Source organism: Amycolatopsis tucumanensis (genome assembly GCF_021654135.1).
GTDB classification, from domain to species: Bacteria; Actinomycetota; Actinomycetes; order Mycobacteriales; family Pseudonocardiaceae; genus Amycolatopsis_E; species Amycolatopsis_E tucumanensis.
Window position 1 is genome coordinate 1 of the sequence record NZ_JAKGSD010000048.1, and the last position, 56,823, is coordinate 56,823.

Sequence of the window (56,823 nt, forward strand, 5' to 3'; positions counted from 1 at the left end):
AACCACAAAGCTGCACCGCAACATCACTGGTCAACCCATTGAAACAGGCCCTAGCTGCCTGCGTGGCTGCCGCACCGAAGTCAGCGGCACGGCCGCCGCCGCGGCGAAGTCGATGTCGTCGTACCCCACGATGGCCAGGTCGTCCGGCACCCGCAGCCGCAGGCTGACGCACGTCTGCAGCAACCCCAGAGCCAGCAAATCATTGGCGCAGAACGCAGCCGTCGGCCGCAAGGAAGACGGCAACCCGGCCAAGCGCTGCCCGGCGGTCCGGCCCTCCGCGACCGTCAACGCGGACGTGCTCAGGTCGACCAGGTCCTCCGGCCCCAGCCCGGCCTCCTTCATCGCCCGCAGCGCGCCCTCGCGCCGGTCGCGCACCTGGCCGAGCGAATCGGGGCCGCCGATGAACGCCACCCGCCGGTGCCCCAGCTCCAGCAGGTGCTGCACCGCGAGCCGCCCGCCCAGCACGTCGTCCACGGCGACCGAGCAGTGGTCGCCCGACTGCCCGGTCCGGTCCACGATCACCAGCGGGATCCCGTGCGCCGCCGTCTCCGCGAGCACCGGCGCGTCCGGGTCGACTGGCGTGATCAGGATGCCCTGCACCCGCTGCTGCTCCAGCCGGCTCAGGTAGTCGCGCTCGCGCTCGGCGCGGTTCGCGCTGTTGCACAGGAACAACGACAGATCGGCTTCGTCGGCCGCGTCCTCGACACCCTCGGCCACGTCGGTGAAGAACGGGTTGCTCCCGTCGAGCATCACGTACGCCAGGATCCGGCTGCGCCCCGCCCGCAGCTGCCGCGCCGTCTCGTTGCGCACGAACTTCAGCTCGGCCATCGCCGCCTCGACCTTCGCCCGCGTGCGGGGGCTGACCCGATCCGGCCGGTTCAGCACGTTCGACACGGTCCCCAGTGACACGCCCGCCGCCGCCGCGACGTCCTTGATCCCCGCCGCCCGGGGCTCCGGAACAGCAGCCCCACCCGTGGTCGTGCGTGCCACGTGACCCTCCCGTTGAAACGTGTAACAAGCATCGATGTTATCGGATTGCGACCGAGAAAACCCGCCTGAACTGGGCGAAAAACTTGTCGTTGACTTCGTGATCCAGCGCATAGTAGCGTCAGCGCGCCAGGTTTGTGAAACCTTTCATTTCGGAGGTCGCGATGGTGCGGCAGGACCCGGGCAGCGTGCCCTTGCTGGAGGTCCGCGGCGTCACGAAGTCGTTCGGCGCGGTGGCCGCCGTGCAGGGGGTGTCGTTCCCCCTCCACTCCGGCGAGGCCCACGCGCTGGTGGGTGAGAACGGCGCGGGCAAGTCGACCATCGTCAAGATGCTCGCCGGGGTCCACCGCCCGGACACCGGAACGCTGCTGGTCGACGGGCAGCCCGTCGAGTTCTCCTCCCCGGCCGACGCCAAGGCCGCCGGGATCGCGGTGATCTACCAGGAACCCACGCTGTTCCCCGACCTCACGGTCGAGGAGAACATCGTGATGGGCCGCCACCCGCGCAAGCGGCTGGGCATGATCGACCGCGGCGCGATCCGGGCCGAGGCGGAGAAGCTGTTCGCCCGCCTGGGCGTGCGGATCGACCCGGGCCGCCCGGCTCGCGGCCTGTCGATCGCCGACCAGCAGATCGTGGAGATCGCCAAGGCGCTGTCCGCCGACGCGCGTGTGCTGATCATGGACGAGCCGACCGCGGCGCTGTCGCTGGTCGAGGTCGAGCGCCTGTTCTCGGTCGCGCGCAACCTGCGTGACGAGGGTGCGGCGATCATGTTCATCTCGCACCGCTTCGAGGAGATCACCGAGTTGTGCCAGCGCGTGACGATCATGCGCGACGGCAAGCACGTCTCCACCGACCCGATGGACGACCTGACCGTCGACGAGATGGTCCGCCGCATGGTCGGCCGCGAGCTGGACGCGTTGTTCCCCAAGCAGGACGTCACCCCGGGCGAGGTCGTGCTCGAGGTCGAGGGCCTGTCCCGCGAGGGCGTCTTCCGGGACGTCTCGTTCGAGGTCCGGGCGGGCGAGATCGTCGCGTTCGCCGGGCTGGTCGGCAGTGGACGGTCCGAAGTGGTCCAGGCGGTGTTCGGAGTGGACGAGCGCGACGCGGGAACCGTGAAGCTGCGCGGGAAGAAGCTCAAGCCGGGCTCGCCGCGCGCCGCGATGGCCGCGGGCATGGCCCTGGTGCCGGAGGACCGGCGCCAGCAGGGCCTGGTCATGGACCTCTCCATCGAGCGGAACGTGACCCTGCCGCGCTCGGGCGCGCTGGCGAAGCTGGGTTTCCTGTTCGGCGGCGGCGAGCGCAAGGAAGCCCTGCGCTGGACCGAGCGCCTGCAGACCAAGTACGGCCGGCTCAGCGACGCCGTCGGCACGCTGTCCGGCGGCAACCAGCAGAAGGTCGTGCTGGCCAAGTGGCTGTCGATGGCGCCGAGCGTGCTGATCGTCGACGAGCCGACGCGGGGCATCGACGTCGGCACGAAGGCCGAGGTGCACCGGTTGATGTCGTCGCTGGCCGCGGAGGGCGTCGCCGTGATCATGGTGTCCTCCGAGCTGCCCGAGGTGCTCGGCATGGCCGACCGCGTGCTGGTGATGCGCGAGGGACGGATCGTCGCGGAGATCTCCCGCGAGGACGCGAGTGAGGACTCGGTGATGTTCGCAGCGATGGGTCAGGGAGCGGCGGCGTGAACGCGACGAAGGTGGTGGCTCCCACGACGACGAGCCGGTCGGCGCCCCGGAAGTTCTCCGTCGGCGGCCTGTTCAAGGCGCGTGAGGCGGGCATCGTCCTCGCGTTGATCGCGCTGGTCGCGTTCACGGCGACGCAGAACTCGCGGTTCCTGTCCGCGCAGAGCATCCGCGACATCCTGCTCGGCACCGCGATCCTGGCCGTCCTCGCGGTCGGCCAGGCGACGGTGATGATCACCCGCAACATCGACCTGTCGGTCGGCTCGGTGCTCGGCCTGTCCGCGTTCGCGGTGGGCTCGCTGCTGCAGGCCAACCAGGGCATGCCGGTGATCGTCGCGCTGGTCGTCGGCGTCGCGGTCGGCGCCGCGTGCGGTGTCGTCAACGGGTTCCTGGTCCGGTTCGGCCAGGTGCCCGCGCTGGTGGTCACCCTCGGCACGCTCTACGCCTTCCGCGGCGCGGCCTACTTCTGGGCGGGCGGCGAGCAGATCAACGCCGACGAGCTGCCCGGGCACTTCCTCAAGTTCGGCAACTCCTCGATCCTGGGCATCCCGTGGCTGGTGCTGATCGCGGTGATCGTGCTGGTCGTCGCCGGGGTCGTGCTGCGCAACTACCGCGCCGGCCGCGAGCTGTACGCGATGGGGTCGAGCCCGCAGGCCGCCGAGCTGGCCGGCATCAAGGTCGGCCGCAACACCATCGCCGCGTTCCTGGTCAGCGGCGCGCTGGCCGGGGTCGCCGGTGTCCTGTTCGCCGCGCGGTTCGGCACGATCGACGCGGCCGCGGGCAACGGTTACGAGCTGAACGTGGTCGCCGCCGCGGTGGTCGGCGGGGTCGCGGTGTTCGGCGGCAGCGGCACCGTGTGGGGCGCGGGCCTGGGCGCCCTGCTGCTCACGGTCATCGGCAGCTCCCTGGCGGTCCTCGACATCAACCAGTTCTGGCAGCAGGCCATCGTCGGCGCGCTGATCCTGCTCGCGATCGGGGCCGACCGCCTGGTCGCGGTGCGGGTGGCCAAGTCACTGAAGAAGAGGGATTCCCATGTCTGACAAGCGGCCGGCCTGGCTGTCCCGCCTGGCGAGCTGGGACGCCGCCGTCATCGTGATCACGGTGCTGGTGCTGCTCATCGCCTCCGGCGTGGTGGAGAACTTCGGCAGCAGCCGCAACTTCACGTTCCTGCTGCTGGACCTGCTGCCCATCGCGCTGATCGCGCTGCCGATGACGTTCGTGATCGTGACCGGCGAGATCGACCTGTCCGTGGCGAGCACGCTCGGCCTCACCTCGGCAGTGATGGGCGACCTGTGGAACCGCGGCCTGCCCATCGAGACGATCATCCCGTTGTGCCTGGTGCTCGGTGCGGTGCTGGGCGCGCTCAACGGGTTCTTCGTGACCGTGCTGAAACTGCCGTCACTGGCGGTCACCATCGGCACGCTCGCGCTCTACCGCGGCCTGGCGTTCGTGGTGCTCGGCGACGGCGCGGTGGCCGACTTCCCGCGTGCCTACACCTCGTGGGTGACCGGCACGATCGGCGACGGCCCGATCCCGAACGTGCTGATCCCGCTCGTCGTGCTCGCCGTGGTGTTCGGCCTGGTGCTGCACGCGACGCCGGTCGGCCGCTCGGTGTACGCCGCCGGCGCCAGCGAGCAGGCCGCGCGCTTCGCCGGCATCCGCGTGGCGCGGCTGAAGTTCTGGCTCTACGTCGTCAGCGGTCTCGTCGCCGGCCTGGCCGGCGTGCTGTGGACGCTGCGGTACTCCAGCGCCCGCGCCGACAACGGCCTCGGCATGGAACTCGCCGTCGTGGCGGCGGTCCTGCTCGGCGGTGTCTCCATCTTCGGCGGCAAGGGCACCCTGCCGGGTGTGCTCGCCGGGGTGGTCCTGCTGGCCACGCTGCAGAACGCGCTGCGGCTGCAGGACGTGTCGAACGAGGCGCTCAACATCGTCACCGGGGTGCTGCTGATCATCTCGGTGCTCCTGCCCAACATCGTGATCAGGTTCCGGGCTGCCGTGCGGCGCCGGGCGACCACATAGAAAGGCGAAACGCCCATGAAGAGACGACTCCTCGCCGGTGCGGTGTCGGCAGCGCTCGTGCTGACGGTGTCCGCGTGCGGTGGCACCACGAAGAACGACAGCAGCTCGTCCGGCGGCGGTGGCGCCCAGTCGACCGCGCAGGCCGACCCGAACGCCGCCACCAAGGAAGGCGTCAAGATGGCCTTCCTGCCCAAGCAGCTCAACAACCCGTACTCGGACATCGAGGTGGGCGGCGGCAAGACCGCGCTGGACGAGCTCAAGGGCGAGTACAAGCTGGTCGGCCCGAACGACGCCAGTGCCTCCTCGCAGGTCAGCTACATCAACACGCTGATCCAGCAGCAGCAGGACGTCATCGGCATCGCGGCGAACGACCCGAACGCGGTGTGCCCGTCGCTGAACCAGGCACGCAGCTCCGGCATCAAGGTGGTGGCGTTCGACTCCGACGCGGCCAAGGACTGCCGCGACGTGTTCATCAACCAGGCCACCACCGAGGGCATCGGCGAGCAGCTGGCGAAGATGGCCAGCGAGCTGGCGGGCGGTTCGGGTGAGATCGCGATCCTGTCGGCGACCCCGAACGCCACCAACCAGAACGCCTGGATCGAGGTGTTCAAGCAGCAGCTCACCAAGCCCGAGTACGCGAACCTGAAGCTGGTGAAGGTCGCCTACGGCAACGACGACGACCAGAAGTCGTTCCAGGAGGCCCAGGGCCTGCTGCAGTCCTACCCGAACCTGAAGGCCATCGTCGCGCCGACCACCGTCGGCATCGCCGCGGCCGCCCGCTACATCAGCTCCTCCAGCTACAAGGGCAAGGTCGCGGTGACCGGACTCGGCACGCCGAACCAGATGCGCGAGTACGTCAAGGACGGCACCGTCACCAAGTTCGCGCTGTGGAACCCGGCCGACATCGGCTACCTGGCCGCCTACGCGGGTGTCGCACTGGCCTCCGGCCAGATCACCGGCGTCGAGGGCCAGAAGTTCAAGGCGGGCAAGCTCGGCGAGTACACGATCGGCAAGGACGGCGAGATCGTCCTCGGCCCGCCGACGGTGTTCGACGCGAGCAACATCGACCAGTACAACTTCTGACAGTCTCCCGGCCGGGCCGCACCGGCGGCCCGGCCGGGGCTCCACCGAGGACGGATCGTGGCCCGATACTGCTTCTGCCTGCTGGTGAAGCCTGACCGGATGGCCGAGTACGCCGGGCGGCACCGTGCTGTGTGGCCGGAGATGCGGCAGGCGCTGACCGACACCGGATGGCGCAACTACTCGCTGTTCCTCCGGGACGACGGCCTGCTGATCGGCTACGTCGAGGCCGACGACCTCGACGCCGCGCAGGCGGCCATGGCCCGCACCGAGGTCAACGCCCGCTGGCAGGCCGAGATGGCCGAATTCTTCACGGGCCTGGACGGGCGCGGCCCCGACGAGGGGTTCCAGTTGCTCACCGAGGTCTTCCACCTGGAAGGAAAGTGATCCTGTTGTCCGACCTGACCGCCGTGAAAGCAGCCCTGCGCGCTCAGCGGATCGAGACGCCTTCGTGGGCCTACGCCAACTCCGGCACCCGCTTCAAGGTGTTCCCGCAGCCCGGGGTGCCCCGCACGCCGGAGGAGAAGATCGCCGACGCGGCGAAGGTGCACGAGCTGACCGGCATCGCGCCGAGCGTGGCGCTGCACATCCCGTGGGACCGGGTCGACGACTACGGCGCCCTCACCAAGTACGCGCACGACCTGGGCATCGAGATCGGCGCCATCAACACCAACGTCTTCCAGGACGAGGACTACAAGCTGGGCTCGGTCACCAACCCCGACCCGCGGATCCGCCGCAAGGCCACCGATCAGCTGCTCGAGGCGATCGACATCATGGACGCCACGGGCAGCAAGGACCTGAAGTTCTGGTTCTCCGACGGCATCAACTACCCGGGCCAGGACGACCTGCGCACCCGGCAGGACCGGCTGGCCGCCGCGCTGCGCGAGGCCTACGACCGGCTCGGCGACGACCAGCGGATCCTGCTGGAGTACAAGCTGTTCGAGCCCGCCTTCTACGCCACCGATGTGCCGGACTGGGGCACCTCGTACGCGCACTGCGTCGAACTGGGTCCGAAGGCGACGGTGTGCATCGACACCGGCCACCACGCGCCGGGCACGAACATCGAGTTCATCGTCGCGTTCCTGCTGCGCCAGGGCAAGCTCGGCGCGTTCGACTTCAACTCGCGCTTCTACGCCGACGACGACCTGATGGCCGGTGCCGCCGACCCGTTCCAGCTGTTCCGCATCATGTGGGAGATCGTGCGCGCCGACGCGCTGGACCCGTCCTACGGCATCAACTTCATGCTCGACCAGTGCCACAACATCGAGGCGAAGATCCCGGCGATCATCCGCTCGGTGCTCAACGTGCAGGAGGCCACCGCGAAGGCCCTGCTGGTCGACAAGGAGGCGCTGTTCGCCGCGCAGCAGAACGGAGACGTGCTCGGCGCCAACGCCGTGCTGATGGACGCCTACAACACCGACGTGCGGCCGCTGCTGGCCGAGCTGCGCGAGGAGGCCGGGCTGGACCCGGACCCGATCGCCGCCTACCACCGCAGCGGTTACCAGGAAAAGATCGTCGCCGAACGAGCCGACGGCCGGCAGGCCGGTTGGGGAGCCTGAACCACCATGACGAACAATCCCGCCGCCGAACTCATCCAGCGCAGCAACGCCCTCGGCGCCGACCCGCGCAACACCAACTACGCCGGGGGCAACACCTCGGCCAAGGGCAGCGAGACCGACCCGGTCACCGGGCAGCCGGCGGAACTGCTGTGGGTCAAGGGATCCGGGGGTGACCTGGGCACGCTGACCGAGGCCGGGCTGGCCGTGCTGCGGCTGGACCGCCTGCGTGCGCTGGTGGACGTCTACCCGGGTGTCGAGCGCGAGGACGAGATGGTCGCCGCGTTCGACTACTGCCTGCACGGCCGCGGCGGCGCCGCGCCGTCGATCGACACCGCGATGCACGGCCTGGTCGAGGCCACGCACGTCGACCACCTGCACCCGGACTCGGGCATCGCGCTGGCCACCGCCGCCGACGGACCGGCGCTGACCAAGGAGTGCTTCGGCGACCGCGTGGTGTGGGTGGACTGGCGCCGCCCCGGGTTCCAGCTGGGCCTGGACATCGCCGCGGTGAAGAAGGCCAACCCACAGGCGATCGGCGTGATCCTGGGCGGGCACGGCATCACCGCGTGGGGCGAGACGTCGGAGGAGTGCCGGCGGAACTCGCTGGAGATCATCCGGACCGCGGAGAAGTTCCTCGCCGAGCGGGGCTCCGCGGAGCCCTTCGGCGCGGTCGTGCGCGGGTTCGAGCCGCTGCCGGAGGAGGAGCGGCGGAAGCGGGCCGCCGCGCTCGCGCCGGTGATCCGCGGGCTGGCCTCGACCGACCAGCGTCAGGTCGGCCACTACAACGACAGTGACGTGGTGCTGGAATTCCTGTCCCGGGAGAAGCTGCAGCCGCTCGCCGCGCTCGGCACGTCGTGCCCGGACCACTTCCTGCGCACCAAGGTCCGCCCGCTCGTGGTCGACCTGCCCGCGACCGCCCCGCTGGAGGACGTCGTCGCGCGCCTGAAGGAACTGCACGAGGCCTACCGGGAGGACTACCGCGCCTACTACGAGCGGCACGCCACCCCGGACAGCCCCGCGATGCGCGGCGCCGACCCGGCGATCGTGCTCGTGCCTGGTGTCGGCATGTTCTCCTTCGGCAAGGACAAGCAGACCGCGCGCGTGGCCGGCGAGTTCTACGTCAACGCGATCAACGTGATGCGCGGCGCCGAGGCGGTCTCCCGCTACGCGCCGATCCCGGAGAGCGAGAAGTTCCGCATCGAGTACTGGGCGCTGGAGGAGGCCAAGCTCCAGCGCATGCCCAAGCCGAAGCCGCTGGCCGGGCGCGTTGCCCTGGTGACCGGCGCCGGGTCGGGCATCGGGCGCGCCATCGCCGAACGGCTCGCCGCCGAGGGCGCGTGCGTGGCGATCGCGGACCTGAACGGTGACGCCGCCGAGGAGGTCGCGCGCTCCATCGGGAACACCGACAAGGCGGTTTCCGTGGTCGCGAACGTTGTCGACGCCGATGCGGTCGCTGCGGCAGTCGACGCGACGGTGCTGGCGTTCGGGGGCATCGACCTGGTCGTCAACAACGCCGGGCTGTCGATCTCCAAGCCGCTGCTGGAGACCACCGAGAAGGACTGGGACCTGCAGCACGACGTGATGGCCAAGGGCTCGTTCCTGGTCTCGCAGGCCGCGGCGAAGGCGATGATCGCGCAGGGCCTTGGCGGCGACATCGTCTACATCTCGTCGAAGAACTCGGTGTTCGCAGGCCCCAACAACGTCGCCTACGGCGCGGCCAAGGCCGACCAGGCGCACCAGGTCCGGCTGCTGGCCGCCGAACTCGGCGAGCACGGCATCCGGGTCAATGGCGTCAACCCGGACGGTGTGGTGCGCGGTTCCGGCATCTTCGCCGGAGGCTGGGGCGCGCAACGCGCCGCGGTCTACGGCGTGCCGGAGGAGGACCTGGGCAAGTTCTACGCCCAGCGCACCATCCTCAAGCGCGAGGTGCTGCCCGAGCACGTCGCCGCGGCGGTGTTCGCGCTCACCGGCGGCGACCTGACGCACACGACCGGCCTGCACGTGCCCGTGGACGCGGGTGTCGCGGCCGCTTTCCTCCGCTGAAGCAGGAAGGGACCTTCACCATGAACCTCGAGCGGATCACCCCGAGGCGCACCCGCGTCGGCCTCGTCGCAGGCGGGCTCGGGGCGTACTGGCCACAGTTCCCGGAGCTGCTGCCGCAACTCCAGGCCTCCGCGCGGCGGGTGGCCGAGCGACTGTCCGGAATGGACTGCGAGGTGGTGGACGCCGGGTTCGTCTCGGACGAGCGGGAGGGCGCGGCCGCCGCGGAGAAGCTGCGGGTCGCCGACTGCGACCTGATCATCGGCTTCCTCACCACGTACCTCACGTCCAGCATGCTCGCGCCGGTCGCGCAGCGCAGCGGAGCGCCGGTGCTGCTGCTCAACCTGCAGCCCACCGAGGCGATGGACCACGCGAACTTCGACACCGGCGCCTGGCTCGCCTACTGCGGCGCCTGCCCGCTGCCGGAGATGGCCAACGCCTTCCGCCGCGTCGGCGTCGAGTTCCGGTCGGTGTCCGGGTACCTGGAGGACGAGCGGGCCTGGACCCGCATCGAGCGCTGGATCAAGGCCGCCGGGGTGCGCGCCGCGTTCCGGCACGGGCGGCACGGCCTGCTCGGCCACCTCTACCCGGGCATGATGGACGTCTCGACCGATCCGACGCTGGTGACCGCGCAGCTCGGCGGGCACGTGGAGATCCTGGAGATCGACGACCTGCGGGTGCGGGTCGAGAAGGTCACCGACGACGAGACCAAGGCGCGGATGGACCTCGCGAAGGAGATCTTCGACCTGGACGACTCGGTCGTCGAGGAGGACTTCGCGTGGGGCGCCCGTGTCTCGGTGGCGCTGGACCGGCTGGTCGAGGACTTCTCCCTGGACACGCTGGCCTACTACCACCGCGGCCTGGACGGCGAGACCCACGAGCGGGTCGGCGCCGGGTTCATCCTCGGCGCGTCGCTGCTCACCGCGCGCGGCATCCCGGCGGCGGGGGAGTTCGAGCTGCGCAACTCGCTGGCGATGCTGGTGATGGACCGGCTCGGCGCGGGCGGCTCGTTCACCGAGCTGCAGGCGCTCAACTTCCGGGACAACGTGGTCGAGATGGGGCACGACGGCCCGGCGCACCTGGCGATCAGCGCGCGGCGGCCGCTGCTGCGCGGGCTCGGCGTCTACCACGGCAAGCGCGGCTGGGGCGTGTCCGTCGAGTTCGACGTCAAGCACGGCCCGGTGACACTGCTCGGCCTCGGTCAGGAACGCGACGGGCGGTTCACGCTCGTCGCGTCCGAGGGCGAGGTCGTGCCCGGCCCGCTGCTGGAGATCGGCAACACCACCTCCCGCGTCGACTTCGGCGGCAACCCCGGCGAGTGGACCGACGCGTGGTCGGCCGCCGGGGTCAACCACCACTGGGCGCTGGGCACCGGGCACCGCGTCGCGGAGCTGGAGGCGGTGGCCGACCTGCTCGGTCTCGAACTGCGCGTGGTGCGGGTGTGATGCGACTGGCGGCCGTCGACCTGGGCGCGTCCAGCGGGCGCGTCATGGCCGGCACGGTGGGGCCCGGCGTGCTGTCGGTGCAGGAGGTGCACCGCTTCGCCAACGGCGGCGTCCGGGTCGCCCACGCGGGTGGATCGACCCTGCACTGGGACATCCTCGGCCTCTACCGCGAGCTGCTGACCGGGGTGCAGGCCGCGCACAAGGCCGGTGCGCTGGACGGTCTCGGCATAGACTCCTGGGCCGTGGACTACGGGTTGCTCGACGCCTCCGGGGCGCTGCTGGGCAACCCGGTCAACTACCGCGACGCACGCACCGAGGGCGTGGCCGAGCGGGTCCTGGAGTCCGTGCCGGCGCGGGAGCTGTTCGACGTCACCGGCCTGCAGCAGCTGCCGTTCAACACGCTCTACCAGCTGCTGGCCGAGCGTGACCTGAGCGCGGCCGAGACCATGCTGCTCATCCCGGACCTGCTGAACTACTGGCTGACCGGGGTGCGCGGCGCCGAGCGCACCAACGCCTCCACCACGCAGCTCTACGACGTGCGGTCGCGGGAGTGGGCGGTGGACCTGGCGACGCGCGTCGGCATCCCGCCGCGGTTGCTGCCGCCGTTGCGCGACCCGGGAACGGTGGTCGGCACGCTGCTGCCGGACCTGGCCGCCGAGCTGGCGCTGCCGGAGCTGCCGGTGGTCGCGGTCGGCTCGCACGACACCGCGTCCGCCGTGGTGGGGGTGCCCGCCGAGCCGGGCGCGAACTTCGCCTACATCTCCTCGGGCACCTGGTCGCTGGTCGGACTGGAGCTCGACGAGCCGGAGCTGGGCGACGCCGCGCTGGCGGCCAACTTCACGAACGAAGGCGGTGTCGACGGCACGATCCGGTTCCTGCGGAACGTGATGGGCCTGTGGGTGCTGTCCGAGTCGCTGCGCACGTGGGAGGCGCAGGGCACGCCGGTCGCGCTGCCGTCGGTGCTGGCGCAGGCCGCGGAGGTGCCCGCGTTGTCCGCGGTGGTGGACATCGACGCGCCGGTGTTCCTGCCGCCGGGCGACATGCCGTCCCGGATCCGGCAGGCCTGCGCCGAGACCGGGCAGCGGGTCCCGGAGACGCCGGGGGAGATCGTCCGGTGCGTGCTGGACAGCCTCGCGCTGGCCTATCGTCGGACCGTGCGCCAGGCATCGGAGCTGACCGGCAGGCCGGTCGACGTCGTCCACGTGGTCGGTGGCGGAGTCCGCAACGAGCTGTTGTGCCAGCTCACCGCGGACGCCTGCGGCGTGCCCGTGCTGGCCGGGCCGGTCGAGGCCGCGGCGCTGGGCAACGTGCTCGTGCAGGCTCGCGCGCTGGGCGCGGACCTGCCGGACCTGGCCGCGATGCGGGCGCTGATCCGGGACACGCACGAGCTGCGCCGCTACGAACCGTCCGGCCGCGAGGCCGACTGGGCGCTGGCGGCCGCGCGGATCGATCCGAAGGTGGTGGCATGAAGGTCGCCGTGCAGGTCACCTGCATCAACGACGCGATGTTCCCGGACACCGGCAAGGCGGTGTTCACGCTGTTGCGGCGGCTCGGCGTGGAGGCGGACTTCCCGGTCGCGCAGACGTGCTGCGCCCAGCCGATGGTCAACACCGGCTACCTCGACGAGGCTGTGCCGGTGGTGCGCAACTTCGTCGACGCGTTCGCCGGGTACGACGCGATCGTGACCCCGTCCGGGTCGTGCGCGGGATCGGCGCGGCACCAGCACTCGATCGTCGCGCGGCGCAGCGGGGACAGCCGGTTGCAGGAGGCGGTCGCGGAGACCTCGCCGAAGGTGTACGAGCTGACCGAGTTCCTGGTCGACGTGCTCGGCGTGACGGACGTCGGGGCGTACTTCCCGCACCGCGTCACCTACCACCCGACCTGCCACTCGCTGCGGATGCTCGGCGTCGGCGACCGGCCGCTGCGGCTGCTGCGCGAGGTGCGCGGGCTGGACCTGGTGGAGCTGCCCGCCGCGGACGAGTGCTGCGGTTTCGGCGGCACGTTCGCGGTGAAGAACGCGGAGACCTCGACCGCGATGGGCGCGGACAAGGCGCGGCACGTGCTGGACACCGGCGCCGAGGTGCTGGTGGCCGGGGACAACTCGTGCCTGCTGCACATCGGCGGGCTGCTGTCGCGGCAACGCACCGGCGTGCGCGTGATGCATCTGGCCGAAGTGCTCGCCGGGACAGAGGACGCATGAGCGCCACTTTTGTTGGGATGCCTGCTTTTCCGGCGGCGGCCCGGGAGGCGTTGTCGGACACGCAGCTGCGCCGCAACCTCGCGCACGCCACCGGCACGATCCGCGCCAAGCGCGCCGCGGTCGTCGGCGAGGTGGACGAGTGGGAGGAGCTGCGCCTGGCCGGCGCGGCGATCAAGGACAACACGCTGCGACACCTCGACGAGCACCTGCTGCGACTGGAGAAGTCCCTGACCGACCGGGGCGCGACCGTGCACTGGGCGCGGGACGCCGCCGAGGCGTGCGAGATCGTCGCTGGGATCGCGAAGCAGCACGCCGTCGACGAGGTCGTCAAGGTCAAGTCGATGGCGACGCAGGAGATCGGGCTCAACGAGGCGCTCGCCGCCCGTGGCATCACCGCGTGGGAGACCGACCTGGCCGAGCTGATCGTGCAGCTCGGCGACGACCTGCCTTCGCACATCCTGGTGCCCGCGATCCACCGCAACCGCGCGGAGATCCGGGAGATCTTCCGCGACAAGATGGCCGCCGCCGGGCGCCCGGCGCCCGACGACCTGTCGGACCGGCCTGCGGAGCTGGCCGGCGCGGCGCGGCTGCACCTGCGGGAGAAGTTCCTGCGGGCCCGGATGGCCGTGTCCGGGGCGAACTTCGCGGTCGCCGAGACCGGGACGCTCGTCGTCGTCGAGTCCGAGGGCAACGGGCGGATGTGCCTGACGCTGCCCGAGGTGCTGGTGTCGGTGGTCGGGATCGAGAAGATCGTGCCCACCTGGTCCGATCTGGACGTGTTCCTGCAGCTGCTGCCGCGCTCCAGCACGGGGGAGCGGATGAACCCCTACACCTCGACGTGGTCGGGCGCGACCGAGGGCCAGGAGGCGCACGTGGTGCTGCTGGACAACGGCCGCACCCGCGCGCTGGCCGACGAGGTCGGGCGGCAGGCGCTGCGCTGCATCCGGTGCTCGGCCTGCCTGAACGTGTGCCCGGTGTACGAGCGCACCGGCGGGCACGCGTACGGCTCGGTGTACCCGGGGCCGATCGGGGCGATCCTGAACCCGCTGCTGCGCGGCACGGGCGTGGACGACCAGGTGGACTCGCTGCCGTACGCGTCCAGCCTGTGCGGCGCGTGTTTCGAGGCGTGCCCGGTGCGGATCGACATCCCGGAGGTGCTGGTGCACCTGCGGTCCAAAGTGGTCGACGCGCACCGGTCTTCGCCGAAGGCCGAGGCGGTGGCGATGAAGTCGGCGTCCTGGGTGCTGGCGGACTCGAAGCGCCTTGGCCTGGCCGAGCGCGGAATGGGTGTCGCCGGGCGGTTGCTGGGGCGGTTCGGGCGCAAGGTGATGCCCGGCGGACGGCGTGCCCTGGGCCGGTTGCCGTGGCCGGGTTCGTTGTGGAGCAACGCGCGGGACGTGCCGGCGCCGCCGGTGGAGTCGTTCCGGTCGTGGTGGCGGCGGGAGGGACGGCGATGAGCGCGCGGGAGGAGATCCTCGGCCGGGTGCGGTCCGCGCTGGCCGCGGCGGACCCGTCGGAGGCGCCGGTGCCGCGCGGCTACCGTTCGGTGGTTCCGGCCGGTGACGTGGTGGAGCTGTTCGCCGAGCGGCTGGTCGACTACCGGGCCGAGCTGACGCGGTGCACGGAGGACACGCTGCCCGCGGCGCTGGCCGACGCGCTGGGTTCCGCGGAGTCCGTGCTGGTGCCGGACGGTTTCCCGTGGCAGGTGCCCGGTGGTGTCCCGGACACCGGGCAGTCCGCGGCGGAGCTGGACCGGCTGGACGCGGTGGTGACGCTGGCGGCGCTGGCGATCGCGAAGACGGGCACGATCGTGCTGGACCACGGGCCGGGGCAGGGGCGCCGGGCGGTGAGCCTGGTGCTGGACCGGCACGTGTGCGTGCTGCGGACGGACCAGATCGTGCCCGGCGTGCCGCAGGCCGTGGCGGCGCTGTCCCCGGACCGGCCGCAGACGTGGATCAGCGGCCCCAGCGCGACGAGCGACATCGAGCTGAACCGGGTCGAGGGCGTGCACGGGCCGCGGACGCTGCACGTGCTACTGGTGTCGCCGTGACGACCGCGCAGCGCCCGGACACGTTGCCGCGGGCGGACCTGGAGCTGTTGGAACTGCTCGCGGACGGCCTCCCGCTGGACGCCATCGCCCGCCGCCTGGACCTGTCGGAGCGCACCGTGCGACGCCGGCTGCGGGCGATCTGCGACCGCCTCGGCTTCGCCGCGCCCATCCAGGCCGTGGTGTGGGCCGCCCGGCGGGGACTGCTGTGAGTTCCCCGCCGGAGGCACGCCGCTAGCTGACCATCCGGAGTTCGAGGAGCCAGCCGGGGCTGTCGTAGCTGCACCGGTAGTCGACGACCGCGCCGACGCCGATCATGTCCCGGCCCTGCTGCCGGCACTTTTCGTAGGTGGCGTAGACCTTCCACGGGACCCACACGTCCTGGGTCGTCACCGTCCCGGTGTCCGTGGGGGCGGGACTGGCGCCCGCCAAGGCGGTGGTGGCCGTCCAGCCGGTGAACGTCACCGCGACCGCCAGCGCCGACACCGTGGCCAGCCTTCTCAAGCTTCGTTGCATGATGAACCTCCCAGTGGTGAAAAACCATCGTGGCGCAGCTGTGTGTCGTGAACCTGGCACGAACAAAAGTGCGCAAGCAGGCGGTACCGGGCGCGGCTACGGGTTTCCTACGGCCCCCGCGTGAGGGACGTGGTGACCGGATTCGGACACCGATCTTGTTCCGGACGTGAAGTCCCCGTAACGTTCTCTCAGGTTTGAAACGATTCACCGTCGAATCAGCGGCCGTCTCCCCACCGGCCGAGGAGGAGCAGCACCGATGCGCTCTCGTTCTCGTCTCCGCAGAATCCTGATCCCGGTCACCGTCGCCGCGGCGCTGGTGTCCGGGGTCGCCCCGCCGGGCGTCGCGCAGGGCGGGCTCGTCTCCGTCACCGATCTGCGCACCGCGCACCAGGACCGTCCACTCGGGACCGACGACACCACTCCCGTCCTGTCCTGGCAGAACACCGCTCAAGCCCGTCACCGCGAACAGTCCGCCTACCAGATCCAGGCCGCCACCTCGCGCGAAGCCCTCGACCGCGGCCGCGCCGACCTGTGGGACACCGGGCGCGTGCCCAGCGCCGACGTCGAAGCGACCTACGCCGGCCAGCCCCTCAGCAGCCGCCAGCGCGTCTTCTGGCGCGTGCGCACCTGGTCCGGCCCCGCGCCCTCGGCGTGGAGCGAGCCGACCTGGTTCGAAACCGGCCTCACCGACCAGGAGGACTGGACGGCGGGCTGGATCACCCACCACGACTGGCAGCTCAGCCGCAAGCCGGCGCAGCCCGTGGTCGTCACCCTCCCCGCGCGGACCGCGCGCTACGTCCGCCTCGACGTCACCAAGCTCGGCCTTCCGCTCGCCGAGCAGCCCATCGACAGCAACAACCGCCTCGTCACCACCGGCACCCCGCGCCGCTTCCCGGACCTGACCTACCGGCTGCAGCTCGCCGAGGTGCAGGTGCGCGACTCCGCGAACCCGTCGGTCAACTTCGCCGCCGGGCGCGAAAAGTTCGTCACCGCCTCGGAGACCGAGACCATCCGCAAGGAGTGGGAGCCTGGCCTGATCGCCGACGGCCTCACCACCTCCAACCCGGAGGAGGCGAGCAACGCCGGCTACCAGAGCGCGGCGCACGACAACCCGAATGCGCCGGTGTGGGCGACGATCGATCTCGGCGCCGACCGCACCTTCGACCAGGTCGTGCTCTACCCGCGCACCGACACCCTCACCGCCGACGGCAGGACCCCCAACTTCCCCGTCGACTACACCATCCAGACCGCGACGGCCGCGACCGGCCCGTTCACCGTCGCCGCCACCGTCAAGGACCAGCCCACGCCGGAGAACTGGCTGCCCGAGGCCCTGCCGCTGTTCGCGAAGGACTTCACCGTCCAGGACCGCGTGCAGCAGGCCCGCCTGTACGTCAGCGGCCTCGGCGTGTACGTGCCGAGCCTCAACGGCGCCCGGGTCGGCGACGCCGTGCTCGAACCCGGCAACACCGACTACGCCGACCGCGTCACCTACGCCGCCTACGACGTGACCGGCCAGCTCCGCGGCGGCGCGAACACGATCGGCATCGCGGTCGGCAACGGCACCGCGGACGCGCTGCACACCTCCGGCCGCTACCGCAAGTTCGCCCGCACCGCCAGCGACCCGCAGGTGATCGCGCAGCTCGAGCTGACCATGGCCGACGGCAGTGTCCAGCGCATCGTCACGGACCCGTCGTGGCGCACCGCGCTCGGCCCGACGACGGCGTCCAACTGGTACGGCGGCGAGGACTACGACGCCCGCCGCGAGATCCCGGGCTGGGACGCGCCGGGCGCGAACCGCGCCGCGTGGACGCCTGCCACCGCCGTCGCCCCGCCCGCGCCGACCACCAAGCTCACCGCGCGCAGCGGCGAGCCGGTCCGCGTCGTCGAGCAGCTGCCCGGCGCGGAGGTGTCCCGGCCCGCGCCCGGCGTGCGGGTGTTCGACCTCGGCCGCAACATCGCCGGCATCCCGCAGATCACGCTGACCGCCCCGGCGGGCACCACGGTCCGCGTCTTCCCGGCCGAGGCGCTGCGCAACGGGCGGGTCGACCAGTCGAAGTCCAACGTCGGCGCGCCCATCTGGGACAGCTTCACCGGCAAGGGCGGCACCCAGACGTGGCACCCCGAGTTCTCCTACCACGGCTTCCGCTACCTGGAGGTCGTCGGCATCCCCGACGACGCGCGGTTGTCGGTGACCGGCCTGCGCACCATGGCCGACAACGACTCCGCGGGCGAGTTCACCACGTCCGACGAGATCGTCAACGGCATCCACCGCCTCACCCGGCACGCACTGGAGAACAACATGCAGAGCGTGCTCACCGACTGCCCGAGCCGGGAGAAGCTGGGCTGGCTGGAGCAGGACCACCTGGCGTTCGACACGATCGCCCGCAACTACGACGTCGAGGCCTACCTCGGCAAGATCGTGCAGGACATCGCCGACGGCCAGGAGGCCTCCGGCATGGTGCCGAGCACCGTCCCGGACTACGTGACGCTGGCAGGCAGTTACCGCGACGACCCGAACTGGGGCGGCGCCCTGGTCCTGCTGCCGCTCAAGGCCTACCGCACCTACGGCGACGACGAGCTGCTGCGCACCTACTACCCGGCGATGCAGCGGTACCTGTCCTATCTGGAGGGACAGACGGCGCGCTGGATCGACGGCGGGGTCTACGACTACAGCCTCGGCGACTGGATCACCACGGAGAGGCCCGTGATGCCGCGTGCGATCACCGGCACCTTCGGGGTGTGGGCCATCGCCGACGGGCTCGCGCAGGTCGCCAAGGCGCTCGGCCGCGACGCCGACGCGGCCGCCTACCGCGCCCGCGCCGACGACCTCGCGCGGAAGGTGTGGGCGAAGTACTACAACCCGGCCACCGGCCTGTTCGGCGGCGGTGGGCAGGGCGCGACCGCGCTGGCACTGGACATGGGCGCGGTGCCCGCGAACCTGCGGGCCGCGCAGGTGCAGCACCTCGTGGACAGCATCCAGGCCACCGGCTGGCACCTGATCATGGGCGAGATCTCGTTCCCGTCCGTGTTGCGCGTGCTGTCCGCGGCCGGGCGCGACGACGTCGTCTACCTGATCGCGACCCAGACCACCAGCCCCAGCCTCGGTTTCCAGGTCAAGGCCGGGCTGACCGCGCTCGGCGAGACCTGGGACGGCGGCAGCGGCCAGTCGCAGAACCACTTCATGCTCGGCGCGATGGACGGCTGGCTGCAGACGCGGCTGACCGGCATCGAGCAGACGGCCGATTCCGCCGGCTTCCGGCGCCTGCTGATCGACCCGGCGGTGGTCGGCGACCTGACCTCGGCGTCGGGCAAGTACGAGAGCACCTACGGCGAGGTCCGCACCTCCTGGACGCGCACCGGCGGCGAGTACCGGCTGGAGGTCACCGTCCCGGTGGGCGCCACTGCCGAGGTGCACGTGCCGTTCGCCGGTCACGTCCCGCCGGTCGCCGACGGCGCCCGGTTCGTCCGCGTGGACGGCGGCGAAGCCGTGTTCGAGGCCGGCTCCGGCTCCTGGACCTTCCGCTCGCGAGTGTCCTGAGAGGACGACACCATGAGAAGACTCGTCTCCGTCCTGCTCGCGGCTGTGACGGCGGCCGGACTGGCCGCCGCGCCCGCCGTGGCCCAAACCCCCGACCGCACGCCCGCCGCGACCACCGACCTGTCCCGTTTCGACCCGGCCGCCTTCGCGAACCCGCCGAAGGACAGCCGCCCGAGCGTCTACTGGTACTGGAACAACACGATCACGCCGGAGATCACCGACCGGCAGATGGCCGAGATGCGGGACAAGGGCATCTACGAGGCCGTGGTCTTCCCGTACGGCGGCGCGTCGATGCAGCCGGCCTTCCTCACCGAGGAGTGGTTCACGCTCATCGAGCACGTCCTGCGCGAGGCGCAGCGCACGGGCATGAAGATGTGGCTGTTCAACGACAACAACTTCCCGAGCGGCCGGGCCGGCCTGAAGGTCGCCGAGGAGCACCCGGAGCTGCGCCTCAAGGGGCTGTTGCGGTCCAGCCGGGTGGTGACCGGACCGGCGACGGTGACCCTCGCCGAGACCACCGGACTGGCCGTGGACACAGGGAAGCTCGTCGTCGACCCGGCGACCAAGCCGGGCGGCGCGGCGATCACGACCGGCGCCGGCTGGACCGACTACACGGTCACCGGCAAGGTCACGCTCACCACCGGCGGCACCCAGCTGATGGTGCGCAGCGACGGCACGAACGGCTACCTGGTCGACGTGGACGTCAAGGGCAACACGAGCGTCTGGCGCGTGGACGGCGGCACCCGGACCCGGCTCACCACCGGCATCCCGACGCCTGGCTTCTCCGCCACCCGCGCGCAGACGGTCACGGTGACGGTCTCCGGGAACACGATCACGCCGAAGATCAACAACACCGTGCAGCCCACTGCCACCGATGCCACGTATGCCACCGGCTCGGTCGCGGTGTCGGCCGTGGGCACCCAGCGGTCGCAGTGGGACAACCTGTCGGTGACCGCGCCCGGCGGCACGGCGTTGTGGTCGTCGAACTTCGACGACGCCCGGGTGCTCGCGGACTTCCCGGCGACGCGGGTGAACCTGGCCGGGATCACCGCCGCGGCGGCGCGCCCGGCGGGCACGGCCGACCACCGGACCGCGGTCGAGCTGGACCCGGCGAAGGGCACCTGGCAGGTCCCGGCCGGGCAGTGGCAGGTCGACGTGTACTCGCAGGCGCTGCTGCGCGACGACTCCAGCGGTTACGTGCGCGGCTACCTGGACCTGCTCGACCCGGCGGCCACGGACGCGTTCATGGACACCGTGCCCGGCGAGTACGTGCGGCGGTTCCCGTGGGCGATGGGCACCGTGGTGCCCGGGTTCTGGGACGACGAGCCGTTCATCGCCTCCGCGCAGCCGCACCCGTTCAAGCGGCTGCCCGCCTCGCCGGGCCTGGCTCAGGCGATCGTCGCCGCGGGCGGCACGCCCGGTGTCGCCTACATGGGCGCGGCGGACGGTCTGGATCCCACCGCCGACCCGGCCGCCGGGTACTACTGGCGCGCGGTGAACAACCTGTTCGCCACGAACTACTACCAGCGCGAGGCCGAGTGGATGGCGCGGCACGGCCTGCAGCTGCTGACCAACCCGCTGCTGGACGAGGAGGGCCCGCAGCAGCGCATGCACTCCACCGGTGACCTGAGCAAGGACAACCAGTGGGCGCAGGTGCCGGGCAGCGACATGATCACCGGCGACTACACGCTCGGCGAGCAGACCATGCTGGGCCGCAACGCCGCGTCCGCCGCGCACCAGAGCGGCGCGCCGCGCGTGGTGATGGAGACGTTCGGCAACTCGGGCTGGCAGGTGGCGCCGGAGTTCATGCACGCCACGACGGGTGCGCTCGCGGCGCGCGGCGTGAATCTGACGTTCCTGCACGCCATGTGGACGGACGAGAACTCGGTGAACTTCCCGCCGCCGTTCGGTCCGCGCAGCACGTTCTGGGCGGACATGCCCGCGGTCGACGAGTGGATCGGCCGCGTGATGGAGCTGGGCCGCGGCGAGAACCTGGCGCGGACCGTGCTCGTGCAGCCGCAGCGGGCGGCCGAGCAGACCCGGGTGGCCGACGCCGAGCACTCGCTGGACGGGCAGTTCGCGGATGCCGCGTACGCGCTGGAGCGGGGTCAGGTCGACTTCGACCTGGTGAGTGACTCGTCGTTGTCCGGCGATCCGGTGGCGCGGTTCCAGGCCGTGGCACGCGCCGGTCAGCTACACGTCGGCGAGGCGTCCTACCAGCTGGTGGTACTGCCGGAGACGCCGGTGCTGGACGTGGAGACGGTGCGCACACTGGCGCGGTTCGTGCAGGTCGGCGGGCACGTGGCCGCGGTCGGCCCGCTGCCGGCGCGGGAGGCGCGCGGCCGGGACGCCGAGCTGGCGGGCGAGTTGCGCCGCCTGTTCGGTGACGCGGGCGCGGCGTGGCAGCGTCGCGGCGCCGGTTCGGTCGCGGTCGTCGATGGTGCCGAAGCGTTGCCGGGGCTGGCCCGGGCGTACGCGGCGGCTCGCTTGGAGCCGGCGGCGCCGAGCGTGCGGGTCTCGCGCACCGCGCGTGGCAAGGACGTCGCGTACCTGCTGAACAACGAGAGCGACCAGGTCGTGACGACGACGGCGACGTTCCCCAGCGGGGGCGTCCCGGAGATCTGGGACCCGCGCACCGGGTCGACCCGCACGGCGACGGCGTACCGGGCGGAGCGGGACGGCGTGGCGGTGCCGGTGCGGTTGCAGCCGTACGAGACGGTCGCGGTGGTCTTCCGCCACGGCGTCCGGGAAACCGCGCACCTGACCGACGGCACGCTGCCTGCGGAGGTGGTCACAGTGGACGGACGGTCGTTGCAGGCCACGGTGATCGCCGACAAGCCCGGCGATTACCGCCTGTCGGGCGCGGCGAACGGCCGGAGCTACGGCGGGGTGGCGACCGTGACGGACGCGCTGACCCCGATCCCGCTGGCGGGCTCGTGGCGGGTGCGGCTGGAGAAGCCTGGCGCCGTGGAGGCGGAGCGGCCACTCGGTTCGTGGACGGCCTTCGACCCGACGTTCTCCGGCAGCGCCGTCTACTCGACGACGGTGTCCCTGACCGCGCAGGACCTGGCGAACCGCCGCCTGGTCCTGGACTTGGGCGAGGTGCACGACCTGGCCACGGTGACCGTGAACGGCTCCGCGCTGCCCACAGCGCTGTGGCGACCGTACACAGTGGACGCGACAGCGTGGTTGAAGCCCGGCGAGAACACGATCGCGGTGCGGGTGACCAACACGCTGGCCAATTCGCGCAACAAGATCCTGCCGTCGGGTCTGGTCGGCCCGGTGGTGCTGCGGCCGCAGGCCGTAGTGACCGCGCGCCTGGACCAGGGCCGCTGAGGCCCCGGTGCTGCCCTCGGCGTTGTTCGGGGGCAGCACCGGCTCGATTTCCCCATCCCCCGCGTTTCCCGGAGTCTCCCCATGACCGGACTCACCCGCCGCACCTCTACACAGTGGACGCCACACCGTTGAAGCCTGGCGAGAACACGATCCTGTCGCCTGGCCTGGTCGGCCCCACGGTGCTGCGGCCGCAGGCCGTGGTGACCGCGCGCCTCGACCAGGCCCGCTGACCGGCTCGATCCACTGAACCGGTGCCGCTCCCGGCCGGGGGCGGCACCGGCGCCTCCTTCGATCCTCAACCCCCGGAGTTCCCCATGACCAGACTCACCCGCCGCACCTTCCTCGGCGCCAGCGCCGCCTTCGGGCTCGCCGCGGCGCTTCCTTCCATCCCGCCCGCGCTGGCCGCGCCCGGCAGACCGTTCGCGCAGCGCTTCGCCACCCCCGGCACCGACACCGCCGCCAAGTTCCGCTGGTGGTGGCCGCACGGCCTGGTCGACCTGCGCGAGATCGCCCGCGAGGTCGACCAGATCGCCGACGCCGGCTTCGGCGGCGTCGAGATCCAGGACGTGCACCACAGCGTCCGCGCGGACCTCGACCCCGCCGGCCACGGCTGGGGCACCCCGGCCTGGCTCGCCGCCGTGGAGACCGCCCTGCGCCGCGCCAAGGACCGCCACCTGCGCGTCGATCTGGCGCTCGGCCCGTGCTGGCCGACCGCCGTCCCCACCATCACCCCCGACGACCCCGCCGCCTGCAAGGAACTCGCCCACGGCGTGACCTACGTGCAGGGCGGCACCGTCTACTCCGGACCGCCACCCGCCGCCGTCGAGCCGCCGGAGGAGGGCGTGCACAAGCAGGATCTCCTCGCCGTCCAGGTCGCCAAGGTCATCGGGTCCACCACGGCCGCCACCGTCACCCTCGACCCCGCGACCGTCCGCACCCTCGGCGACGGCGAGACCTGGACCGCGCCCGAGGGCACCTGGGCCGTCATCGCCTACTGGTTGCGGGGCTCCGCGCAGCAACCGGAAGCCGGCCCGCACACCGAGCCGGCGTCCTACGTCGTCGACCACTTCAGCCGCGCCGGCGTGCAGGCCGTGATCGACGTGTGGAACTCGGTCATCCTCACCCCGGCCATCCGCCGCCTGCTCCGCGAGACCGGCGGCGACCTGTTCGAGGACTCGCTGGAGATCGAGACCGAGGCGACCCCCTGGACACCCGATCACCTCGCCGAGTTCCGCCGCCGCGCCGGCTACGACCTGCTGCCGTACCTGCCGGTCATCGTGCAGCGCAACGAGAAGTACCCGTTCACCTTCGACGCCGAGACGACCAACCACGTCCGCGACGACCACAACCAGGTCCTCTCCGACCTCTACCACGACAACCACCTGCTCCCGCTGCGCGACTTCGCGCACAGCCTCGGCATGATCCTGCGCGTGCAGCCCTACGGCCTGCCCACCGACGCGATCCGCAGCGCCGCGCTGCTCGACGTGCCGGAGAGCGAGTCGCTGGGCTTCAAGAACCTCGACGACTACCGCGTGCTCGCCTCCGGCCGCGACATGGGCGAGCGGCAGCTGCTGTCCTGCGAGTCCGCCGCCTACGCCAACGGCGCCTACAGCACGACCTGGGACAAGGTGCTGCAGACCATGGGCAGCGTCTTCGCCGGTGGCGTCAACCAGGCCGTCCTGCACGGGTTCTCCTACGCATCGGCGCCGGGCGCGGCGTGGCCGGGCTTCGCGGCGTTCTCGCCGTACAACGGCAATGGCATCGGCTACGCCGAGGCGTGGGGGCCCCGCCAGCCGACGTGGGGCCACGTCCCCGGCATCGCGGGCTGGTTCGCCCGCACGCAACTGGTGCTGCGCGCCGGTGTGCAGAAGACCGACATCGCGTTCTTCCGGCAGAAGGGCTGGACGTCCACCGGCATCGGCGCGCCGTGGGCGACCAACGACGGCATCCCCGTCGGCTGGACCCACGGCTTCCTCAGCGAGGCGATGCTCGACCTGCCCAGCGCGGTCGTGCGCGACGGCCGCCTCGCCCCCGACGGTCCCGCGTACAAGGCGCTGGTCCTCGACGGCGACATCTTCCGCAACAAGGAACACACCCTGTCCGTGCACGCCGCGCGGCGGTTGCTCGACCTCGCCCGCGCCGGCCTGCCGATCGTGGTGGTCGGCAGCTGGACCGACGTGCACGCGGCCGGCATCGCCCTGCCCGGCGAGAACGACCAGCTCCGGACCCTGCTGGCCCAGCTCGCCGCCCTGCCGCGGGTGCGGGTGGCCACGGACGCCAACGGCATCCCGGGCGCGCTCGCCGACCTCGGCGTGACCCGCGACGTCGAGTACGACCGGTCGACGATCATGACCGTGCACCGGGTCGAGGACGGCGTGGACTACTACTACGTCGCCAACGCCCGGCACGCCGAGAACCGCCGGATCACCGCCGTGGACCAGGACGTCTGGCTCACCTCCCGCGACCGCTCGGCGGTGCCGTACCTGCTCGACGCGTGGACGGGGCGCGTCGAGCGCATCGGCCGCTTCGAGCGCGCCGGAGACCGGGTGCGCGTGCGGGTCGCGCTCAACCCGGGGCAGTCGATGCTGGTCGGCTTCGGCCCGGGCGGCGCCCCGCACGCCACCGCCTCCGACGGCGAGGTCCGGTTCGACGGCGGCAAGCTGGTCCTGCGCGCCACCGCGGCCGGCGCCTACTCGACCACGTTGTCCACCGGTCGCGTCGTCCGCACCACCGTGGACGCGGTGCCCGCGCCGGTGCCGCTGACCGCGTGGGACCTCGAGGTCGAGGACTGGCAGCCCGGCGCGACGCCCACCGAGACGGTCAAGACGACGCACCGGCTCAGCCTGACCGCCCTGGCCGCGTGGACGGCGATCCCGGAACTGCAGGACGTCTCCGGCGTCGGCCGCTACCGCACGACGGTGGACCTCGGCTCGTGGCGTCCCGGCCTCGGCGCCTACCTCGAACTCGGCGAGGTGTTCGACACCTACCGCGTCAAGGTCAACGGCCGCGCCCTGCCGCCGGCCGACGTGCTCGACCCGGTGGTGGACGTCGGGCCGTGGTTGCGCCCCGGCCGCAACAGCATCGAGGTCGAGGTCGCCACGACGCTGCTCAACCGGCTGCGCGTGAGCAACCCCGCGGTGTTCGGCATCGCCACCCGCCAGGCCTACGGACTGGTCGGGCCCGCCCGGCTGGTGCCGTACCGCCAGGAGGAAATCCGATGACGGGGTTCACCCGGCGTGGTGTGTTCGGGCTGGTTGCCGCGCTGTCACCCGCCACGGTGGTCGCGGACATCGCCTGGCTGGTGCCGTACCGCCAGGAGGACATCCGATGACCGTGTTCACCCGGCGCGGTGTGTTCGGGCTGGTTGCGGGGCTGCCCTCCGCCGCCGCGGCCGCGCACACCGCCCGGCTCGTGCCGTACCGCCAGGAGGAGATCCGATGACGGCCTTCACCCGCCGCGGCGTGTTCGGGCTGGCCGCGGCGGCGGGGCTGGTCGCGGCGCTGCCACCGGCGACCGCGGTCGCGGACACCGGCCGGCCGCGCCCGCTCGAACTCGGCCGCGTCCGCCTGCTCGACTCGCGCTACCGGCAGAACATGGAGCGGACCGTCGCGTACCTGCGGTTCGTCGACGCCGACCGGCTGCTGCACATGTTCCGGGTCACCGCGGGCCTGCCCAGCACAGCCGAACCCTGCGGCGGCTGGGAGGCGCCCGACATCCAGCTGCGCGGCCACACCACCGGCCACCTGCTGTCCGGTCTCGCGCTGGCGGCCGCCAACACCGGCGACACCGAGCTGGCCGCCAAGGGCGCGAGCATCGTCGCCGCGCTGGCCGAATGCCAGGCCGCCGCGCCCGCCGCCGGGTTCACCGAGGGCTACCTCTCGGCCTTTCCCGAGCGGGCGTTCGTGGATCTCGAAGCGGGCAAGGTCGTGTGGGCGCCCTACTACACGATCCACAAGATCATGGCCGGGCTGCTCGACCAGTACCGCCTGCTCGGCAACCGGCAGGCGCTCGACGTGCTGCTCGGCATGGCGCGGTGGGCCCGCACCCGCATGGCGAACCTGTCGCGCGAGGCGCAGCAGAAGGTGCTGCACACCGAGTTCGGCGGCATGAACGAGACCCTGGCGAGCCTCGCCCTGGTCACCGGCGACCGGCAGCACCTGGAGACGGCGAAGCTGTTCGACCACGACGAGATCTTCGTGCCGCTGTCCCAGCGGCGGGACACGCTCGCCGGGCGGCACGCCAACACCGACATCGCCAAGATCGTCGGCGCCGCGGTCGAATGGGACGCCACCGGGGAGGAGTACTACCGCACGATCGCGACCTACTTCTGGGACCAGGTCGTGCACCACCACACCTACGTCATCGGCGGCAACGCCAACGCCGAGTTTTTCGGCCCGCCGGACCAGATCGTCAGCCAGCTCGGCGAGAACACCTGCGAGAACTGCAACAGCTACAACATGCTCAAGCTGAGCCGTCTGCTGTTCCTGCGGGATCCGTCGCGCACCGACTACCTGGACTACTCGGAGTGGACCCTGCTCAACCAGATGCTGGGGGAGCAGGACCCGGACTCCGCGCACGGGTTCGTCACCTACTACACCGGCCTCGTCCCCGGCGCGCAGCGCAAGGGCAAGGAAGGCGTGGTGTCGGACCCCGGCACGTACTCCAGTGACTACCGCAACTTCACCTGCGACCACGGCACCGGCCTGGAGACGCACGTGAAGTACGCCGAGAACATCTACTACGCCGCCGACGACGGACTGTGGGTCAACCAGTTCATACCGTCCGAAGTGGACTACAGCGGTGTCCGGATCCGGCTGGAGACCGAGTACCCCTACGACGAAACCGTGCGGCTGCACGTTTCCGGCGCCGGTGCTTTCGCGCTGCGGGTGCGGATCCCGTCTTGGGCGACGCACGCGAGGCTGTTCGTCAACGGCGAGGCGATGCGCGCCGAGCCCGGCCGGTTCGCCGTGGTGCGGCGGCGGTGGCGGGACGGTGACGTCGTGGAGCTGCGGCTGCCGATGACCGTTCAATGGCGGCCGGCGCCGGACAACCCGGCCGTGCACGCCCTCACCTACGGCCCGCTGGTGCTCGCCGCCCGCCACGGCGACTCCGTGCCCGCGGTGATCCCCACGGTCGACCCGCGGTCGCTGCGGCGCGAGCCGGGGCGGGCGGAGTTCAGCGTGCAGGCCGGGGACCGGCGGCTGCGGCTGAGCCCGTTCCTGGACGTGCACCACGAGCACTACAGCGTGTACTTCGCGTTGCCGCCGTCGCGTCCCGCGCCGCGGACGGTCGCCGTGTTCCCGCTGCGCGACGCGCGCGAGAGCACCGGCCGGTGGCCGGACGCGGAGCTCGCCAGCGGCGCGGTGTTCGGCGATCGCGGCGTGGAGCTCGACGGCGCCGGCGCGCACGTGCGGCTGCCCTCCGGGCTGCTGGCGGACCTCACCGCGGCGACGATCGCGATGTGGGTGCGGGCCGACACCATCGTGAACTCCACGCGCGTGTTCGACCTCGGGTTCAACGCCCAGTCCTACGCCTTCCTCACGCCGCGCACCGGCCTCGGTCGGGCCCGCTTCGCGATGAAGCTGGCCGGCATGGAGGGCGAGGACTTCGCAGACGCCGCGGTGCCCTTGACCGCCGGAGTGTGGACGCACGTCGCGGTGACGCTGGGCGAGCGGATCCGGCTGTACTTCGACGGCGAGCTGACCGGGGAGAACCCGGCGCCCCGCATGAGCCCGCTGCTGCTCGGCGCGACGCAGCTGAACTACCTGGGCCGCTCGCAGAACGTCAAACACCCCTACCTGGACGGCGCGGTCGCGGACTTCCGCCTGTACGGCCGCGAGCTGACCACCGCCGAGATCCGGGAGGTGGCCGCGGCGAGCTGACGCGACGTCGGAAAACCGCCAGCCTGGCCGTTCCCGTGCGGCCAGGCTGGTGCCATGACCACTGCTGCTGTCCGGTTCCGGGTCCACCCGATCGACCCCGGCGAGCTGAACTGCGTGCGCGCCGGCGGACTCGACGTGTCGGGTCGCCCGGTCGAGCGAATCTACGCCGACGGCGGGGAACCGCTGCGGTGCTGCTTGCGCGACGCCAGGACGGGTGAACGCTGCCTGCTGTTCGGGTACGAGCCGCGGCTGCCCGGGAAAGCGAGCCCCTACCGCGAGATCGGCGCCGTGTTCGTGCACGCCAGGGACTGCGGCGGGCCCGCGCGCACGGACGAGTACCCGCGGGAGTGGCTGCGCCGGCCGCAGGTGCTGCGCGCGTACGACCACCGCGGCTGGATCCACCCCGCGACGACGGTGCACGACGGCACCGACCCGGTCGCCGCGCTCGGCGAGGTGCTGGCCGCGCCCGGGGTGGTCGAGGTGCACAGCCGCAACGTCGCTTACGGCTGCTTCATGTTCGCCGCGACCGCCGGGTGAAGCCCTGCGGCCCCGGCCCGCCGCCCATACCATCGCTGCATGCGTCTCGATCTGAGCGGGAAGACGGCACTGGTCACCGGTTCGACGCAGGGCATCGGCGCGGCGATCGTGCTCGGGCTGGCACGGGCGGGCGCCCGGGTCGCCGTCAACGGCCGCAGCGCGGACAAGGTGACGAAGGCGATCGAGCAGCTGACCGCCGAGGTGCCCGACGCCCAGGTGGTGCCGGTGGTCGCCGACATCGCGAGCGAGCAGGGCGCGCGCGACGCGCTGGACCAGCTGCCGCGCGCCGACATCCTGGTCAACAACCTGGGCATCTTCGGGTCCGCCGATCCGCTGGAGATCAGCGACGACGAGTGGCGCCGGTACTTCGAGGTGAACGTGCTCGCCGCGGTTCGGCTCACCCGCGCCTACCTGCCCGGCATGACCGAGCGGGGCTGGGGCCGCGTCCAGTACATCGCGAGCGACTCGGCGATCGTCATCCCCGCCGAGATGATCCACTACGGCATGTCGAAAACGGCGCTGCTGGGCGTTTCCCGCGGTTTCGCGAAGGCCGCCGCGGGCACCGGGGTGACCGTGAACGCCGTGATCGCCGGGCCGACGCACACCGGCGGCGTGGAGGACTTCGTGTACCAGCTCGTCGACCGCGACCTGCCGTGGGACGAGGCGCAGAAGGAGTTCATGCGCGTGCACCGGCCGCAGTCGTTGCTGCAGCGCCTGATCGAGCCGGAGGAGATCGCGAACATGGTGGTCTACCTCAGCTCGCCGCAGGCGTCGGCGACGACCGGGGCGGCAGTGCGCGTGGACGGCGGATACGTGGATTCGATCGTGCCCTGACCGGACGGGGGAGGCGTCATGACCAAGCGCATCGTGATCGTCGGCGGCGGTTTCGCCGGCTTCTCGGCGGCCCGTGCACTGCTCAAGACCCTCCCGCCGGATTCCGGCACGGAGATCGTGCTGGTCAACCGCACCGACTACTTCCTGTACCTGCCGCTGCTGCCCGAGGTCGCGGCGGCGGTGATCGACCCGCGGCGCGTCACCGTGTCGCTGCCCGCCGCGCTGCCCGGAATCCGGCTCGCGCTCGGCGAGGTGACGGCGCTGGCGCTGGACGACCGCAAGCTGACGTATGTGGACCCGGAGGGCACGTCGCGCGGGCTCGAGTACGACCGCCTGATCATCGCGGTCGGCAGCGTCAACAAGCTGCTGCCGATCCCGGGCATCGCCGAGCACGCGCACGGGTTCCGCAGCGTGTCGGAGGCGTTGTTCCTGCGTGATCACGTGATCCGGCAGGTCGAGCTGGCGGCCGCGGCGGACGACCCGGCGGAGCGGGACGCGCGCTGCACGTTCGTCGTGGTCGGCGCCGGTTACACCGGGACCGAGGTGGCCGCGCAGGGGCCGCTGTTCACCAGCGCCATCGCGCGGCACCACCGCGAGCTGGACGGGCAGCGGATGCGGTGGCTGCTGCTGGACCTGGCGCCCAAGGTGCTGCCCGAGCTGGACCGCAGGCTGTCGCGCGCCGCGGACCGGGTGCTGCGGCGGCGGGGTGTGGAGATCATGACGGAGACGTCGGTGAAGGAGGCGACGACCGACGGCGTGCTGCTGACGACCGGTGATTTCGTGCCCACCCGGACGCTCGCGTGGTGCGTCGGTGTGCGCCCCGACCCGCTGGTGGAGTCCGCGGGTGTCGCGACCCAGCGGGGGCGGCTCTGCGTCGAGCCCACGCTGGTCGTGCCCGGCCACCCGGACGTGTTCGCCTGCGGGGACGCCGCGGCAGTGCCGGACCTGACCCGGCCGGGCGAGGTGACGGCGATGACGGCCCAGCACGCCACGCGGCAGGGCACGCTGGCCGGGCTCAACGTGGCGGCGACCCTGGGGTACGGCGAGGTGCGCCAGTACAAGCACCACGACCTCGGTTTCGTGGTCGACCTGGGCGGCGCCCAAGCGGCGGCCAACCCGTTGCACGTCCCGCTGTCGGGCCTGCCGGCGAAGGCGGTGACACGCGGCTACCACCTGATGGCGATGCCGGGAAACCGCATCCGGACCGCGGTGGACTGGGCGCTGGACGCGACGATCGGCCGCCAGACGGTGCAGCTCGGGCTGGTGCGCTCGGACGAGGTGCCACTGGAGACGTCGCAGGTGCGTTGACCGTCTTCTTTGGACTCTTGGACTCGGCCCCGGTCGACTGGGATTGCGGGCACCGGCAAACCGGACCATCAAAGTGCTGGTGGAGGCCAATGGTCAGGTCCAGGTGCTCATCGAGGCCAAGAAGATCAACGATCCCTTGCGCATCGAGCACGCACCGCAGCTCTTCCGGTACTTCGCGGTCACGAACGCGCGGATCGCCATTCTGACCAACGGTGAGGTCTACGAGTTCTACACCGACCTCGACGCGCCCAACCACATGGACTCCAAGCCCTTCCTGGTGCTGAACTTCTCGGACATCGACGAGACCCTCCTGCCGGAGCTCGCCAAGCTGGCGAAGGACTCCTTCAACCTCGAATCGGTCATCAGCGCCGCCGGTGAATTGAAGTACATCGGCCAGTTGAAGCGCGTGTTGGCGGCTCAGTTCAAACAGCCGGAGGACGAATGGGTGCGTTTCCTGACCACCCGGGTCTACGACGGCTCCTTCACTCAGCGGGTCCGCGACAAGTTCGTGCCGTTGGTCGACAAGGCCATGCGGCAGTTCCTCAACGAGCAGGCGTCCTGCTCGACGACAACAACCGCAAGCCCGTCGCGCGGCTCTGGTTCAACCGCAGCCAGAAGTACCTCGGCGTGTTCGACGAGAACAAGGTCGAGACGCGCATTCCCATCGAATCGTCCGAGGACATCTACCAGCACGCGGACCATCTGCGGACGACGGTGCGCCGGTATCTGGGCCGCCCTGTGGCGGTTGTGGAGCCGGGCGCCGGCGCCAGTCCGGTTCCCCTGCAGGCCTGAGAGCGGTTCGCAAGCACCTCCCCGCCGCGGTTCCCCGCTGCGCGCATCCGCGCGAATGCCGGTGTGCCTGAATGTGCACGCCCTCCAACCCGTTGACGCCCGCACCCTTGACTTCCGCGCCACCCGGGACCAAGCTGTCCGTCAGGCGGACACTGGTCCGAAAGTGAAGAGGTGCGGTGATGGACCTCGGTCTGGCGCTGCTGCGGCTCCTGCTCGCCGCGCTGCTGTTCGGCCACAGCACGCAGAAGCTGCTGGGCTGGTTCCACGGCGCCGGCCGCGCGGGCACCGCCCAGGTCTTCGAACAGTGGGGCTTCGTCCCGGGGCGCCGGCTCGTCCTCGTCGCGGGGGTGGCTGAGCTCGCGGGCGCCGGGAGCTTCGCGCTGGGGCTGCTCACCCCCGGCGGCGCCGCGGTGATCGTGGGCACCATGGCCGTCGCCGCGGTCGCCACCGCTCCCAACGGCTTCTGGGCGCAGCGGGGCGGCTGCGAGGTGCCCTTCTGCTACGGCGCGCTCGCCCTCGTCCTCGCATTCACCGGTCCCGGCGCCTGGTCCCTGGACCACGCCCTGAACCTGCACTTCGGCCCGTGGTGGGGCCTCGGCGCGCTCGCGCTCGGGCTGCTCGCCGCCGCCGTCCCCCTCACCGCCCGCGCCCGCGTGCTGCGCGCACGGGCCACGACCACCACGAGGTGACCCATGACCGGCCCCATCCTGTTCCGCGACGCCACGATCCTGTCCATGGACCCGGCGATCGGCGACCTCGAGAGCGGCGACCTCCTCGTCCGCGGCGACCGCATCGAGCAGGTCGGGCACAACCTGGAGGCACCGCCCGGAACAACCGTCGTCGACGCGCGAGGCGGCATCCTCCTGCCCGGCATGGTCGACACCCACCGGCACATGTGGCAGACCGCCCTGCGCGGCCTCGGCGCCGACTGGACCCTGTCCCAGTACTTCGTCTTCTACTACCTGAACTGGGGCAAGATCTTCCGCCCCGAGGACATCCACGCCGGCAACCTGCTGTCCGCCATCGAGGCGCTCGACGCCGGCGTCACCACCACCGTCGACTGGTCCCACGGCCTGCAGACCCCAGAACACGGGGACGCCGCCGTCGAGGCCCTGCGCGCGGTGCCCGGCCGCTTCGTCCTGGCCTACGGCAACCTCCTCGGCGCGCCCTGGGAATGGGCCAACTCCACGGAGTTCCGCGCGTTCGTCGACCGCCACTTCACCTCCCGCGACGACATGCTCGGCCTGCAGCTGGCCTTCGACGTCACCGGCGACGCGGCGTTCCCCGAGAAGGGCGCCTTCGAGGCCGCCCGCGAACTCGACCTGCGCGTCACCACGCACGCCGGTGTCTGGGGCGCCACCGGCGACGACGGCATCCGCCTCATGTGGGACAACGGCTTCTGCACGCCCGGCGTCACCTACGTGCACGCGGCGACCCTGACCGAGGACTCCTACCAGCGCATCGCGGCCTCCGGCGGCACCGCGTCGGTCTCCACCGAGAGCGAGCAGAGCGCCGGCCAGGGCTACCCGCCCACCTGGCAGCTGCGCAGGCACGGCATCCCGGTGTCCCTGTCGATGGACACCAGCGTGTGGTGGAGCGGCGACCTGTTCTCCGCCATGCGCGCGACCCTGTCCGCGGACCGGTCGCGCGAGCACCTCGAAGCCCACGCGGCGGGCGAAACCGTGGTGCACAACAAACTCCGCGCCCGCGACGTCGTCGAGTGGGCCACCATCGGCGGCGCCCGCGCCCTCGGCCTGGACGACCGGATCGGCTCGCTCACCCCGGGCAAGAAGGCCGACGTGGTACTCATCAAGAACGACCGCTCACCGGTGATGTTCCCCGTCCTGCACCCCTACGGACACGTCGTCTACCAGGCCGGGCGCGGCGACGTGCACACCGTGCTGGTCAACGGGACCGTCGTCAAACGCGACCACCAGCTCGTCGTCCCGGGCCTGGACCGGGCACGGGCCGCGGTCGAGGCGACCGTGTCCTACGCGCGGTCCACCATGGGCGAGGAGGCCTGGCAGCAAGCCCGCGAGCCGGAGATCCCGGCGACCGAGGTGATCCCCAACCCCTACACCTACACGGACTACACGGGCGACGGCGTCGCCGTGCAGCACGCGGACGCATGACGGACATGAGTCCGAACAGCGGCCCGCTCTCGGGTGTCCTGATCGCGGACTTCTCCCGGATCCTGGCGGGCCCGTACGCCACCATGCTCCTCGCCGACCTGGGCGCGGACGTGGTCAAGGTGGAGGGCCCGGCCGGGGACGACACGCGCTCGTGGATGCCGCCGGTGCGCGACGGCGTGTCGACTTATTACCTCGCCATCAACCGGGGGAAGCGCTCCATCGCGCTGGACCTCCGCGACGCGGCCGACGCCGGCGTGGCGCGGGAGCTGGCGCGGCGGGCCGACGTGCTGATCGAGAACTTCAAGCCGGGCGGGCTGGGCAAGTACGGCCTGGACTTCGAGGCCGTGCGGGAGGGCAACCCGGGCATCGTCTACGCCTCGATCAGCGGCTTCGGCTCCGGCGCCGGCCGGGACGTGCCGGGTTACGACCTGATGGTGCAGGCGATCTCCGGTCTGATGTCGCTGACCGGCGATCCGGACGGGCCGCCGTACCGGGCCGGGATCTCGGTGTTCGACGTGATGGCGGGCAACCACGCGGTGATCGGGATCCTGGCCGCGCTGCGGCACCGGGAGGCGACCGGGCAGGGGCAGCACGTCGAGGTGAACCTGTTGTCCTCGGCGCTGACCGGGCTGGTCAACCACAGTTCCGCGTACGTGGCGGGCGGCACCGTGCCGTACCGCATGGGCAACGCGCACCCGAGCGTGTTCCCGTACGAACCGCTGCCGACGGCGGACAACGACCTGATCGTGGCCGCGGGCAACGACGCCCAGTTCGTCAAGCTCTGCCAGGTCCTGGGCATCCCGGAGATCGCGGAGGACGAGAGGTTCGCCCGCAACGCCGACCGCACCGCCAACCGCGAGGAGCTGCGGCCGATCCTCGTGGACCGGCTCAAGCACCGTGGCGCGGTGGAGTGGTTCGACCTGCTGGTGGCGGCCGGGGTGCCGTGCGGGCCGATCAACACCATCGACGGCGGGTTCGCGATGGCCGAGCGGTTCGAGCTGGACCCGGTCGTGACGGTCGGCGGCATCCCCACGACACGGCACCCGATCCGGTTCTCGCGGACCCCGGTGTCCTACCGCCTGCCGCCGCCGGAGCTGGACGAGCACGGCGCGGAGATCCGCAAGTGGCTGGAGGAGGATGGTGGCTGAGTATCCGACAGCCCAGTACCCGACAGCACTGGGTGCGTCGTCGCTGGAGAAGATCACGTTGCTGGGCCGGGACCTGGCGCGGGACGTGATGGGCGAGGTCGGCTTCGGCGAGCTGGCGTTCTGGCTGGCCACCCAGCGGCGGCCCAGCAAGGGCGAGACGCGGGTGTTCGAGGCCGTGCTCGCCGCGCTGGCCGATCACGGGTTCACCCCGACCGCGATCGTGACGCGGCTGACGTATCTGTCGGCGCCCGATTCGATCCAGGGCGCGCTGGCCGCCGGACTGCTCGGCGGCGGCTCTCGGTTCCTCGGCGTGACCGAGGATTGCGGCCGGTTCCTGCACCACGCACTGTCCACAACAGACCGGCCGGTCGACGACGAGCTGGCGCTGGAGATCGTGCGGGCCGAGCGTGCGGCGGGCCGGTTCATCCCGGGGCTCGGCCACCACGTCCACAAGAACGGCGATCCCCGCACCCCGCGGCTGTTCGAGATCGCCCGCGAGGAGGGCAAGTTCGGGCCGCACCTCGCGTTGTTCGAGGCCATCGGGCGCGTGCACCCGCAGGTGCTCGGGAAGACGTTGCCGCTCAACGGAGCCGGCGCGTGCGGCGCGGCGCTGGCCGACCTCGGGCTGCCGCTGGAACTGCTGCGTGGGTTCGCCCTGCTGGCCCGCGCCGCGGGGCTCATCGGGCAGCTCGCCGAGGAACTGCGCACGCCCGTCGCGAACGAGATCTTCCTGTCCGTCGACCTCAACAACCGGCCCGTCCCACCGGCAGGAGGCAACCATGGCTGAACTGGTCGCGGTGATCGCGTCCACGCACCACCCGTTCTACTACCGGGCCAGCACGGCCACCGGCGCGGACCGCCCGGACTTCGCGGACGAGTGGGTCCGCAAGGTCGAGGCGTTCCGCGAGACCCTGACCCGGGCCCGGCCGGACGTGCTCGTGATGGTCGGCTCGGACCACTTCCACCAGCTGTGGCTGGACAACATGCCGCAGTTCCTGGTCGGCAAGGCGCCCTTCTACGACGCGAACTTCTACAACGAGGAACGCGAGTTCGGGCTGCCGCGGATGCTGCTGAAGGGGCAGGAGGACCTGTCCGCGTACGTGCTGCGGGAAGGTCTCGACGCCGGTTTCGACCTCGCGTTCTCCAACGAACTGCGCATCGACCACTCGATCACGTGCCCGATCATCACGCTGCGGCCGCAGAACGACCTGCCGATCGTCCCGATCTACACCAACATCTTCGCGCCGCCGCTGCCGCAGCCGAAGCGGTTCGTCCAACTGGGACGGACGGTCCGGCAGCTGATCGAGTCGTGGCCGTCGGACCAGCGGGTCGCCGTCATCGGCACCGGGCACCTCTCGCTCGAACTGGGCGGTCCGCGGCAGTTCGGGCCGCACGGGCCGGATCCGGAGTTCGACCGCAAGGCCGTCGACTGGATCGCCAACGGCGACATCGAGAAGTGCCTGGGCGAGGTGACGCTGGAGAGCCTGCACCTGCCCGGCAACGCCACGCACGGGTTCATGGACTTCATGCTGATGATGGGTGTGGCGGGGGAGGGGCAGCGGGTCGACTACGTCGACACCTACGACCTGTTCCACACGATGGAGGCCTACTTCACCTGGTACCCGGGAGGTCCGCGGTGAGCAAGTACCTGCTGGACAAGTTCCTGTTCACCGTCGACCGCGACCCGGAGCTGGTCGAGCGCTACCGCGAGGACCCGGCCGGGACGGTCGCGTGGTGGGAGGAGACGCAGGCGAACCGGATCCTGAACTGCGTGGGCGCGGAATCCTCGACGTGGCTGGCGTTCGAGGAGGAGGAGCGCGCGGCGCTGGCCGGGCACGACTACGTGAAGCTCTTCGAGCTGGGCGCGCACCCGTTCCTGACGCTGACGCTGTTCATCGGGATGTTCGAGCGGGACCACGGGCCGCTGGAGTTCCAGAAGGAGTACGCGCGGCGGCTGGCGCACTTCTCGTTGCCATATCCGGACATCACCACGTAGGCTCACGGCGTGATCACCGGAACGGCCTCGCGCCACACACGGGAAGGCGATCCGGTGACGGTCTGATCGGCGCGCGTGGACCGCCGGGAGCATCCGCTTCCGCGCTGTCCACCCGACCGATCGAAAGGACTTCCTTGACCGTCACCTTCAACCACACCATCATCGCCGCCAAGGACCGCCACGAGTCGGCCCGCTTCTTCCGTGAACTGCTGGAAGTCGCCGAGGCCCCGTCGTGGGGGCCGTTCGTCAACGTCATGCTCGACGGGGGCGTGCTGCTGCAGTTCGCCGAACCGCCGGTCGATATCCAGATGCAGCACTACGCCTTCCTCGTCGACGACGAGCTGTTCGACCGCGCCTACGCGCGGCTCGTCGAGCGGGGCATCGAGCACTGGGCGGATCCGCAGACCACGCGGCCCGGCGAGATCAACCACGGGCACGGCGGCCGTGGGGTCTACTTCAAGGACCCCGCGGGGCACGCGATCGAGCTCATCACGCGGCCCTACCTGTAGTGGATGTGCTGTGGCGGCTCGCTCGGCGAACGTCGCCTAGGAAACCGTCTTGATGGGGCGGGCGTGCCAGGAGTCCCAGTCGGAGCCGATCGCGCCCGCCGTCTTCAGCAGCAGCGGCAGGTGGTGGCCGATCAGCGTGTCCATCGTCGTCTCGGCGGCGTGCGCGTTCACGTTGACCGCGGCCACCACCCGGCCGTCCCCGTCGCGGATGGGCGCCGCCACCGAGCGGATGCCCAGCGCCAGCTGCTGATCGGTGGCCGCCCAGCCCTTCGTGCGCACGTCGCGCAGCAGGGCGTCGATCTCGTCGCGGCCCGGCTGCCAGCGGGGTTCGACGCCGGACCGGCTCGGCTCGGCCAGCACCCGGTCCAGCTCGTCCGGCGTCAGCGCGGCGAGCAGGACCTTGCCCAGCGACGTCTGCACGGCCGGGAACCGCGTGCCGATCGTGACGGCCAGCGCGACCAGCTTCGGCACCGCCACGCGCGCCACGTACACGATGTCGGACCCGTCGAGCTGCGCGATCGAGCACGACTCGTTCGTCCGGGCGACCAGGTCCTCCAGGTGCGGGCGGGCGAGGTCCCACAGGTTCGCCGAACCGATGTAGGCCATGCCGAGGTCGAGCACGCGCGGGGTGAGCGAGAAGCCGCGCTCGCCGCCGCGCACGTAACCGAGCTGTTCGAGGGTGATGAGGATGCGCCGCGCGGTCGGGCGCGCCAGCCCGGTCGCGGTGGCGACCTCGGACAGCGTCATCACCGGGCGGCCGGGCCGGAAGGCGCACAGGACGTCCAGGCCGCGGGCCAGGGCCTCGATGAAGTCCGGATTGCCGTCTCGACGCATACCAGCAGGTTAGCCGCCACGGCCCCGCGTCGCGGACAATGGCGTCCATGGGCGTCTACGCGAACCGCATCCGGCCACGGCTCGTCAACGCTGCCTGCGGGGCCGCGCAGGCGCACCCGCACCGGGAACGCACCTGCGCCGGGCTGCGCGGCCGGGTGCTGGAGATCGGCTTCGGCTCCGGCCTGAACGTGCCCTTCTACCCGGCGGCGGTCACGGAGGTCGTCGCCATCGAGCCGTCGGACGCGGCCTGGCGGCTGGCGAGTGGACGGCTGGCCGCGTCCGCCGTGCCGGTCGAGCGCGCCGGCCTGGACGGGCAGTCGCTGCCCGTGCCCGCGGACAGCTGCGACACCGCGCTGACGACCTGGACGCTGTGCGCCATCCCGGACCCCGCCGCCGCGGTGCGGGAGATCCGGCGGGTCCTCAAACCCGGCGGCACACTGCACTTCGCCGAGCACGGCCTCGCGCCGGACGCGGGCGTCCGGCGGTGGCAACGCCGGCTGAACCCGCTGCAGCGCGCGGTGTTCGGCTGCCGCCTGACCAACCCCGTCTCGGACCTGCTGACCGCGGCCGGGTTCGCCATCCGGGTGCTCGACGTGTTCTACGAGGCCGGCGCGCCGCGGCCGTTCGGCGCGCAGTCGGTCGGGGTCGCCGTCGCGCCCTAGACAGCCAGGCGCGCGACCAGCTCGGTGAGCGCGCGGCCCAGCGGCAGGTCCACCCGCACGTCCGCGTACTTGTCGCCGCGGGTGGGGCCCTGGTTGATGATCGCCACCGGCTTGCCGGCCTCGGCGGCGCGGCGGACGAACCGCAGCCCGGACATGACCGTCAGGGACGAGCCGAGCACCAGCAGCGCGGACGCCTCGTCCACCAGCCGGAAGCAACGGTCCACACGGGACGGTTCGACGTTCTCGCCGAAGAACACCACGTCCGGCTTCAGCACGCCCGCGCAGGCGGTGCACGGCACGACGCGGAAGCCCCGCACGTCGTCGTCGGCCAGTTCCACGTCGCCGTCCGGGTTGACGCGCGTCGCGGTCGCCGTGAAGTGCGGGTTCGCCTCGCGCAGGCGGCGGTCCAGCTCCTCGCGGGGTGACAACGCGCGACAGGACAGGCACACGACCCGGTCCAGGCTGCCGTGCAACTCGACCGCGTCCGGCGTGCCCGCCGCCTGGTGCAAGCCGTCGACGTTCTGCGTGATCACGCCGCCGACCACGCCCGCGGCCCGCAGCGCCGTCACCGCGCGGTGGCCGTCGTTGGGGCGCGCCCGCGCGATCGTGCGCCAGCCGAGGTGGCTGCGCGCCCAGTACCGGCGCCGCGCGTGCTCGGCCGCCACGAACTCCTGGTACGTCATCGGCGTGTGGCGCCGCAGGCTGCCGGTGGCGCCGCGGTAGTCCGGGATCCCGGATTCGGTCGACAGCCCGGCGCCGCTCAGCACGACCACGCCGCCCCCGTCGGCGATGCGGACCACCTCGTCCAGGCTGGTCGTCCGGGGCAGCGGCTCACCGGCCGGCGTCCAGCTCAGGGTCGGTCGCGTCCGCACCCCACGAGTGTACGTGCGGAAATCCGGTTGGCCGCCGGGCACGGGCGCTGCGATCATCCGGCCGTGTCCCTCCTGCGCTGGCAGTTCGACCTGACCTGGTCGCTGGCCGACCTCCACCTGAGCGCCCTCACCCCGGCGGACTTCCGCTGGGAGCCGGGCCCGCTGACCTGGCACGTCCGTGAGGCCGGGGACGGCTGGACGATCGACTGGGCGGACACCGAGCCGGACCCGGTGCCGGTGCCCACCATCGCCTGGATCGCCTGGCACGTCGGCTGGTGGTGGAGCGTCACGCTGGACCACGCGCACGGCCGCCGGCCCCGCGAGCGCGAGTCGGTCGGCTGGCCCGGTGACGAGAACGCCGTGGCCTGGCTGCGCGAGCTGGCCGCCGACTGGGGCGGCGTCCTCGACCGACTGTCCGATCCGGACGCTCCCGCCGCCTTCCCGTGGCCGGCCGAGGCCGGGCTCACGGTGGCGCACCAGGCCGCCTGGGTGAACGCGGAGCTGATGAAGAACGCGGCCGAGATCGGGCAGCTGCGCCTGCTGCGGGCGGCTCAGGCCACGTCGGGCTGAAGGCCCTGCCGCACGATGTCCAGGTACTCGCTGATCGCGTCCCGGTTGCGGGTGAGGCAGTCGATGCGCCGCGTCATCCGGTCGCGCTCGCGTTCCAGCGTCGCCAGCATCTCCGGCGTGGCGTCGGGGAAGTAGATCGTGCGCGGCTTGTCCAGGCACGGCAGGATCTGCTTGATGATGCGCGTGGGCAGGCCCGCGTCGAGCAGGCCGCGGATCTGCAGCACCCGGTCGACGTTGTACTCGTCGTAGTCGCGGTAGCCGTTGGGCAGGCGCCGGGACACGATGAGCCCCTGCTCCTCGTAGTAGCGCAGCAGGCGGCGGGGCGTTTCGGTGCGTTCCGACAGCTCCCCGATGCGCATGTGGTCCCCCTCACAGCGGTTTGACCTTCACATCTGTGTGATGGTTTCAGCATAACGCCGTGATCGATGTGCTGACCCCTCCCAGACTCCGGCTGCGGTCCCTGCTCGCGTTGACGACCGCGGCGTTCATCACCGTCCTCACCGAAGCCCTGCCCGCCGGCGTGCTGCCCGCGATGAGCGCCGACCTGCGCGTCGGCGAGTCCGCGATGGGGCAGGCCGTCACGATCTACGCGATCGGCACCGCGCTCGCGGCGATCCCGCTGTCCGCGGCGACCGCGGGCTGGCGCCGCAAGCGCCTGCTCCTCGCCGGGGTGGCCGGGTTCGCCGTCGCCAACACCGTCACCGCGGTGTCCGGCGCCTACGTGCTGACCATGGTCGGCCGGTTCGCCGCAGGCGTGGCGGCCGGCGTGGTGTGGGCGCTGCTCGCGGGGTACGCGCGGCGGCTGGCGCCGGAACACCTGCAGGGCAAGGCGATCGCGGTCGTGATGGCCGGCATCCCGCTCGCGTTGTCGCTCGGCGTCCCGGCGGGCACGGTTCCTCGGCGAGGTCGTCGGGTGGCGCGTGACGTTCGGCGTGATGTCGGTGATCGCCGTCGTGCTGATCGCCTGGATCGTCGCGGCCGTGCCGGACCAGCCGGGGCAGCGCGACGGCGGCCGGATCCCGGTGCGGCGCGCGGTCGCCGTCCCGGGCGTCGCGCCGGTCCTGGTCGTCACGCTCGTCTTCGTGCTGGCCCACAACGTCCTCTACACCTACCTGGCCACGTTCCTGCACGGCGTCCGGATCGACGTGGTGCTGCTGGTGTTCGGCGTCGCGTCGGTGCTGAGCATCGCGATCGTCGGCGCGCGCATCGACCGGCAACTGCGGGCGCTGACCGTCGTCGCGACGCTGCTGGTCGCCGTGGCCGCGGTGATCCTGGCCGTGCTGTCCGGCAACGCGGTGCTCGTCTACGCCGGGGCCGCGCTGTGGGGGCTGGGCTGGGGCGGGGTGCCGACGCTGCTGCAGACAGCCGCCGGGAACCCGGGCGGCGAGGCGGCGGACCCCGCGCAGGCCGCGCTGGTGACGTTGTGGAACGCGGCCATGGCGGGCGGCGGCGTGGTCGGCGGGGTCCTGCTCGACGCGTTCGGGCCCGGCGTGTTCCCGTGGACCGTGCTGGTGCTGCTCGTGCCGGTGCTGGCCGTCGTGCTCGGCGCACGCCGGCACGGCTTCCCGGCTAGTTCGTGACCGTGGCGTCCTCCCGGACGAGGACGACCTCGCAGCGCACCGGGCCGTCGCCGACCCGCACCGGAACGGCGGCGGTCCGGTAGCCGTGCCTGGCCACGGCGAGCGCGTAGCGGCCGGGGAGCAGGCCGGGCAGCTGGAACGAGCCGTCCGCGCGGGAGGTGACGCTGCCCGCGACCTCGCCGCGCTCGTCGGTGGCGATCAGCAGCGCGCCGCCCACCCCGACGGTGCCGGTGATGGCGCCGGTGGCCGACAGCGTGAAGTCCACTTCGCCCGGACCGCTCACCGGCGCCGCCTCCGGCTGGAAGCCGGCCGCCGAGCAGACCAGGACGTGCTCGCCGTCCGGGACGTTCAACGAGTACCGGCCGCTCGCGTCGGTCGCGGTGGTGCCGGTCTGCTGCCCGTCCTTGCTGATCAGGGTCACCACCGCGCCTTCGAGCACGCCGCGCGGCGAGCGCACGACGCCCAGCAGCAGGGTCTCCGCCGGGCGCGCGCGGCCGGGGATGAAGAACGCGACGAGCAGCGCGACCACGCACGCCGCGCAGCCGATCAGGAACGTCGTGCGGAACCCGTCCAGGCTGGGCACCGGGGTGCCGCCGAAGTCGATCGTCATGCCGGCGAGCACCATGCCGACCACGGCGCTCGACGACGACGTGCCGATCGAGCGCATCAGCGTGTTGAGGCCGTTGGCCGCGGCGGTCTCGGTGGCCGGGACCGCGCTCATGATCAGGCTGGGCATGGCGGCGTAGGCGAGCCCGACGCCCGCGCCCGCCATCGCCGAGAAGATCGCCATCTGCCAGCCCGCGCCCATCAGCGTCAGCCCGAGCCCGTAACCGGCGCCGAGCACCGTGATGCCGCACAGCAGCGAGACCTTCGGGCCGCGCGCGGCGATCAGGCGGGCCGCGAGCGGGGACATCGCCATCATCAGCAGGCCCGACGGCGCGACGCACAACCCGGCGACCACCATCGACAGCCCGAGCCCGTAGCCGGTCGCGGACGGCAGCTGCAGCAGCTGTGGCGGCACCAGCTGCGTCGCGTACAAGGCGAAGCCGACCATGATCGAGGTCAGGTTGGTGAGCAGGACCGGCCTGCGGGCGGTGGTGCGCAGGTCGACCAGCGGTTCGGCGGTGCGCAGCTGCAGGAACCCCCACGCCACGAACAGCACCACCGCCGCGCCGCCGAAGCCGAGGGTGCGGGTGCTGCCCCAGCCCCAGTCGCCGCCCTTGGAGATCGCCAGCAGCAGGCACACCAGCGCCGCGGACAGCCCGATCGCGCCGGGCAGGTCGAAGCGGCCGGGGGAGCGGACCGCGGACTCGGGCACCACGAGCACGATCAGCACCAGGCTGACGAGCCCGAGCGCGGCCGCGCCGAGGAACAGGATGTGCCAGTTGAAGTGCTCGGCCACCAGCGCGGCGACCGGGAGCGCGAAGGCGCCGCCGATGCCCAGCGACGAGCTCATCAGGCCGACCGCGCCGCCGAGGCGCTCCGGCGGCAGCTCGTCGCGCATGATGCTGATGCCCAGCGGGATCGCGCCGATGGCGAAGCCCTGCAGCCCACGGCCGATCATCATTGGCAGCAGCGCGGTCGTCAGGCCGCACACCAGGGAACCCGCGACCTGCAACGACAGCGCGACGAGCATCATGCGGCGCTTGCCGTACATGTCGCCGAGGCGGCCCAGCACCGGGGTGGCGACCGCGCCGGTGAGCAGGGTGATCGTGATGACCCAGGCGGTGTCGGAGCTGTCGCTGTGCAGCAGCGACGGCAGGTCGGCCAGCAGCGGCACCATGAGGGTCTGCATGACGGCGACGACGACACCGGCCAGCGCGAGAACCGCCGTGAGGCGGCCGGGAGACGAGGACATGCGGCTCCGGAGTTCGTGCACGGATGGTTGCCTTGTGAAAGTACCTTCCGGAACGTCCGGTGCCGAGTGAGTTGTCCCGAAGCTCACTGCGTCCGGACGCGGTGTAACGCAGTTCAAGAAGCGGGCGACTCGTCGGGAAAGGTGTGCGGAGGTGCACGGATGGAGCCCGACGGCAGGATGCCCGGACGAAGCCGCGAGCCGTTCTTCCACCAGCCCCGGACCATCCGGTTGATCGAGGAGATCGCCGCGTCGGAACACCTGGTGATCTACGTCGGCGCCGGTGTCACGATCACCGAGAGCGGCCACAGCTGGAGCAGCATGGTCAAGCTGCTGTTCGGAGAGCTGGGAGAGCGGTCCGAACCGAGTGCAGCCATCGCAGAGACCTTCGACCTGCCGAAACAAGCTTCCATCGCCAACGAGTACTTCCAGCGCGCCGAGCCGGACGCGGCGTCGCGGGTGGTCGCGAACCTCCTGCGCCGGGCGCTCTACCAGGAGGCGCGCTGGCGGGGCGGCGACTACACCGCCGCGATCGGGCAGTTCTGCAAGGAGAAGCTCGCCTCCGGTCACGAAGTCGCCATCGTGACCACCAACTACGACCAGTACCTCGAAAACGGCCTGCGCGACGCGAGCAGCGACTCCGCGACGGCCGAACTGGTCCAGTCACGTGTGCTGCCACTGGACCACGCGCTCGACGAGCAGGCGGTGAGTCGTCTCCTGGAGGAGATCCGCGGCGTCCTGCCGGTGGTGCACCTGCACGGGGTGATCCTGCCGGAGCGCAACGCCGCGGTGGCCGAGGACATCGTGCTCGACGAGGTGGACTACCTCCGGACAGAGGCGGGCAGCAGCGCGGTCCTCACCGGCATGCTGGAGCGCAACGATCTGCTGATCCTCGGATCCAGCCTGGAGGACGCCCCGCTCATGCGGGCACTGTGGAAGACGAAGGCGGCGGGACACCGGCGGTGGGCGCTCTTCCCACGCCAGAACTACCGGGGCTCGCCCGGGGCGTACGGCAACCACCCGCAGACCTACGACGACCTCATCTACGCGCAGCGGCGCCGGTGCGAACTGTTCCGCGTCCAGGTGGTGGCGCCGGACTTCTACTCGCAGGCGCCGCAGTTCGTCAAGGAACTCGCCATCGCCAGTGAGTGCGCCCGCGGCGGGCACGAGGACGCCGCCTACCAGCTGTCCCAGTACGGCATCCGGCTCGCCGACTGGTGGAAGCGCTGGATCGGCGACCGCTCGAACGCCTCCGGTAAGCCGACCGTGAACGCCCAGCGCAAGGATCACAACGAGCTCAAACGCGCTCTGGACCGGATACAGAAGACCGCGGCCGTCATGATCGGGGCCAGGGAGCGGCTCAAGCTCGAACTGTGGGTGCGCTGGAAGCCTTCGTCGCACTGCCGGGGACTTCAGCTGTGGGCGTCCTCGACCGGCACCTGGCTCGACCACCAGACGATGCGGAACGAGGAGATCGACGTCGACAGCGAGTTCCTCGCCGTTCGGGCCTTCTGCAACGGTGTCGTCGAGCTGCAGTCCGGGCCGAACGGCCCGCGGGACCGGTGGAAGAAATCACTGGCGGTGCCGATCCGGGTGGGGTCGGAGTCGCGGAAGTTCCAGGCCGGGGTCATCGTTCTCTCGACCAATGTGCAGGGCCAGGGCTCGATCATCGACGAGCACGACGACGAGCGGATGAACACGCTGATCCGGTTGCTGACCGGCACCGGCCGGGAACGGCTGGAAGCCGGTTAGCCCTCGCCCTGTTCCTGCGCCAGCCGCTTGCTCTCGATGTCGCTGATCCACTTGCGGAGGTCCTTGCCCGCGTTCGGGGGGAGCTCCCGTTGCACTTGGTCGAGGCGGTACCGCCGGTACTCGGCGCGGTCGGCCGGAGCGGCGATCGGCACCTCACGGACGGCGTCGGAACCCTTGTCGATGGAAGAGCTCATCGGTGATCCATCCTCGATTCCCCTGTCCGGTGAAAGTACCGGCAACGCGTCGCGGAACCGCGAGTGCCGACCGGTGTGTCGCGGATCCAGGCTAAGCCCGGGTTTCCTCCGGGCGATGCGGCTGAACGGGTACGTCCGGTAGTCGCGGGCGCGCTCGTTCCGTTACCGGCCGCCGTCGTTGGAAACCCCGGCGGCGGGCTCGTCCGCTCGAAGCCCGCCGCCGGGGTGGCTCAGCTCTTCGGCACGCCGAGGGCGCGCTCGAAGCCAGGCGGAATCACCACGTCGTCGCGGGTGAGGTCGTGGATCGACGTCTTGCCGAGGCCCAGGACGGCCGAGTCGATGCCGCCGCGGAGGATGTCCAGCACGTTCTCCACCCCGGCCTGCCCGTTCGCCGCCAGGCCCCACAGGTACGCGCGGCCGATGAGCACGGCCTTCGCGCCGAGGGCGATCGCCTTGACGACGTCGCTGCCGCGCCGGATGCCGCCGTCCAGCAGCACCTCGACGTCGCCGCCCACGGCGTCCGCGATCGCGGGCAGCGCGCGGATCGGGGCCGGGGTGCCGTCGAGGTTGTTGCCGCCGTGGTTGGACACCGAGATCGCGGTGACGCCGGCGTCCACGGCCCGCTTGGCGTCGTCCACCCGCATGACGCCCTTGAGCATGAACGGCCCGCCCCACTGCTCCCGCAGCCACGCGACGTCCTCCCACGTCGGCAGCGGCGTCTGCATCCACTCGCCGTAGGCGCCGAAGAACGTCGGGGCCGTGCCGCCCGGCGGGGTCAGGTTCGGGGTGGTCAGGTCGGGAAGCTTGCGTGTCTTCGCGAAGTCCCACAGCCACTTCGGCCGCGTGATGCCTTCCGGCGCGAACCGCATCATCGCCTTCAGGTCCAGCTTCTCCGGGATGACCGGGCTGCCCCAGTCGCGGCCGGTGGAGAACGACCAGTCCAGCGTCATGATCAGCCCGACCGCGCCGGCGGCCCTGGCGCGCTCCATGCGCTGCACGAGCACGTCCCGGCTGCCGACCCAGTACATCTGGAAAAAGGTCTGCGGGTTGGCCGCCGCGACCTCCTCGATGGACTTGCTGGCGAACGAGCTGAGACCCATCGCGGTGCCGCGCGCGGCCGCGGCGCGGGCGACGGCCACCTCGCCGTCGGGGTGCACGGCCTGAACGCCGGTGGGAGAGATGACGACGGGCAGCGAGATCGGCTGGCCCATCACGGTGGTGCCCAGTTCGCGCTTGTCGGACAGCCCGGCGACGTGCGGGGCGAAGCCGAGTTCGGCGAACGCCGCGATGTTGTCGTCGACCGTGATCCCGCGTTCGGAACCCGCCACCAGTGCGCCGTAGACCGACTTCGGCAGCCGTTTCCTGGCCCGCCGCTGAGCTTCGGCCACCGTCTCGAACCAACCGTTGGACATCTCGCCACTCCGCCTCGCCGATGAGGGACACCATTTTGGCACTTGATGCCATATTAGGCCACACGGGTTCGCCGGACGCAAGACCGGCTTTGCGCGGTCGGCCGGTCGCGGTTAGATCGAACGGTGTCCTCCTTCCAGCCGAACGAGCCCGTCGCGCACGTGGACGTGCACGTGGAGCACCTGCCCGGCGCGACGCTGGTGCGCGTCGCAGGCGAACTCGACCACCTGACCGCGCCCGCGTTCGAGGCCGTCGCCCTGCCCGCGGCGCGCGCGTGCCCGCGGCGCCTGGTGATCGACCTGAGCGAGGTGAGCTTCCTGGCCTCGGCGGGGATCGCGGTCGTGCTGGCCGCGGGCACCGAGGCGCCGGGGAAGGTGCACGTGGTGGTCGGATCGGGCTTCACCCGGCGGCCGCTGGAGATCACCGGGGCCGACGCGATCGTGCGGCTGTGCACTACGCGCGAGGAGGCCCTGGCCGAGGGGTGACCTCGCGCGCCGCCGCGACGATGAGCGCGCCCGCGACGACTCCGGCGACGAACGGCGACGGCACGAGCAGCAGCCCGCCGACCGCGCACCAGGCCGCGACGGCCCAGCCTAGCCAGGCGGGTGGCGGTGTCCCCCGGCCGGCCAGGTGCCAGGTCAGGCAACCGAGGAGCACCAGCGGGACGCCGAAACTCCCGGGGCCGGCCCAGAAGGCGAGGCCGTTCCGGGTCTCGTCCAGCAGCGGGACGGCCGCCCACACCCCGCGGTCCACCCAGCCGGCGAAGTCGGTCCAGGCGAGGGTTCCGATGAGGGCCAGGTGTCCCGCGCCGAGGGCGACCATGATCCCGCTCGCCCAGCGCAGGCGCGTCACCGAGCCAGCCACGCGCGCTCCCACTGCCGCGTCAGCGCCGGGTAGACCACGAGGTACCGGAACGGGGCGATCACGGTCAGGTAGAGCCGGCCGAACCAGCCGTTGGGCTTGACGAGCACCGCCATCCGCAGCTCGTGGTCGCCGTTCCCGCCGCGGGTCCAGCCGAGGTGCATCACCGTGTGGACGGTCTTGTTCGCCAGCTCGCGCGCGGCTTCCGTGCCCGTCTCGTAGACCGCCTTGAGCGGCATCCCGTCGCTGTCCGGGCCGCGAGGGGCGTCGCGGAGGTCGGCGGGCAGGCGGTCGCGCAGCGAGGCGACGCGGCGGCCGACTCCCGCGGCGGGCGTGTCCCAGCCCAGGAGCGCGCCGATCCGCCAGCGCAGGGCGAACAGGAACCGCACCGCTCGCGGCTGGTGCGTGAGGCTGCCCGCCGTGCGCATCGCGGCGAGCATCGCCGGGAAGTCGCCCGGGCCGGCGCCGGGTGTGCGGAACGACCACACGTCCTCGACCGCGAAGTCGCCGGTGAACTCGTGAATCCGCCACGGGTGCCCGGTGTGGGCGGATTCGGCCAGTCGGGGCATGGGCCACCTCTTTTGTACGGTGCCGTATGGTTCATTTGTACGGTACCGTACACGAAAACGCTGGAGGTGCCAGATTCCCGCCGTCGCCCGCACGACACGTGCCCGCTGGATCGAGGCCGGCCTGGAAGCGCTTTCCGAGGGCGGGCCGGACGCGGTCCGCGTCGAGGTGCTGGCCGCCCGGCTCGGCGTGACGAAGGGCGGGTTCTACGGCCACTTCGACGGCCGTCCCGCGTTGCTGGCCGAGATGCTCGACGAGTGGGAACGCCGGTGCACCGGGGAAATCCTCGCCGCGGTGGCCGGTGACGACGTGGTCGAGCAGTTCCGGCGGGTGGGGCAGCTGAGCTTCAGCGAGGACCTGCACCGGATCGACCTGGCGGTGCGCGCGTGGGCCCGCCACGACGCCGCGGTCGCCGAGCGGCTGCGGCGGATCGACAACGAGCGGATGGACTTCCTGCGCGGGGTGTTCGGCAGTTTCCTGACCGACCCGGACGAGATCGAGGCACGCAGCACGCTCGCGTTCGCGCTCGCCATCGGCAGGCACTTCATCGCCGCCGACCACCCGGGCCGCACGAAGCGCGAGGCGATCCACCTGGCGGGCGAACACCTCCTGCGGCGGTGATCCCCAGTCCCGCGGTGGCGAGCCCCAGTCCCGCGGCGCTGAGCCCTAGTTCGCGGCAGCGAGCTCCAGTTCCGCCGCGGCCAGCCCCAGTCCCGACGGCGGTGAGCCCCAGTCCCGCGGTGGCGAGCTCCCAGTCCCGTGGCCCCGCGGTCGCGAGCTCCGGTCCCGCCGTGGTGTGCGCCAGTCCCGCCGTGGTGAGCCCAGTCCCGCGGCGGTGAGCCCTAGTGCCGCCGCAGGCGGATGACACCCCGCTCGAGGTCGAGCGCCGGGGGAGCGCCCTGGGCGTCCTCCTCACGCATCATCGACATCGAGTCGCGGTGCTCCAGTTCGAGGCGCTTGGTGCCGTAGAACATGGCCGTCACCTCATCGGCGTACGTGGCAGCCAGCGGCGTGCCGGTCCGCTTGCCCCGCTTCTTGCGGATCAGCTCGACGGTCCCCACGGCGACCAGCAGCAACGTCCCGCCGGGAATCCCCCACGCGATCACGGTCTCGACCGGGTCCACGAGGCCTACAACGAGCGACCACGCGACGCGGTTCCGTCACGCGGGCACCCCCTCCATGATCTCGTACCGCTTGGGCCAGTGGGACCAGTACGCCCCGGTGTAGCCCAGTTCGGTCAGCCGCAGGAGGAACGGGTTGTCCGCGTAGTTGTTGTCCTCCGGGCTGAGACCGGGACGGGTCGGGAGCATGACCCGGAGCCGGTCACGCTGCGGGACGCGCTCCCACAACAGCGCCAGCGCGTGGTCGTACCGCTGGCCGGGGCCCCGCTCGTCCTCGCCGAGGAGGTGTGGCGAGAAGTAGTAGACGGGCCGGAACCGGCCCTGGCGGTCGAACATGAACTGTCGTTCATAGCTCACCGTGTCCGCACTGTCCCCCAGCGGAGTCAGCACGATCGGCTCCTCGGCGTCGTTGGACTGCAGGCCGGGCACCGCCACCTCGCCGCCGCTCGCGGCAGCCAGCTCGCGTCCCAGCGGTGAGTACGGGAACACCCGGATACCGAGCGTGTAACCGACAACCGTCGCGTCCAGGGACTGGAAGTCGTCGACGCACGCCAGCATCGTCTCCGGAGTTTCACCGGGCATGCCGAGCAGCGCCTCGACCATCGTGGCGATGCCGTGCTCGGAGGCCCAGCGGCACACGTTCCGGACGTCTTCGAAGGTGTAGAACCGGGTGCCACCCGAGCTCACCTTCCAGCCGTCGAGCAGTTCGGGCCGCGAATGGTCCGGGGCGACGTTGATGCCCGCGCACCCGGCTTCCGCGAGCAGCGCCGCGTACTCGGCGTCGAAGGGAGCCGGCTGGACGTAGACCCACAAGCGCAGGTCATGCAACGGCGAGGAGGAGTCCCGCGACCTGCGCCGCACGATCTCCCGCAGGACGGCCTTGCTGTGCGCGATGTTCAGGTTGAACTCGCTGTCGGTCGTGTGCAAGTCGTGAATGCCCTGAGCCAGCAGGGTCTCCATCTCGTCCACCACCGCGGTCTCCGTCCGGCGGGCGAACCGGTTGCCCTTGGCATCCGGCTCGACGCAGTGCGTGCAGGCGAAGGCGCATCCGTTCTTGGTGAGGATGTTGCCCAGTCCGCCGCGACGGAAATAGGTGAGGTTGTCGACGCGGTCGGGGCGGCCGGAATGCCGGCGGTAAGGCGTGACCCGCTGGACAAGCGGTACCCGGCCGGCCGCGACGACAGGATCCGGGTGGGGGACGCGGTGCACACCCGCTGCGCCGTGGTTGACGATCAGGCCGGGGACGGTTTCCGGTCGCCTCCCGCCTGCGAGGGCTTCGGCGAGTTGCACCAGCGTGACTTCTCCTGGCCCCTTGACGCCGTAGTCGATTCCGAGGTAATCGACCAGCGCGTAGGGCATCGACGAGAAGCCGACACCCCCTGCCACGACAGGTGAACCCGTGCGGGCGCGCACGCGGTCGATGATCTCCTTGTGGGAGCCGAGGAAAACGCGTTGTTCCTGGGGGTAGATCGTGTCGGTGTTGCGGATGGTGACTCCGATCAGCATCGGCTGCCTGCGACCGAAGTACTCGTCCACGACCTCCGTCCAGTTCGTCCGCGAGAACGTGAGATCCAGGACTTCGACGTCGAATCCGGCGTCCTCCAGCGAGGTCGTCAGGATGTCCAGTGCGTACGGTGTGATCGGCGGGTGCACCAGATTCGGGTTGACGAGCGTGATCAATCCCTTGCTCACTGTTCCCCCAGTTTCTTGGTACTGCTGGTATTTGTCTCCCCGGCAGACTCAGGATGCAGAAAAATCCGCACTACCGGGTAGGGGCCAGCAGTTCGCTGTTGTCGGCCGAACAGGTGAACTGTTCCCGACACCCCGAGTGGATCGCCCGGGCGCGTCGCGGTGCGGCTGATCGCTCGGTACCGTCGTTCCTGGGGGTCAGCGTGGATCCACGAGATCAGGTGGTTCACGCCTGCGAGGAACCGATGGATGAGTTGCCACTCAAGCGATTCGAGTACTACCACACCACGAGGGTCGACGAATCCCGGGACAAGACCGCCCGGATGATGCGATCCCATCGCCTGGTGCCGCTGGATCGTCGCGCCAGCGGGTTCGAGGCGCGCCACCACGTCGCGCCGGTAGGGAAGGCGTCCCTGCACTACGTCAGCTACGGAGCGGAGGACGTCCACGTCATCCCCGGACCGCTGGAGACCTTCTACGTCCTGTTGATTCCCCACACCGGACGTTGCCTGGTCAACACGGGCGGGCAGAGCCGGGTGATCGCACCGGGAACGGCCGCGCTGGTCTCCCCGGACGACGAGCTGGACATGGTGTGGGAGCGGGGTTGCGGGCAGCTTATGGTGAAGTTGCCGCGAGATGTCGTGATGGCGAGGGTCGAGTCGCTCATCCACCGGCAGATCGGGTCGCCGCCGCGGTTCGACCCCTTCGTCGACCTCCGAAGCGGGACGGGCAAGCAGATCCGGGATCTCACCCACGGCATCGCCGAGGGCTTGAGCGCGGGAAACTCGCTCCTGATGCAGCAGGGCGTCCTCACGGCGGTCGAGCAGTTGCTCACCACCGCCGTCGTCTACGCCCAGCCGCACACCTACTCCCACGAGCTGACACGGGCCGAAGCACCGGTGGCGTCGAGAGTCGTGCGTAAGGTGACGGACTACATCGAACAGGTTCCGTCCTTGCCGGCCTCCGCGGCCGAACTGGCCGCGTTCGCTGGGGTGAGCGAACGGTCCCTGCAACGTGCCTTCCGCGAACAACTGGGTGTGTCCCCGATGAGGTACGTGAGCGACGTTCGATTGCGGCGGGTGCACACGGAACTGGCTCGCGCCGGCCGGTCCGGCAACGAGACCGTGACCCAGATCGCATCACGGGAAGGGGTGTCGAATTTCGGACGTTTCGCGCGCCTCTACCGAGAGAGGTTCGGCGAACTCCCGTCGGAGACGAAGCGGCGAGCCGCGCTGACCTCGTTGGCGGAAAGTGGACAAGAACCTGGCGGCAAGTGAATAGGTATGGTCTTGTCACGTTCCTAACTTGGTGTGGTGACCACCCAACTCCACACGACGGAAATCCGGGACCCGCGCACCGCTGCCGGATCGCTGATCCGGGCCGCTCGACTGCGCATGGGGTACAGCCAGTACACGTTGGCGGCCGAACTTCTGCGGATTTCGGGTAATTCCGCGATCACCCGCGAGCAGGTCGCGCGGTGGGAGCGCGGCAAACGGATACCGCGGCCCTACTGGAGGAGATGGCTGGCGGAGGTTCTGCACTTGCCCGAGGCGCTGCTCGACGGTGAAGCCCGTCTGGCCCACCGCGCTCGCGCTGCTCAGCCGACAGCGCCGGTGGCCGCCGCATCGCACGACCCGTCAGCGCCGGTGCAACGTGGCCGAGGGGAGCTCGTCGTAGTGGCTGCGGTACCAGGCGGCGAAGCGCCCGCAGTGACGCACGCCCCAGCGGCTGGTCACCGCCTCGACCGTGCAGCCCGCTTCCGGGTCTCCGGCGAGGAGGTCTTCGTGGATTCGCCGCAGCCGGGTCAGCCGGATGTAGGCGTTGGGCGAGACACCGAGCTCCTCCTGGAACCGCCGCTGGAGCCAGCGCACGCTCACCCGTGCGTACCTCGCGAGCTCCGGTACGGAGAGCCTTTTGTCGGCGTGCTCGTCGATGAGCGTGATGACAGCGGCCAGATCAGGCCCGGACGGCATCGTCGTTTCCACCTTCCAACGTGAACGCCGCCGGTTGACGACGGCGCTGTCGCAGCTCGAGCAGCAGCAGGTCAGACGACGGCCGACCCCGGAACCTCGAGAGCTGCCGGATCAGGTCGTCGAGTGCGGCGTCCACCCGGGCCGAAGTCAGCCAGGCGTGATCGTCCAGCAGCTCGCGAACGGCCTCCTGCGCCTTGTCGATCTGTCCGGTCCGGATCCGCAGGCCGGCCAGCCGCGCGGTGGTCAGCGCGCGTGAGCGGCGCTCGGCCGCAGCGCGTTGCGTCACCGAAACTGCTAGTGCGCGCTGCGATGCGGCAAGCTCACCGGCGTATTCCAGCACGATGGCCCGCTGATACGTGAAGGTCGCGCTGTCGGTTCCGGTTCCGGAGAGGACGTGTTCGGCCGCGGCCAGCGCGTCGCGCGCGTCGGCCCTGCGGTTCGACGCGGCACGGGTGATGGCCGCGTGGCCCAGGAATTCCGCCAGCTGGTCCCGCCGCACGGCGCGCTCGCCCACCGCGAGAGCGGCTTCCGCTAGCCGGTTCGCGTTTCCGGCATCGCCCAGCGTCCACGCCTGGAGACTGATGTTCCGCAGGATGGCCGCGTAGAGAGCCGGGTCGCCGGACTCGATCGCCAGCCGCACGGCGATGCGGAAGTAGGCCAGTGCGAGACCGTGAAAATGGCTGTCGAAAGACATGAACCCCGCGAGGTCGCAGGCAGTGGCGGCGGCCGCGCACAATGCTCGGCGGGTCCTACCCGGGGTTGCGCGGCCCGCGACGTCGACGACGTCCTCGGCCAGGTAGGCGACGAGTGCCACGCGCGCGTGGCCGCCGCCGAAGCGGCGATCGACCGATTCGAAGGTGGAGATCATGGTCCCGAGGGCCTCACCTGCCGGTGGAAGCCGGTCTGGTGTGGAGTAGCCGGGCAGCCCGTCCGGCCAGCCGGGTACTTCGAGGTCCGTTCGCCGGTAGATGCGTCTCTCCTGGGATCCGGTCCAGATCGAGGAGAGGTCCGCCCGGGCGAGGTGCCGGAGCGCGGCGAAAGCGTCCGTGCCGGTGGTGCTCTTTCGAGTAGCCGGACCCGTGAAGCCGGCTTCGTCCGGGGTGACGACCCGCCCCAGCCGTCGCGAGAGGGCTTCGGCGATGTACAAGGGCGTTTCTGCCCTTGGTGTCGCTCCCCGCAGCCAGTGCGAGACCGAGGTCCGGTCGTAGGTCAGTGTCCGGCCGGATTCGGCGGCGACGGCGTTGACGGCCCGTGCCAGGCCTTCCCGCGTCCAGTCGGCCACCGCCAGCAGCTGCCGCAACTTTTCGTTCGGATCCCGTGACATCCTGCACGCCTCCCACTGGCGGACACCGCGCCCGTGACGGCTCGTACACCTTCATATCGCCGATCGAGATGCGACAGGCAGGGGCCAATCCTTGGCCGCCGCCCTGCCGTTCAACACGTTCAACATCCGACTGCGCCGGAACACTGGCGTGCCGTGTTGATCGCCGCTTACATGGATGACGTAGGTGGCACGGTCACGCGAATCGTCCTGTTACTACGGAAGTACGAGGCGGATCAGCTGGCCCCTATGCGGAGAGGATCTTCGTGGAAGTCGGTTCCGTGGGCGCGGCTCACGGACGGCGAACAGGTCACTCGTCCCGTGCGGAAGCCCGGCCCGATGCAGAGCCGGCGCAAATCTGGACCGCTCTGGTGGACGACCTGTGCCTGATGTCGTTCGTGGCCCGGACCCAGCAGGACGAGGCCGGTCCCGTCAGGGCTCGTGGTCTCGATGTGATCAGCAGGAACAACCTCTTGCACGCGCAGGAGATCGCGACCGCCTGTGGTGGCAGCGGGATGCCCGACCGAATCCGGTTGACCCGCCGTCCACCTCGTGAGTGGTGGCCCAGCGGTCTGTTCCACACAACCGACCAGTCGTGGCCCTCGGTCGTCGCCCGGGGTCTCGTCCTGGCAGCCGGCCTGGTGGTGCTGGCCCGGTCGCATCTCGCGGACGCGACCGCGCCCGGCTGGCGCACGGCGCTCGCGCTCGTCGAGCGTGGCCAGTCCAGGCAGTTCGGTCAGTGGCGGATGTCGGCAGGCCAGCTCATAGCCGAGCAGGACCGGCGTCCGGAATTCGAGCAGGCGTTCCGGGCGACGCTGGCGCGCTCGGGTGACTTGTACCGGGCAGGCGAGGGCGGTGCGTGCGAAGTGGGCGACGTGCAAGCCCACTACGCACTTCCCGTCGTACTGCGCCGATCGGGGCTGCCGCGGTCGTGGCTGGACACGTGGTGCGACTACCCGCGTCGCCGGCGCAACGCCACCGCGAGCCGCGCGGCGACCCGGCTGATCGATGAAATGCGGGTACGCCGTGATTGGCCGCAGCGTGCACGAGCACGAAGAGCGGCGAAGGAAGTGGGGTCATGAGCAGATTCCGGTACCACTGCGCGATGCGGTGGTCCGATTTGGACTCCTTGGGACACGTAGCCGACACGTCCTACCTGCGGTACCTCGGAGAATGCCGGCTGGAACTGATCCACCGGCTGTTGCCCCGGTACGAGGCACAGGATCTGGCGCGCGGCAGTGTGGTCACCCGGCAGTCCATGACCTACCTCCGGCCGTTGTGTTACCGGACGGAACCGATCACGGTGGAAACCTGGGTGACGGACATCAAGGCGGCTGTCGTGCGCTTCGCCTACCTCGTCCGGGACGACGCGTACGGCTACCTGGAGGGCGAGGCCGATCTCGTCCCGGTCGACCTCCGGTACGGCACGCCGCGCCGGCTCACCGAAAACGAGCGCACTCATTTCGGCGCGTACCGGGAGGCGACGAGCCTCTCGCTCGCGGCATCGACGCACAACGGAGGTTGAGTGGTGAGTAGTGACAGCGGCACGGCCCTCGCGTCGTCCGCGATCCAGTCCAACGGGGACCGGGCGAGGAGAGGGAGGCTCGCCGGGAACGTGGCGATCGTGACCGGCGGCACGCGTGGTCTCGGCCTCGCCATGGCGGGCGCATTTCTCCAAGAGGGAGCGAGCGTCATCTGCGCTGCCCGGAGGGAAGCTCCTCTCGCCGAACTCCGGGCGGCACATGGCGACCGGGTGAGCGTCACCACCGTCGACGTCTGCTCGGCGGACTCGGTCCGGTCGCTCATGGACGCGGCGATGCGGCGGTTCGGGCGCGTGGACATCCTCGTCTCGAACGCGGGAGTCAGCCGCAACGGCAAGATCGTGGACCTCGGAGAACGAGAATGGCGAGAGGTGCTGGACACCAACCTGACGGGCGCTTTCCACTGCACGAAGTACGTGGTTCCGTGCATGGAGGCG

At 71.2% G+C, this 56,823-nt stretch carries 51 protein-coding genes and 2 pseudogenes (1 of these 53 only partly in view); 39 read left to right on the forward strand and 14 right to left on the reverse strand.

The features are described from left to right. Positions 1–30 precede the first annotated feature (30 nt). On the reverse strand, positions 31–936 hold the full coding sequence (locus L2C96_RS33760) for a LacI family DNA-binding transcriptional regulator (protein ID WP_237339127.1): 906 nt from the start codon (positions 934–936) through the stop codon (positions 31–33). Positions 937–1,151: 215 nt separating this feature from the next. On the opposite strand from L2C96_RS33760, the gene L2C96_RS33765 reads away from it, so the two are divergent. The 13 genes from L2C96_RS33765 to L2C96_RS33825 are packed head-to-tail and all read left to right on the forward strand — an operon-like array spanning position 1,152 to position 15,268. Next, complete coding sequence (locus L2C96_RS33765; protein ID WP_237339084.1) at positions 1,152–2,669, forward strand: sugar ABC transporter ATP-binding protein; 1,518 nt, start codon at positions 1,152–1,154, stop codon at positions 2,667–2,669. Beyond that, positions 2,666–3,706, forward strand: a complete 1,041-nt coding sequence (locus tag L2C96_RS33770) for an ABC transporter permease (protein WP_372491294.1) — start codon at positions 2,666–2,668, stop codon at positions 3,704–3,706. Before L2C96_RS33765 ends, L2C96_RS33770 begins: the two co-directional genes overlap by 4 nt. After that, on the forward strand, positions 3,699–4,685 hold the full coding sequence (locus L2C96_RS33775) for an ABC transporter permease (protein WP_237339085.1): 987 nt from the start codon (positions 3,699–3,701) through the stop codon (positions 4,683–4,685). Before L2C96_RS33770 ends, L2C96_RS33775 begins: the two co-directional genes overlap by 8 nt. 15 nt (positions 4,686–4,700) lie before the next feature. Further along, positions 4,701–5,768 (forward strand): rhamnose ABC transporter substrate-binding protein, encoded by a 1,068-nt coding sequence (rhaS, locus tag L2C96_RS33780; RefSeq protein WP_237339086.1) that lies wholly within the window; start codon positions 4,701–4,703, stop codon positions 5,766–5,768. A 57-nt stretch (positions 5,769–5,825) separates the two neighbouring features. After that, positions 5,826–6,152: an L-rhamnose mutarotase gene (locus tag L2C96_RS33785; protein WP_237339087.1), complete on the forward strand. Its 327-nt coding sequence runs from the start codon at positions 5,826–5,828 to the stop codon at positions 6,150–6,152. Continuing rightward, positions 6,149–7,324 (forward strand): L-rhamnose isomerase, encoded by a 1,176-nt coding sequence (gene rhaI / locus L2C96_RS33790; protein WP_237339088.1) that lies wholly within the window; start codon positions 6,149–6,151, stop codon positions 7,322–7,324. The genes L2C96_RS33785 and rhaI overlap by 4 nt, the downstream gene beginning before the upstream one ends. Positions 7,325–7,330: 6 nt before the next feature. Next, positions 7,331–9,367 (forward strand): bifunctional aldolase/short-chain dehydrogenase, encoded by a 2,037-nt coding sequence (locus L2C96_RS33795; protein WP_237339089.1) that lies wholly within the window; start codon positions 7,331–7,333, stop codon positions 9,365–9,367. 20 nt (positions 9,368–9,387) lie between these two features. Further along, on the forward strand, positions 9,388–10,809 hold the full coding sequence (locus L2C96_RS33800; RefSeq protein WP_237339090.1) for an L-fucose/L-arabinose isomerase family protein: 1,422 nt from the start codon (positions 9,388–9,390) through the stop codon (positions 10,807–10,809). Further along, positions 10,809–12,278: a rhamnulokinase gene (locus L2C96_RS33805; protein WP_237339129.1), complete on the forward strand. Its 1,470-nt coding sequence runs from the start codon at positions 10,809–10,811 to the stop codon at positions 12,276–12,278. Before L2C96_RS33800 ends, L2C96_RS33805 begins: the two co-directional genes overlap by 1 nt. Next, entirely contained in the window at positions 12,275–13,009 is a 735-nt protein-coding gene (locus L2C96_RS33810) for a (Fe-S)-binding protein (RefSeq protein WP_237339091.1), read from the forward strand. Before L2C96_RS33805 ends, L2C96_RS33810 begins: the two co-directional genes overlap by 4 nt. Further along, positions 13,006–14,466, forward strand: a complete 1,461-nt coding sequence (locus tag L2C96_RS33815) for a lactate utilization protein B (RefSeq protein ID WP_237339092.1) — start codon at positions 13,006–13,008, stop codon at positions 14,464–14,466. The genes L2C96_RS33810 and L2C96_RS33815 overlap by 4 nt, the downstream gene beginning before the upstream one ends. Next, positions 14,463–15,059, forward strand: coding sequence for a LutC/YkgG family protein (locus tag L2C96_RS33820; RefSeq protein WP_237339093.1), 597 nt, complete (start codon positions 14,463–14,465; stop codon positions 15,057–15,059). The genes L2C96_RS33815 and L2C96_RS33820 overlap by 4 nt, the downstream gene beginning before the upstream one ends. Beyond that, entirely contained in the window at positions 15,056–15,268 is a 213-nt protein-coding gene (locus L2C96_RS33825; protein ID WP_237339094.1) for a helix-turn-helix domain-containing protein, read from the forward strand. The genes L2C96_RS33820 and L2C96_RS33825 overlap by 4 nt, the downstream gene beginning before the upstream one ends. 22 nt (positions 15,269–15,290) lie before the next feature. Here L2C96_RS33825 and L2C96_RS33830 read toward each other — a convergent pair whose 3' ends face one another. Next, positions 15,291–15,572, reverse strand: a complete 282-nt coding sequence (locus L2C96_RS33830) for a hypothetical protein (protein WP_157358583.1) — start codon at positions 15,570–15,572, stop codon at positions 15,291–15,293. Between the two features lie 256 nt (positions 15,573–15,828). Here L2C96_RS33830 and L2C96_RS33835 point away from each other — a divergent pair, with 256 nt between their 5' ends. From L2C96_RS33835 to L2C96_RS33905, 15 genes are all read left to right on the forward strand, one after another. Then, a complete protein-coding gene (locus tag L2C96_RS33835) occupies positions 15,829–19,110 on the forward strand; it encodes a family 78 glycoside hydrolase catalytic domain (RefSeq protein WP_237339095.1) in 3,282 nt (1,093 codons plus the stop codon). A gap of 12 nt (positions 19,111–19,122) precedes the next feature. Beyond that, a complete protein-coding gene (locus tag L2C96_RS33840) occupies positions 19,123–22,446 on the forward strand; it encodes a glycosyl hydrolase (RefSeq protein ID WP_237339096.1) in 3,324 nt (1,107 codons plus the stop codon). Positions 22,447–22,760: 314 nt separating this feature from the next. After that, a complete protein-coding gene (locus L2C96_RS33845; protein WP_237339097.1) occupies positions 22,761–25,667 on the forward strand; it encodes a glycosyl hydrolase in 2,907 nt (968 codons plus the stop codon). A 216-nt stretch (positions 25,668–25,883) separates the two neighbouring features. Beyond that, positions 25,884–28,328, forward strand: coding sequence for a beta-L-arabinofuranosidase domain-containing protein (locus tag L2C96_RS33850; protein ID WP_237339098.1), 2,445 nt, complete (start codon positions 25,884–25,886; stop codon positions 28,326–28,328). 54 nt (positions 28,329–28,382) lie between these two features. Further along, positions 28,383–28,865 (forward strand): DUF1203 domain-containing protein, encoded by a 483-nt coding sequence (locus L2C96_RS33855; RefSeq protein WP_237339099.1) that lies wholly within the window; start codon positions 28,383–28,385, stop codon positions 28,863–28,865. Between the two features lie 39 nt (positions 28,866–28,904). Further along, a complete protein-coding gene (locus L2C96_RS33860) occupies positions 28,905–29,699 on the forward strand; it encodes an SDR family NAD(P)-dependent oxidoreductase (RefSeq protein ID WP_237339100.1) in 795 nt (264 codons plus the stop codon). A gap of 18 nt (positions 29,700–29,717) precedes the next feature. Then, the gene (locus L2C96_RS33865) at positions 29,718–31,007 is read left to right on the forward strand and encodes an NAD(P)/FAD-dependent oxidoreductase (protein ID WP_020418876.1); all 1,290 of its coding nucleotides are present in this window, start codon (positions 29,718–29,720) and stop codon (positions 31,005–31,007) included. 441 nt (positions 31,008–31,448) lie between these two features. After that, entirely contained in the window at positions 31,449–31,799 is a 351-nt protein-coding gene (locus L2C96_RS45515) for a hypothetical protein (RefSeq protein WP_443632700.1), read from the forward strand. Between the two features lie 179 nt (positions 31,800–31,978). Next, complete coding sequence (locus tag L2C96_RS33875) at positions 31,979–32,488, forward strand: DoxX family protein (RefSeq protein WP_237339101.1); 510 nt, start codon at positions 31,979–31,981, stop codon at positions 32,486–32,488. Between the two features lie 3 nt (positions 32,489–32,491). Next, positions 32,492–33,931, forward strand: a complete 1,440-nt coding sequence (locus L2C96_RS33880) for an amidohydrolase family protein (protein ID WP_237339102.1) — start codon at positions 32,492–32,494, stop codon at positions 33,929–33,931. A gap of 5 nt (positions 33,932–33,936) precedes the next feature. After that, a complete protein-coding gene (locus L2C96_RS33885) occupies positions 33,937–35,079 on the forward strand; it encodes a CaiB/BaiF CoA transferase family protein (RefSeq protein WP_237339130.1) in 1,143 nt (380 codons plus the stop codon). Next, entirely contained in the window at positions 35,069–35,866 is a 798-nt protein-coding gene (locus L2C96_RS33890; RefSeq protein ID WP_237339103.1) for a citryl-CoA lyase, read from the forward strand. Before L2C96_RS33885 ends, L2C96_RS33890 begins: the two co-directional genes overlap by 11 nt. Beyond that, positions 35,859–36,719, forward strand: coding sequence for a DODA-type extradiol aromatic ring-opening family dioxygenase (locus L2C96_RS33895; RefSeq protein WP_237339104.1), 861 nt, complete (start codon positions 35,859–35,861; stop codon positions 36,717–36,719). The genes L2C96_RS33890 and L2C96_RS33895 overlap by 8 nt, the downstream gene beginning before the upstream one ends. Further along, the gene (locus tag L2C96_RS33900; protein WP_237339105.1) at positions 36,716–37,075 is read left to right on the forward strand and encodes a hypothetical protein; all 360 of its coding nucleotides are present in this window, start codon (positions 36,716–36,718) and stop codon (positions 37,073–37,075) included. Before L2C96_RS33895 ends, L2C96_RS33900 begins: the two co-directional genes overlap by 4 nt. Before the next feature lie 134 nt (positions 37,076–37,209). Next, a complete protein-coding gene (locus tag L2C96_RS33905) occupies positions 37,210–37,584 on the forward strand; it encodes a VOC family protein (protein WP_237339106.1) in 375 nt (124 codons plus the stop codon). Between the two features lie 36 nt (positions 37,585–37,620). Here the strand turns inward: L2C96_RS33905 and L2C96_RS33910 are convergent, their stop codons facing one another. Further along, positions 37,621–38,418 carry an IclR family transcriptional regulator domain-containing protein gene (locus L2C96_RS33910; RefSeq protein ID WP_237339107.1) on the reverse strand — a complete coding sequence of 266 codons (798 nt, stop codon included), beginning with the start codon at positions 38,416–38,418 and terminating at the stop codon, positions 37,621–37,623. A 47-nt stretch (positions 38,419–38,465) separates the two neighbouring features. Between L2C96_RS33910 and L2C96_RS33915 the strand changes: the two genes are divergently transcribed. After that, positions 38,466–39,080, forward strand: a complete 615-nt coding sequence (locus L2C96_RS33915; protein WP_237339108.1) for a class I SAM-dependent methyltransferase — start codon at positions 38,466–38,468, stop codon at positions 39,078–39,080. Here the strand turns inward: L2C96_RS33915 and L2C96_RS33920 are convergent. Further along, positions 39,077–39,952 carry an NAD-dependent protein deacetylase gene (locus L2C96_RS33920; protein ID WP_237339109.1) on the reverse strand — a complete coding sequence of 292 codons (876 nt, stop codon included), beginning with the start codon at positions 39,950–39,952 and terminating at the stop codon, positions 39,077–39,079. The two genes, L2C96_RS33915 and L2C96_RS33920, sit on opposite strands and share 4 nt — an antisense overlap. Before the next feature lie 63 nt (positions 39,953–40,015). Between L2C96_RS33920 and L2C96_RS33925 the strand changes: the two genes are divergently transcribed. Continuing rightward, positions 40,016–40,522, forward strand: a complete 507-nt coding sequence (locus tag L2C96_RS33925; RefSeq protein WP_237339110.1) for a DinB family protein — start codon at positions 40,016–40,018, stop codon at positions 40,520–40,522. On the opposite strand, the gene L2C96_RS33930 is transcribed toward L2C96_RS33925, so the two are convergent. After that, positions 40,504–40,881, reverse strand: a complete 378-nt coding sequence (locus tag L2C96_RS33930; protein WP_020418888.1) for a MerR family transcriptional regulator — start codon at positions 40,879–40,881, stop codon at positions 40,504–40,506. The genes L2C96_RS33925 and L2C96_RS33930 overlap by 19 nt on opposite strands. Positions 40,882–40,940: 59 nt before the next feature. Here L2C96_RS33930 and L2C96_RS33935 point away from each other — a divergent pair. Continuing rightward, positions 40,941–42,102: pseudogene (locus L2C96_RS33935) on the forward strand (MFS transporter). Here L2C96_RS33935 and L2C96_RS33940 read toward each other — a convergent pair. Further along, complete coding sequence (locus L2C96_RS33940) at positions 42,092–43,960, reverse strand: MFS transporter (RefSeq protein ID WP_237339111.1); 1,869 nt, start codon at positions 43,958–43,960, stop codon at positions 42,092–42,094. The pseudogene L2C96_RS33935 and the gene L2C96_RS33940 sit on opposite strands and share 11 nt — an antisense overlap. Positions 43,961–44,137: 177 nt before the next feature. Here L2C96_RS33940 and L2C96_RS33945 point away from each other — a divergent pair, with 177 nt between their 5' ends. After that, complete coding sequence (locus L2C96_RS33945) at positions 44,138–45,709, forward strand: SIR2 family protein (protein ID WP_237339112.1); 1,572 nt, start codon at positions 44,138–44,140, stop codon at positions 45,707–45,709. Here L2C96_RS33945 and L2C96_RS33950 read toward each other — a convergent pair. Further along, positions 45,706–45,903, reverse strand: a complete 198-nt coding sequence (locus L2C96_RS33950) for a hypothetical protein (RefSeq protein WP_237339113.1) — start codon at positions 45,901–45,903, stop codon at positions 45,706–45,708. The genes L2C96_RS33945 and L2C96_RS33950 overlap by 4 nt on opposite strands. Positions 45,904–46,133: 230 nt before the next feature. Next, a complete protein-coding gene (gene mftD / locus L2C96_RS33955; RefSeq protein ID WP_020418891.1) occupies positions 46,134–47,315 on the reverse strand; it encodes a pre-mycofactocin synthase MftD in 1,182 nt (393 codons plus the stop codon). 123 nt (positions 47,316–47,438) lie between these two features. On the opposite strand from mftD, the gene L2C96_RS33960 reads away from it, so the two are divergent. Continuing rightward, entirely contained in the window at positions 47,439–47,798 is a 360-nt protein-coding gene (locus L2C96_RS33960; RefSeq protein ID WP_020418892.1) for an STAS domain-containing protein, read from the forward strand. Here L2C96_RS33960 and L2C96_RS33965 read toward each other — a convergent pair. Together L2C96_RS33965 and L2C96_RS33970 are read right to left on the reverse strand one after the other, a co-directional pair. Continuing rightward, entirely contained in the window at positions 47,767–48,177 is a 411-nt protein-coding gene (locus tag L2C96_RS33965) for a DUF6463 family protein (RefSeq protein ID WP_237339114.1), read from the reverse strand. The genes L2C96_RS33960 and L2C96_RS33965 overlap by 32 nt on opposite strands. Further along, positions 48,162–48,743, reverse strand: a complete 582-nt coding sequence (locus L2C96_RS33970; RefSeq protein ID WP_237339115.1) for a DUF2867 domain-containing protein — start codon at positions 48,741–48,743, stop codon at positions 48,162–48,164. The genes L2C96_RS33965 and L2C96_RS33970 overlap by 16 nt, the downstream gene beginning before the upstream one ends. Positions 48,744–48,909: 166 nt before the next feature. Between L2C96_RS33970 and L2C96_RS33975 the strand changes: the two genes are divergently transcribed. Further along, entirely contained in the window at positions 48,910–49,362 is a 453-nt protein-coding gene (locus L2C96_RS33975; RefSeq protein ID WP_237339116.1) for a TetR/AcrR family transcriptional regulator, read from the forward strand. A 221-nt stretch (positions 49,363–49,583) separates the two neighbouring features. Here the strand turns inward: L2C96_RS33975 and L2C96_RS33980 are convergent, their stop codons facing one another. Then, a complete protein-coding gene (locus L2C96_RS33980) occupies positions 49,584–49,865 on the reverse strand; it encodes a DUF6191 domain-containing protein (protein WP_237339117.1) in 282 nt (93 codons plus the stop codon). Positions 49,866–49,901: 36 nt separating this feature from the next. Further along, entirely contained in the window at positions 49,902–51,554 is a 1,653-nt protein-coding gene (gene tsrT, locus L2C96_RS33985) for a tryptophan 2-C-methyltransferase (RefSeq protein ID WP_020418897.1), read from the reverse strand. Between the two features lie 53 nt (positions 51,555–51,607). On the opposite strand from tsrT, the gene L2C96_RS33990 reads away from it, so the two are divergent. Continuing rightward, positions 51,608–52,828, forward strand: coding sequence for an AraC family transcriptional regulator (locus tag L2C96_RS33990; protein WP_084506109.1), 1,221 nt, complete (start codon positions 51,608–51,610; stop codon positions 52,826–52,828). A 36-nt stretch (positions 52,829–52,864) separates the two neighbouring features. Beyond that, positions 52,865–53,044: pseudogene (locus tag L2C96_RS44810) on the forward strand (helix-turn-helix domain-containing protein); the annotation flags it as partial. 144 nt (positions 53,045–53,188) lie between these two features. Here L2C96_RS44810 and L2C96_RS34000 read toward each other — a convergent pair. Continuing rightward, positions 53,189–53,524: a helix-turn-helix transcriptional regulator gene (locus L2C96_RS34000; protein ID WP_020418899.1), complete on the reverse strand. Its 336-nt coding sequence runs from the start codon at positions 53,522–53,524 to the stop codon at positions 53,189–53,191. After that, positions 53,508–54,848, reverse strand: a complete 1,341-nt coding sequence (locus L2C96_RS34005) for an NsdA family TPR-like regulatory protein (RefSeq protein WP_237339118.1) — start codon at positions 54,846–54,848, stop codon at positions 53,508–53,510. The genes L2C96_RS34000 and L2C96_RS34005 overlap by 17 nt, the downstream gene beginning before the upstream one ends. 368 nt (positions 54,849–55,216) lie before the next feature. On the opposite strand from L2C96_RS34005, the gene L2C96_RS34010 reads away from it, so the two are divergent. The 3 genes in view from L2C96_RS34010 to L2C96_RS34020 are tightly spaced (at most 3 nt apart) and all read left to right on the forward strand, a layout consistent with a single transcriptional unit that may run on beyond the window. Continuing rightward, on the forward strand, positions 55,217–55,927 hold the full coding sequence (locus L2C96_RS34010) for a hypothetical protein (protein WP_237339119.1): 711 nt from the start codon (positions 55,217–55,219) through the stop codon (positions 55,925–55,927). Beyond that, entirely contained in the window at positions 55,924–56,370 is a 447-nt protein-coding gene (locus L2C96_RS34015) for an acyl-CoA thioesterase (protein ID WP_237339120.1), read from the forward strand. Before L2C96_RS34010 ends, L2C96_RS34015 begins: the two co-directional genes overlap by 4 nt. Before the next feature lie 3 nt (positions 56,371–56,373). Then, positions 56,374–56,823 carry the 5' portion of an SDR family NAD(P)-dependent oxidoreductase gene (locus tag L2C96_RS34020; RefSeq protein ID WP_354708867.1) on the forward strand. The gene runs 360 nt beyond the window's last position, so the window shows 450 of its 810 coding nt (coding positions 1–450); the start codon lies at positions 56,374–56,376; its stop codon lies off the right edge, out of view.

What these genes read in the sequence shown, in the direction of transcription:
- L2C96_RS33820 (WP_237339093.1), top strand. Translation starts at nt 14,463, where the DNA reads ATGAGCGCGCGGGAGGAGATCCTCGGCCGGGTGCGGTCCGCGCTGGCC.
- L2C96_RS34000 (WP_020418899.1), bottom strand. Translation starts at nt 53,524, where the DNA reads ATGCCGTCCGGGCCTGATCTGGCCGCTGTCATCACGCTCATCGACGAG.
- L2C96_RS33765 (WP_237339084.1), top strand. Translation starts at nt 1,152, where the DNA reads ATGGTGCGGCAGGACCCGGGCAGCGTGCCCTTGCTGGAGGTCCGCGGC.
- L2C96_RS33845 (WP_237339097.1), top strand. Translation starts at nt 22,761, where the DNA reads ATGACCAGACTCACCCGCCGCACCTTCCTCGGCGCCAGCGCCGCCTTC.
- L2C96_RS33810 (WP_237339091.1), top strand. Translation starts at nt 12,275, where the DNA reads ATGAAGGTCGCCGTGCAGGTCACCTGCATCAACGACGCGATGTTCCCG.
- L2C96_RS33805 (WP_237339129.1), top strand. Translation starts at nt 10,809, where the DNA reads ATGCGACTGGCGGCCGTCGACCTGGGCGCGTCCAGCGGGCGCGTCATG.
- L2C96_RS33875 (WP_237339101.1), top strand. Translation starts at nt 31,979, where the DNA reads ATGGACCTCGGTCTGGCGCTGCTGCGGCTCCTGCTCGCCGCGCTGCTG.
- L2C96_RS33800 (WP_237339090.1), top strand. Translation starts at nt 9,388, where the DNA reads ATGAACCTCGAGCGGATCACCCCGAGGCGCACCCGCGTCGGCCTCGTC.
- L2C96_RS33940 (WP_237339111.1), bottom strand. Translation starts at nt 43,960, where the DNA reads ATGTCCTCGTCTCCCGGCCGCCTCACGGCGGTTCTCGCGCTGGCCGGT.
- L2C96_RS33865 (WP_020418876.1), top strand. Translation starts at nt 29,718, where the DNA reads ATGACCAAGCGCATCGTGATCGTCGGCGGCGGTTTCGCCGGCTTCTCG.
- L2C96_RS33910 (WP_237339107.1), bottom strand. Translation starts at nt 38,418, where the DNA reads ATGCGTCGAGACGGCAATCCGGACTTCATCGAGGCCCTGGCCCGCGGC.
- L2C96_RS33795 (WP_237339089.1), top strand. Translation starts at nt 7,331, where the DNA reads ATGACGAACAATCCCGCCGCCGAACTCATCCAGCGCAGCAACGCCCTC.
- rhaS (WP_237339086.1), top strand. Translation starts at nt 4,701, where the DNA reads ATGAAGAGACGACTCCTCGCCGGTGCGGTGTCGGCAGCGCTCGTGCTG.
- L2C96_RS33915 (WP_237339108.1), top strand. Translation starts at nt 38,466, where the DNA reads ATGGGCGTCTACGCGAACCGCATCCGGCCACGGCTCGTCAACGCTGCC.
- L2C96_RS33930 (WP_020418888.1), bottom strand. Translation starts at nt 40,881, where the DNA reads ATGCGCATCGGGGAGCTGTCGGAACGCACCGAAACGCCCCGCCGCCTG.
- L2C96_RS33860 (WP_237339100.1), top strand. Translation starts at nt 28,905, where the DNA reads ATGCGTCTCGATCTGAGCGGGAAGACGGCACTGGTCACCGGTTCGACG.
- L2C96_RS33945 (WP_237339112.1), top strand. Translation starts at nt 44,138, where the DNA reads ATGCCCGGACGAAGCCGCGAGCCGTTCTTCCACCAGCCCCGGACCATC.
- mftD (WP_020418891.1), bottom strand. Translation starts at nt 47,315, where the DNA reads ATGTCCAACGGTTGGTTCGAGACGGTGGCCGAAGCTCAGCGGCGGGCC.
- L2C96_RS33775 (WP_237339085.1), top strand. Translation starts at nt 3,699, where the DNA reads ATGTCTGACAAGCGGCCGGCCTGGCTGTCCCGCCTGGCGAGCTGGGAC.
- L2C96_RS33815 (WP_237339092.1), top strand. Translation starts at nt 13,006, where the DNA reads ATGAGCGCCACTTTTGTTGGGATGCCTGCTTTTCCGGCGGCGGCCCGG.
- L2C96_RS33950 (WP_237339113.1), bottom strand. Translation starts at nt 45,903, where the DNA reads ATGAGCTCTTCCATCGACAAGGGTTCCGACGCCGTCCGTGAGGTGCCG.
- L2C96_RS33840 (WP_237339096.1), top strand. Translation starts at nt 19,123, where the DNA reads ATGAGAAGACTCGTCTCCGTCCTGCTCGCGGCTGTGACGGCGGCCGGA.
- L2C96_RS33970 (WP_237339115.1), bottom strand. Translation starts at nt 48,743, where the DNA reads ATGCCCCGACTGGCCGAATCCGCCCACACCGGGCACCCGTGGCGGATT.
- L2C96_RS33880 (WP_237339102.1), top strand. Translation starts at nt 32,492, where the DNA reads ATGACCGGCCCCATCCTGTTCCGCGACGCCACGATCCTGTCCATGGAC.
- L2C96_RS33855 (WP_237339099.1), top strand. Translation starts at nt 28,383, where the DNA reads ATGACCACTGCTGCTGTCCGGTTCCGGGTCCACCCGATCGACCCCGGC.
- L2C96_RS34015 (WP_237339120.1), top strand. Translation starts at nt 55,924, where the DNA reads ATGAGCAGATTCCGGTACCACTGCGCGATGCGGTGGTCCGATTTGGAC.
- L2C96_RS33885 (WP_237339130.1), top strand. Translation starts at nt 33,937, where the DNA reads ATGAGTCCGAACAGCGGCCCGCTCTCGGGTGTCCTGATCGCGGACTTC.
- L2C96_RS33835 (WP_237339095.1), top strand. Translation starts at nt 15,829, where the DNA reads ATGCGCTCTCGTTCTCGTCTCCGCAGAATCCTGATCCCGGTCACCGTC.
- L2C96_RS33895 (WP_237339104.1), top strand. Translation starts at nt 35,859, where the DNA reads ATGGCTGAACTGGTCGCGGTGATCGCGTCCACGCACCACCCGTTCTAC.
- L2C96_RS33890 (WP_237339103.1), top strand. Translation starts at nt 35,069, where the DNA reads ATGGTGGCTGAGTATCCGACAGCCCAGTACCCGACAGCACTGGGTGCG.
- L2C96_RS33850 (WP_237339098.1), top strand. Translation starts at nt 25,884, where the DNA reads ATGACGGCCTTCACCCGCCGCGGCGTGTTCGGGCTGGCCGCGGCGGCG.
- L2C96_RS34005 (WP_237339118.1), bottom strand. Translation starts at nt 54,848, where the DNA reads ATGTCACGGGATCCGAACGAAAAGTTGCGGCAGCTGCTGGCGGTGGCC.
- L2C96_RS33990 (WP_084506109.1), top strand. Translation starts at nt 51,608, where the DNA reads ATGCAGAAAAATCCGCACTACCGGGTAGGGGCCAGCAGTTCGCTGTTG.
- L2C96_RS33830 (WP_157358583.1), bottom strand. Translation starts at nt 15,572, where the DNA reads ATGCAACGAAGCTTGAGAAGGCTGGCCACGGTGTCGGCGCTGGCGGTC.
- L2C96_RS45515 (WP_443632700.1), top strand. Translation starts at nt 31,449, where the DNA reads ATGGGTGCGTTTCCTGACCACCCGGGTCTACGACGGCTCCTTCACTCA.